The organism is Salinithrix halophila (assembly GCF_042650125.1).
Lineage (GTDB): Bacteria > Bacillota > Bacilli > Thermoactinomycetales > DSM-45169 > Salinithrix > Salinithrix halophila.
The window spans coordinates 462078-519305 of record NZ_JBHSAP010000018.1 but is presented as its reverse complement, the minus strand read 5'-3'; the positions used below and the strand labels follow the sequence as shown (position 1 = coordinate 519305).

Sequence of the window (57228 nt, the reverse complement as noted above, 5' to 3'; positions counted from 1 at the left end):
GTTACATCATTGAAATCTATTATGTTCCCAACAGCCCTTTCCGGGTGGCGGTGACCGAAAAAGGCACAAACAACAAATGGGTAGCATTAGGTAACGTGCCGATGGATTCCAGTTTCAAGGTGGATCTGGAAGGCCAGCAGGGAACCACCTTCAATAAGCCTGGGGTTAGCAAGTTTGAAAAGGAAGAAGATGTAGTCAACCAATGGATGGGACAATATCCTTGGGTTCTGGTGGATGGTTCGGGGGTCATTCGCGGAAAGGAATTTGAATTGGATTCCAACGCCCGTGTGGATTTGCGGAAAGGGGAGGAGTCTTTTGCCTTCAAAAGGCCTACTGGCTACAAAGAAGATCCTCTCAAGATGGAATTGGAAAACGCGGATGGCAGCCGGTATCAGTTTAACTGGACGAAAGACGGAAAGATGGAACTGGTCCGACTGGACTATAACACGGAACAGCTAGGAGTTGACTGGGTGGATGGAAAGTGGGTGCCAGACCAGGAAACGAAGGTTTCCATCGTAGGCACTTCCCAAGAATTTTCGGTCGGGATTGCCCAAGACGCTCTTCGGAATCAAGTTTTGACCCAACCGGATAAGCCTGTGTCCATTCGGAACGTTTCGATCCTCAGCCAGTCCGGTTTGAAGCTGATTAGTGAGTAGGTTTCATGCAATTTTTCCCATTCTTATCCATAATGAAACACCCTGTCCGAGCATGATGGACAGGGTGTTTCGTGTAGTTAAGATCCTTTTTGCTGATATAAGGCCCGAATTTACCAGGGTTTAAAAGGGAAACCCCTTGGAATCTTCTTGGGTGTTCATGTTATGATAGACCGGTTCCCGATTGATGAGGAAGTCCGATGTATGCCTCGAAAGCCTGCTGTAATTTACGGGTGATCGTACCGGGAACACCTTTGGCTACAGGTTTCCCGTCGATAGCGACAACTGGGGAGACTTCCGTGGTGGTACCCGTGACAAAGACCTCATCCGCATGGAAAAGGTCATCGACATCCGCCGCCTCTTCTCTGACCGGAATTCCCAGTTCGTTTGCCAGTTCCAGGACAACCTGACGCGTAATTCCGTGAAGGATCAAGTTGTCAGCAGGATGGGTAAAAAGGGTGCCGTCTTTGACGAGAAAGACGTTGGTGGCGCTGCCCTCAGTCACCATTCCGTCGCGATGCTGAATCACTTCCTGACAGCCAGCCTCGACCGCTTTCTGTTTGGCGAGTACAGCACCGAGAAGATTCAGGCTCTTTATGTCACAACGCAGCCAACGGATGTCCTCAGTCAAAATTGTCTTGATCCCTTTCTGCAATGCTTCCAGAGGACGAGGGGCAGACACGGTGTAACCAATCGTTACCGGATGGGAATTTGCAGGGAATGGATGGGAACGGGGAGCCGAACCACGGCTGACCTGCAGATAGACCGTGCCGTCGGTGAGGTTGTTTTTCTTTACCAGCTCCAAGATCCGCTCGCCTAGACGCTCGGGTGTATAGGGAAGGTCGATACCGATCTCTTTTGCGCTGCGCGCAAACCGTTTCAAATGGGGTTCAAGGCAAAAGAGGTTGCCGCCATAGACACGAATCACTTCATAAATCCCGTCACCGAACTGGTATCCCCTGTCTTCGATGTCAACTTGGATGTTTTCTCGGTCTACGAAACGGTCGTTGTATAGGATAGTCATGCTGCCTGCGCCTCCCTCAAAAATTTTGGATTTACTCCAGTTTGCATGATTGTCTGCGGGTTATCAACCGTTTCCAGTGAAAATGGGAAACGCAAACCCCAAAATTAATGGTTTTGCGGAGAGAACCTCCAGCGGTGGTCCCAGTTCTTTCTCCGGCTTCAACATTCAACGAAATTCGGATTTTATTCCATATATAGTAGTGATATAATAGTAGTAAACCTACATATAGCGATTTAAGCATCGGTCGAACCAGACACCATGATCGATCGCAATCAGAGGAAAGAGGGGAATCGGGTTGAAGATCCAACGTTATTTTACCCGCAACAAGCAAGATCCTTTTCAAAGTGTTGAGTTCGTGAAGCGAGACTGCCGTATCACCAACCCCGACGGTTCCGTCGTTTTTGAGATGAAAGGAGCAGAAGTGCCGAAAGCATGGTCCCAGGTAGCTGCTGATATCATGGTCTCGAAGTACTTCCGCAAAGCGGGAGTGCCACAATTCGACGAACAAGGCAATCCTATCAAGGATGAAGAGGGTAATCCCGTCACCGGCCCCGAACAGAGTGCCAAACAGGTGATCCACCGTCTGGCGGGTTGCTGGCGTGACTGGGGGGAGAAGAACGGATACTTCGATTCGGCGGAAGACGCTCAGGCCTTCTACGATGAACTGGTCTACATGCTGCTTCACCAGATGGCCGCTCCCAACTCGCCCCAATGGTTCAATACGGGACTCGCTTATGCCTATGATATAACCGGGAAAGCACAGGGACATTACTATGTGGACCCTGACACGGAGGAATTAAAACAAGGTAAAGACGCATACAGTCGTCCTCAGCCCCATGCGTGTTTTATCCAATCGGTTGAAGATGACTTGGTGAATGAAGACGGCATCATGGATTTGTGGGTGCGTGAAGCGCGACTCTTCAAATACGGTAGCGGTACCGGTACTAACTTTTCCAACATCCGTGGGAAAGGAGAATCCCTTTCAGGAGGAGGAACCTCTTCGGGACTTCTCTCCTTCCTCAAAATTGGCGATCGTGCCGCTGGTGCCATCAAATCCGGTGGCACGACGCGGCGTGCAGCCAAAATGGTCACCCTTGACTTGGATCATCCGGACGTGGAAGAGTTTATCAACTGGAAGTCCAACGAGGAAAAAAAGGTGCGTGCCCTGATCCAGGCTGGCTATGATCCGTCTTTTAACGGAGAAGCCTACGAGACGGTCTCCGGTCAGAACTCCAACAATTCCGTCCGTGCCCCCCATGCCTTTTTCCATGCTTTAGACGAGGATGGAGCTTGGGAGTTGAAACGCCGCACCGACGGCGGAATGGCTAAAAAAGTACCGGCTAGAGAGTTGTGGCGCCAAATCGGACAAGCTGCCTGGGAGTGTGCCGACCCGGGTCTGCAATACGACGGAACGATTAATGAATGGCACACCTCTCCTGCTGGTATGGACGGGCAACTGGGCGCGCGCCACAACCGGATCAACGCTTCGAATCCCTGTTCGGAGTACATGTTTCTGGATAATACGGCCTGTAATCTGGCTTCGCTCAATCTGGTCAAGTTTTTTGACGCCGATGCACGGGCCTTCGATATTCCTGCCTTAAAACATGCCGCTCGCCTGTGGACGATCGTGCTGGAGATTTCTGTGCTAATGGCCCAGTATCCCTCTCGAGCCATTGCCCAACTCTCCTATGAGTACCGTACCTTGGGGCTCGGCTATGCCAACATCGGTACCGTGTTGATGGTTTCCGGTATTCCTTACGATTCCGAGGAGGGACTGGCTGTCACGGGAGCCGTCACTGCGATCATGACCGGCGTTTCGTACGCGACATCCGCCGAGATGGCTAAAGAACTCGGACCCTTCAAGGCTTTTCCCGGCAACCGGGAGCACATGCTCCGGGTGATCCGAAATCACCGCCGGGCCGCGTACAATGTACCGGCTGATGAATATGAAGAGCTGACAGTGAAACCGATGGGTATCCACCCGACTCACTGTCCGCCTGAACTCTTGGAAGCCGCTCGGGCTAGTTGGGATGAAGCCCTGGAATGGGGTGAAAAATACGGTTACCGCAATGCCCAGACGACTCTTCTGGCTCCTACGGGGACCATTGGTCTTCTGATGGACTGCGATACGACTGGAGTGGAGCCGGACTTCGCCCTCGTCAAGTTCAAGAAATTGGCCGGTGGTGGGTACTTTAAAATTGCCAACCAGTCGATCCGTCCGGCATTGAAAAACCTGGGTTATACCCCCGAAGAAATCGGTGAGATTTTGACTTACGTCACGGGTACTCTCACGTTGGAGGGAGCTCCCGAAATCAATCGGGAAATCTTGAAGGAGAAAGGGTTTACCGATGAAGACTTGGAGAAAGTGGAGGGCGTGCTTCCTTCTGTCTTCGAGCTTGCCTTTGCTTTCAATAGTTGGACGCTGGGCGAAGAGACAATGCAACGGTTGGGCTTTACCCCGGAAGAATATCAGGCACCGGACTTCAACCTGCTTCAAGCTCTCGGCTTCACCCGCTCCCAGATCCTGGCCGCCAACGATGTCATCTGCGGTCGTATGACCACAGAAGGGGCTCCCCACCTGAAAGAGGAGCACTACCCTGTCTTTGATACGGCTAATCCCTGTGGCCGGATTGGGAAACGGTTTATCCATTACATGGGGCATCTCAGAATGATGGCCGCCGCTCAACCCTTCCTCAGCGGTGCGATCTCCAAGACGATTAACATGCCCAACGAAGCGACCTTGGAGGATATCCAGCACGCTTATTATGAGGGGTGGAAATTGGGTCTCAAGGCGGTAGCTCTGTATAGGGACGGTTCCAAGAGCTCCCAGCCTCTAAATGCCCGTGGGGATGACAAGGATGAGGAAGAAGAGACATCCTCTGGGGTTGAAGCGCCGGCGGAGGTAGCTGAAAACTTGGCCGCCGCAACGGCTTCGGCTTCGGCAATCGCTACGCAGATGAAAGAGGTCTATGCAAAAGGCCATGTGCCCAGCGTCCGGCGCCGTCTGCCGAGAAAGCGTGAAGGCATTACGCAGGAAGCCCGCGTTGCTGGCCAAAAGATTTTTGTGCGAACCGGAGAATACGAGGACGGCTCTCTGGGAGAAATCTTTATCGATATGCACAAGGCAGGTTCCACGATGCGTGGGATGCTGGATGCCTTTGCTGTGGCTGTCTCTCTCGGTCTTCAACATGGAGTTCCGCTAGAGAAGTACATCAACTCGATGACCTTTACTCGGTTTGAGCCTGCTGGCACGGTCAGCCATCCTAATATTAAGATGGCGACCAGCGTCATTGACTACGTTTTTCGACTTCTCGGTATGGAATATCTGGGCCGGACTGACTTCGTCCAGGTTCCACCGAAGCAGGAGGACCTCCGTATCTACTCCAATCGCTGGAGGCGGGAAGATGCCGTCGAAGAAGAAAAGGCGGCACAAAAGAAAACACCGTCCCATATCCATTCGGAAATGGAGCAGGGTTTGGCAGAAGTGACCGGAGCGACGGAGGTACCCCATGACAATCTGGATGCGATCCGGGCTTCTTCCGGAGCCCCGCTGTGCATCGAGTGCGGAGGCATGACCAAACGGAATGGTTCCTGTTATGTCTGCCTGGATTGTGGTGCCACCACAGGATGCTCCTAAGAGGAGCCCTTTCCTTCACGAAGATTCCCGACCGGACTATCCGGTATGGGAATCTTTTTGTATCGGGATTGTTTCCAGAAGGGCTTCGGTGATCACTTGGTGGCCCGCCAGGTTAGGATGAACGGGATAGCCGCCGGACCCGATCCGGATGTCTGACAAGCGCCCGGTTCGGTAGCCATGGATCAATTGCTTCTCTCTTCCAAGGAAGCGTTCATAGATGTTTACGACAGGAACCCCCCAAATCCGGGAAACCTCTTCGGTTTCTCGATTCAAAAGGGGAACCCAAGTGCTGGAGGATTTGGAATGGGGAAACGGGTTATAAAGATTCAGGGTATAGAGGGGGGACAGGCTAAGGGCTGTCAGTTGGGAATAAATGCGATGCAGGTTGATGGCGTATAAACGGATCGTATGGGGGTAGATTGCTGGGTTTCCAAGAAAAAAATACTTTATATAAGCGTATAAGAGATCGTTCCCTCCGATATCCAAGGTCATGAGGGAGCTTTGCCGGATGGCATGGCGGAGGGCAGGGGATATCGTGAGATACCCGGCTAACTGGGAGCTGGTAAGGCCTTTTTTCCCGGCGTTAATATAGGAAAAGGAGGGATACACTCCGGCCAGCCACCCAGCCAGTTGGGTGGCAAACCCCCGCTTATCGGGTGCCGAATAGCCTGCCGTAATGGAATCCCCTAGCGCCACATAGAGGTAGCGGGATTTTCCCATCGGTTTTCCTCTCGTTTCTTCAAAGGATTGGATGCTCCATCGTATGCTGAACTTGATAGAAAGGGCAGGGCCAACGGGAAGGATCAAAGCCATGGAACTGGGATTTTGGCTTCATCGCGCTCGCTCGTGTTATAATGACATGAATCTGAAGATTGACGTCAGAAAAGGAAGTGGAACCGACTTGAGCCTGTTTGCGATCAGCGATCTCCATCTTTCCTTCAATAAGCCGGTGGGGTTGTATCATATCGACTTTCAAGCAGACATCGACAAACCGATGGACGTTTTCGGGTGGGAACGCCATTATGACCAAGTGCGGGACGCATGGCTGGAGACGGTTGGAGCCGATGACACGGTACTGATTCCGGGGGATATTAGCTGGGCTTTGCGACTGGATCAAGCCCGCTATGACTTTGACTGGATCAATGCCCTCCCGGGAAGAAAGGTGCTGTCTCCGGGAAATCATTGCTATTACGCCCAAAGCAAGAAAAAAGTTCGGGAGACATTGCCCGAAGGGATGGAATGGATCGATGCCGACTACACAGTCGTTGAAGGGATTGTTATTGCCGGTACGCGAGGTTGGAACCTCCCAGGGGAACCGGGGTGGGAGGAGGAGACGGACCGGCGTATTTATGATCGCCAAGTGGGCCGGTTGAAGATGGCTCTCGCATCGGCGGCAAAAGAACATCCCGAAAAAGAACGGATCGTCATGTTGCATTTCCCTCCCGCTACCCCCAAGGTCCCCGATTCGGATTTTATGGAAGTAATGAGGGAATACGGGGTGAAGACCTGTCTTTATGGCCACCTCCACGGTCGATCCCGTCGGGATGTGATTGAGGGCGAGTACGGTGGTGTCATCCTCCAGCTTGTTTCTTGTGATTACCTGGACTTTAAACCGGTGAAAGTGAAGCTATAGTAAAAAGGACGAGCCCCTTCCCTGATTGGGAGGGGGCTCTTGATATCGATGTCGGGGGAATGGGATCTTTTTCATTTCTCCGCTTGTTTTGCCAATACCGCCTTGATTGCAGTGTAAGAAACGTCGGCAGGGAGTATTTCCTTGATCGGACGGAGTTTGGTGCCCCCTGCATCCTCAATAGCCTGAAGGATCAGGGATTCTTGCTCTTCGGGGATGAGCCGGTTCCAATCGACGGAATACCCCTCCTCATAGGCCCGGAACAGGTGGTTGTCCAGGGTAGCGGGGCTAAGATTTCGTTCACGTTCGATCTCTTCCAGTGAGCGGCCTTCCTGCCATAAGCGCCAAGTCGTGAGATGACTCGGCTCCTTTTTCTCCGCTTCTTCTTTAGCGGCGGTCGCTGCTGTTTCCTGGATGGTTGTGTCGGGAGTAATACCTTTCTCTTCTATGTAGTGTCGAATCGCTTCCAGAAATCGGTCGCCATACTTCGTTAATTTTTGCTCTCCTACGCCGCGGACGGCCAGCATTGCTTCCCTGTCCAAGGGACAAATCCGGGCTAGTTCGGTCAGTGTGCTATCCTGAAAGATCATATAAGGGGGTAATTGTTCGGCTTCGGAAAGTTCCTTGCGGAGTTGGCGCAGATTCTCGAACAAGCCTTCCCGGATCGGGGTGGCCTTGGCCTTTCGTTTCTTCACCCGGAGGAACACCTGTCTTTTCCCCTGTAAGACATCGACAGCGGTGGGGGTAAGGGTGAGAACGGGGTATTCATCGTCAGAAACGCGAAGATAGCCCTCTGCTGCCAGGACGTGGACCCGATGGGTGATCTCCTTTTCGGTGTACTCTTTTAAAAGTCCGTAGGTAGGAAGCGTATGAAATCCCATCTCCTTGACCCGTTTGCTGTTGGATCCTTTTAATACTTTGGCGGTCAGGGAGACACCGAAGCGTTCCCGCATTCGCTTCACACAGGAGAAAATCTTTTGTGCCTCGACGGTGATGTCGGTCCGCTCTTCTTCTGCGGTGCAGTTGCCGCACGTTCCACAGGGTTCACCGGGTTCGTCGCCGAAATAGCGGGCAAAGGTTTCTTGGAGGCAGGACTGGGTGTGGGCGTACCGGTACATGACCTGCAGCTTTTGCTGTTCTCGCGCTTTCCTATCAGCAGGGAGCTGAGATTGCTCGATTAAAAACTTCTGGGTGTGGATGTCTGAGGGACTAAACAGGAGGATGCATTCACTTTCCTCTCCGTCCCGTCCGGCACGTCCTGCTTCTTGGTAATAGGATTCCAGGGTACGTGGCATCTGGCAATGGATGACGAAACGAACATTGGACTTATCGATCCCCATTCCGAAGGCGTTGGTGGCTATTATCGCCTGTACGCGGTCGAAGGAGAAATCCTCCTGGGCGTGCCGGCGCTCTTCCTCAGGGATTCCCGCGTGGTATTTCCCCGCAGAAAAGCCCCGTCCGACGAGAAAATGATGCAATTGATCCACTTCTTTCCGAGTGGCGCAATAAAAAATGCCCGGACGGTCAGGGTGTTCCCGCAAATAATTGAGGGCGAAATCCCGGACGTTTTCTCCGTGAAGGACGGAGAAAGAAAGATTTTCCCGCTTCACGCCCGTAATGTAGATATGGTCCGGTGCGAAAGAGAGAAGACGGGCGATGTCTTCTCGTACTTCCTGAGTAGCCGTCGCAGTAAAGGCAGCGATTACCGGTTGTTGGGGCAGATTGCCGATCCACTGGGCCAGGGAACGGTAACTAGGCCGAAAATCATGCCCCCACTGGGAGATGCAGTGGGCTTCATCAATGGTGACAAGAGATAGGGGGACTTGTCGCAGCACCTGACGAAAACGTTCGGACTCTAAGCGTTCCGGCGCAATGTACAGCAATTGGTAGACCCCTCGGGATGCGTCTGCCAACCGGTTTTCCATCTCCTCATGGGAGAGGGTACTGTTGATGTAGGCAGCGGATATACCCAATTGGTTCAGGTTGTCCACCTGGTCTTTCATTAGGGAAATCAGAGGCGAAATAACAAGAGCGAGCCCGTCCATCATCAGGGAGGGGATTTGGTAGCAGACTGATTTTCCGCCCCCTGTCGGCATGATGGCCAGTGTGTTGTGTCCGGTGAGGATGCTGTTCACGATGGCTTCTTGGCCCGGACGGAACGAAGAGAAGCCATAAATCTTTCGCAACAAAGCCAGCGGTGTCAAAAGGAAGCCCCTTTCCTTCAGTTACTTCAAAATCGGCCGGATAAATCGGCTGCGTTTGGGGATCGGACGATGGTCGGATCTCTATGGCTATTGTACCGGATCATGCTGGTGACGTCTAAGAGGCATATCAGGATCAAACGGATCCCTGACTCAAAATAACCGCCTGGGTGAAAGTCTCCGGGGGTATGAAAAAACCCGACAACATGTCGGGTTTTTCTTGATCCCTTTATACGGGCTTTAGAGCCGTTTTTGCAATGTGGCGTGCTACATGGACACCAGCGGCGGAGGCCTGTGCCAGGCCCCGGGTGATCCCGGCTCCGTCGCCGATGGTAAAGAGGCCATCGATCTCTGTCTCGAACTGGGGAGTGAGACGGGGTCGGGCACTGTAGAATTTGGCTTCCACTCCGTAGAAGAGGGTGTGCTCAGAAGCTAGGCCGGGGCTTACCCGGTCCAGTGCTTCCATCATCTCGATCAGTGAATTCATCGTGTTGTACGGGAGGACAAGGCCCAAGTCACCGGGTACGGCTTCGTGCAGGGTAGGCTCAATGAATCCTTCTCGAATACGTTTTTCCGTGGAACGGCGTCCTTTCAAGATATCACCGTATTTTTGGACGATGATGGAACCATTCGATAGGTCATTGGCTCGTCGGCTGATTTCTTTGGCGTATTCGATCGGTTTATTGAAAGGTTCCGTGAAACTATGGGAGACCAATAAAGCAAAGTTGGTATTTTCACTCCCTAAATCTGGATCCTTATAGGAATGGCCGTTGACGTTCATTACACCGGAGTGATTCTCGACGACGACGTGTCCGCTGGGATTGGAGCAAAAGGTGCGTACTCGGGTGCCGACGGAGGAATTAAAGATGAATTTGGCTTCATAAAGGTGTTGGTTGATCTCCTCCATAATTACATCGCTGGTTTCGACACGGACACCGATGTCGACCTGATTGTTACTCATGGTCACCCCGTGATGTCGCAGCAGGTTTCCGAGCCATTCGGATCCGTCTCGTCCGGGAGCGATAATGACCTGGGCCGCTTTGATTTCCTCCCCATTGGCGAGCCGGACGCCTGTGGCACGACCGTCTTGGACAAGGAGCTCCTCCACTTTGGTTCGGAAACGGCACTCCAGCCGGTTCTCCATTGTTTGGAACAAGTTGGAGAGTATTTTCAGGTTTTCTTCCGTTCCGAGATGGCGGACCCGTGCTTTCAACAGTTTTAATCCTGCACCGGCGGCTTGCTTCTCGATGGAGCGCACTTCAGGGGTGGTCGGGTCGGTGATCGCCAGGGTCCCTCCGTGCTCGAGATTGATTTGGTCGACATATTCGATGAGTTCCATCACCTTGGAAGCGGGCAGGTAGTCCTGCATCCAGCCCCCAAACTCGGTGGTCAAATTGAATTTACCATCACTATAGGCTCCCGCCCCGCCCCAACCTGCCGTGATCGAACAGGCTGGCAAGCAACCTGCATAGTCCTTTTTCTTGGTAGGAGGTGGGCATTTAGTGATCCGCTCCTCAAGAATGGGGCAGCGGCGGCGGTGGATATCATGGCCTTTATCGATCAACAGTACTTTGGCATTTGGATGGAGGTGAGTCAGTTCATAGGCGGCGAAGATCCCACTAGGGCCAGCGCCGACGATAATCACATCATAAGCCATCTTGATTCTCCTCTCATTCGCCTTTTGGACGATTTTAACTGAGCGGCCTGAAAGATTATATCACACATAGCCGATAAATACGAACATTATTTTATCGATACATTTATATGTTCGGTTTATGAGAGGGGCCGCTTATGATGGGAAAAGAACATCAACCCTTATCGCTAAGGTACTCCGCTACCGCATGACTGAGGTGGCCTTCCCGGATGAAGGCAGCGGCTTTCTCGATTTCGACACTGGTTTCCCGGTCATCTGTGAGAGGCGGGATGGTGGATCGGAGTAGCCGATAGGCAGCTTCCGTGCCTTCACCCATGGGACCGGAACCGAATTCCAGCGCTTGGGCTGCACAGATCCATTCGATGGCCAGTACCCGGGTGACATTGTCGATTACGGTGTGCAACTTTCGGGCAGCGAAGGCGCCCATGCTTACATGGTCTTCCTGGTTTGCTGACGAGGGGATGGAATCCACCGAAGCGGGGTGGCTCAGAGTTTTGTTCTCCGAGACCAGGGAGGCAGCCGCGTACTGTAGAATCATATAACCGGAATGAAGCCCCCCCTGCTGGGTGAGGAACGGGGGAAGATCGGAGAGTTGGGGGTTGACCAGCCTTTCCGTGCGCCGTTCGGAGATATTGGCCAATTCGGATATAGCGATGGCTAGAAAATCAGCTGTAAGAGCAAGAGGTTGGCCGTGAAAGTTGCCACCGGAGATCACTTCCCCTTCTTCAGGGAAAAGGAGTGGGTTATCGGTGGCAGCGTTCAGTTCACGTTCTACGATTCCCTTCACATAGGTGTAAGTATCCAAACTGGCTCCGTGAACTTGCGGGGTGCATCGGAGGCTGTAGGCATCCTGAACCCGCCGCTCGCCTGGAGCGGTGACGCGACCGCTTCCGCTGAGAAGTTGACGCAGACGAGCAGCACATATCTCCTGCCCAGCCTGTCCCCTCACCTGATGGAGCAGAGGATGGAAAGCATGGGGAATGCCGTTTAGTGCCTCCACGGTCATTGCTGCGATGGTATTGGCTGCGTTTAAGAGATGATGGGTGGCAAGCAGGGCAAGGGAAGAGAGACTGGCCATCATCTGGGTACCGTTGATGAGAGCGAGCCCTTCTTTCGATTCCAGAATAAGGGGGGGAATCTCCAATTCATGGAGGAGATCTTTTGTCTTTCTCTCCTGTCCCTTGAACCGTACAGTTCCTTCCCCGATCAATGGGAGAGCGATATGAGCAAGGGGAGCGAGATCTCCGCTTGCACCGAGGGAACCCTGCCCAGGGACGACTGGGTGGATGCCTTTATTCAGAAAGGTGAGCAGCCGTTCGACAACCAGAGGACGGATGCCCGAGTTACCTTTAGCTAAGGCGTTCGCACGAAGCAACATCATCCCTCTGACTGCCTCCTCGGGAAGAGGAGTGCCAACGCCGCAAGCATGGCTCACGAGCAGGTTACGTTGGAGATCTCGAGCTTGGGATCTGTCGATGACAATATCACTAAACTTACCGAAGCCGGTGGTAATCCCATAAACCGTCCGACCACTCTGGAGAAGATCTTCCACCATCTTCCGGGAGCGTTCCATTTTCCGAATGGCGGTCGGCTCGAGGCGGACGGGTCTCCTGTGGTGAACCACACTTTCAAAGGTATCGAGGGTGAGGGTGTGTCCATCGAGTAACAGTGAATGAGATGTTTGCATTTGTATTCTTTCCTCCTTTATTTCGGGAAAGTGTCCATAGTAAAGGGGGATCAGGTCCATAGTCCTGATCCCCCTTTTTGGGATGGTATGCGCTTGGCTGCCGGCGTTCGGCGGCTTTTTTTTATCATGGCAGTGTACTCCTCTCCCACCGGAACTGTTCCGGTGGATGGCGGGTTTTTTTCTTTGGTTCCTTTTCTGCCCAATCATATAAAAAATACAAGAATAGAATACAAGTAAGGCAGTCAGGAAAGAGGCGAAACGATATGAGTTGTAGTGGCCGGAACCTCCTTGTCAATGGTGGTTTTGCGGGGTTGGCGCCATGGAAAGGGAAGAAGATACGCCTAGTACCCAACCCGGTCAAGCGTAAGGATACTTCCGTCCGGATCGGGAAAAGAGGGTTTTTGTACCAGAATGTATCGGGCTCTTTCGAACACCAATGCGCCTATTATTTATATTTCCGCATCTTCAATAAACATTCCTCCCCCCCTCAGCCGCAACTTTATGCCGTCGTATCATGGCTGGACGAGGGAAAACGCTTGCTTCGTTCCACACCTCTACTGGTGGAACCCGCTCATCCTGCGGAACCCCGATTCACTTCTTATTTTACCATTGTTCCTCCCCCGCCGGTGGGAACTCGAATCCTCTCCGTCGTTTTTTTAGTAAAAAAAGCGCCCCTACTGGTGGATTACATCTCCGTATTATCGAAGGATGTGCTACCCTCTACCTAATTTAGACGCCTTTTCCAGGCGTTATTTTTTTTGTGGAGAGCTTGCGTTGGATTGTGACCCAGCTTGGCTTATAATGAGAGAAGCAGGTGCTTCCTGCGGGTATCATTCGATGATTTTGACAGTACGGGAGGGCCCATCTTGAAAATAATCGCTGTTTCTGGAAGCATGAATGCCACTTCAACGACTCGGCAGGCGGTGAAGATCATTATGAAAGCGGCCGCAGAAGCAGGGGCCGATACGGAATTGATCGATCTTCGGGAATGGGACTTACCCATGTACGACTGTCGGCCCGATGAGAACACCTATCCTGAACGGGTCCATACATTCCGGAAAAAAATGCTGGATGCAGACGGGTTCATTCTCGGGTCTCCCCAGTATCACGGAAGCATCACCGGTTGCCTAAAAAACGCTCTCGATTTTATCGGAGCGAGGGAGCTGGAGGGGAAATTCGTTGCTCTTGTCGGCACTGCTGGTGGGATGATGGGAGCAACGGATACCTTGAATACCTTAAACATCATTTGCCGCACCCTACATGCTTGGCCGCTGCCGTCAATGCCCTCAGTACCCCGGTCCTATGATGCATTTCTTCCTGACGGCAATCTAAAGGATGAAAAATTGCAACAACGCATAGAAACCTTGGGTGAACAACTTGTACGGGCGATTCGCCAGAATAACGGGGAACTCTTGGCGGGGAAATAGAGCCGATCATAAAAGATTTGTCCTCACGCCCGCTAGATGAGTACGGATATGATATACTTTCCATGCAAGCATTTACCCTGGTAGCGATCCCGCACCATTCGGGACGGGGATGGAGATTGGATAGGGGGAAGGATCATGCCGACGCCGAGTATGGAAGACTATTTAGAGAACATTTATAAGCTCATTGACCAAAAAGGATATGCCAGGGTTTCCGACATCGCCGAAGCGTTGGACGTTCATCCTTCTTCCGTTACGAAGATGGTTCAAAAGCTGGATCAGTCAAAATATCTGATATACGAAAAATATCGTGGGCTCGTGCTGACCCCGAAAGGGAAGAAGATCGGAAAGCGGTTGGTGGATCGGCACACGCTCCTGGAGGAATTCCTGCGGATCATCGGAGTGGAAGAAGAGCTGATCTACAACGACGTGGAAGGAATCGAACACCATCTTTCCTGGGATTCCATCACCAGCATCGAATATTTGGTAGAATACTTCCAGAAGAATCCAGAACGTATCGAGGAACTTCGGTCGCTGAAGGAAGCTGATGAGGTGGAAGATGAAAACCCCTGAGTATCGCAGACCCTGCGGTGTTCCGGGGGTTTTTTTTGTTTGCACGACATATAGATAGAAACAGCAGTAACAGGCTGGGGGATCTATGGAGGTGAGAGAAATTCGAGCGGATGCGGTATTAGAAGGAGGAGGCATCAAAGCTTTTGGTTTGATTGGAGCATTGAGTGTGGCGGAGGAAAAGGGGTATGAGTGGAAACGGCTGGCAGGGACATCAGCGGGTTCGATTATCGCTTCTCTATTGGCTGCAGGATATCGGGCCCATGAACTATACGATTTGTTAGCCCATCATGATTTCACCCTATTTACGCCGATCTCTTGGTACCATCGAATTCCCGTGATGGGTCCTTATGCCGGGTCCAGTGCCAGGCTTTTGTTAAAAAAGGGGCTTTATTCTGGGAAGCCTTTGGAGCAATGGGTGGGAGAACTGCTGGCGAAAAAGGGTGTGTACAGTTTCACAGACTTGAAGGACAAGGAACTGTCCATCATCGCTTCAGACATCAGTCGGGGTCGCCTCTTGGTGTTACCGAAGGATCTGGAGGAATACGGTTTACCCGCAAACCGCCTGACAGTAGCAAGAGCAGTACGGATGAGCTGTTCAATCCCGCTGTTCTTTGATCCAGTTAAAGTTCCGCACCGCACCTCGAAGAAGCCGAGCTATGTTGTGGACGGCGGTGTACTAAGCAATTTTCCAGTCTGGCTGTTTGACCAAGAGAATCCCCGCTGGCCTACCTTTGGTTTTCGTTTTTTATCAGATGCCGCCGGAGATCCCCGGGAGATCGGGGGGCCGATCTCTTTGATTCGGGCTATGTTCATCACGATGTTGGACGCCCACGATAACCGTCACATCAAAGAACAGGATCGAGTACGGACGATCCAAGTCCCCAGTATGGAGGTGAAAATGACGGAATTTGACCTGAGTACGGCCAGGAGAGAATCCCTCTTTCAAGCGGGGGTGAAGGCAGCACGCGAGTTTTTTAACAACTGGAACTTCCGTCAGTATCTCACTTATCGGGGTTGCACCGATTTAAAGAGAGTCAGTTTCCGAAGGAATAACACCAAACCGAGTTGAGGAGGGGGAAGTGTTGGCTGAAGGGAATGACGGCTTTTTATGCCGGACGGTGTCCCTAAGAAAAGAAAAAAGGCTGCATGGTTCGGTTCGGGAGTGGTTGGCCGCGGCGAAGAGGGATAGGGGTATCTATAGCAAAAAGTATGGGGGAGTTCATTACCTGCTCATTTCATCGGGAATGAAGCCGAATCAAGGCTACCGATTGGTCTTGGAGAGGGTTGAAAGAGAGCCGCGGCCCAAGGTTCTTGTCAGAGAAGTCAGCCCTCCGGAGGGAGGGATGTATCCTCAGGTACTAACCTACCCGTATCTGGTTCTACAAGTAAAGGGGCAGCTCCCTCAGGTGTTGGATGCTTCCACAGGGGAGCTCTTTATCCAGGAGGAGGAAGGCCCATAAAAAAAACCCAGTTTTTTCACTGGGTTTTTGTGTTTTGGGGTGGATCGCTGCCGGGCGTTTTTTTATTTCCATCGATTACCCGAAAAGCCCGTTGTTTTTTATTGTATTTTTTCTTTTGTTTAGAGGGGGTGCCGCTGGCTTTGTTTTTCTTTTCCCCGAGCCGGGGATGACCGCTATTTCGAGGGTAACTAAGCCGAATGAGCCAACGTGGCGGATACTTGTAGAGATAAGTGACGGCACCGATGATGGCGAGAATTCCGATGACCATGAAGGGTCGGTTCACGAGCATCTGAACCAGGCCGATCGCAAGGAGCGTCAATAAAACCATTCGCCAGATTTTTTGTTTTGGACTCAACATGGCATTCTCCCTCGTTTCATCGTCGTCCCACCAACGGGTCAGCCGGAGTGGGCCAGGGAAGAACCATCTACAGGTTCCGTCGCTCTTTCGTCCAGTTCGTGCATGCGGTTAAAAGCGGTGATGGCCACTTCCACTTGCTCATCCAGGGGTTGGCGTGTGGTCAATTTTTGTAGCCAAAGCCCCGGATAACCCAGATAAGTGAGTACCGGGATGTCCCGGATAGCATTGGTCATACGCAAAAGTTCATAGGAGAGACCAATGACTACCGGGAGAAGAATCAAGCGGGTGGTGATGCGGTCCCATACATTGTCGTAACTAAAGAAAGAGTAAAGAATCACACCTGTAATGATGGTCAAAATAATGAAACTGCTACCGCATCGGTAATGAAGGGTCGATTGTTTTTGAACGTTTTCTACTGTTAATTCTACCCCGGATTCATACGCGTTAATCACTTTGTGTTCGGCTCCGTGGTATTGGAACAATCGTTTTACTACGGGGGTCTGGGCAATTGCCAAGAGATATCCGAGCAGAAGGAAGGTCTTGATCGCTCCTTCCAGCAAGTTTTGGATGATCAGGTTGCTGATAATCCCGTCGAACAGGAGACTAGCGAGGAAAGCGGGAAGGGCGGTGAAAACGGCTTTTCCGAAGATCAAGGATAGGACACCGACAGCGGTAACCCCGATGATCATCTGCAATTTTGTAAGGGATTCCGACGGCTCTTCCCCTGGTTCCAGGTCGTAGCGTTCGGTTGCAAACTGGAGGTGCGTGGCACCGGAAGCGCTAGCGGTTACCAGGGCGAAAATCCCCCGGAAGACGGGGAGTTTTTTCAGAAAATCCAGCCCTCCTGTTGTAGGAGTCCGTGTAACCTCAAAGGTTTCGATCTCGCCGTTTTTACGCCTGACAGCGGTCACCTGGGCCCGCTGCCCGCCAAACATCACTCCTTCGACGACTGCTTGGCCGCCGTAGGCAATCGGTTTCTCTGCCACTGACTCTTTCCACCACCTCAGTAAATGTCAAGGATGCTTGTTCATAGGATTTGTTAGGATGTGGTACGCTTATTGTATCATATCGATAAAGGATTCGATAACACAGATCGATTTGAAATCCACATTTTTACTATTTGTCGGACGGGAGTAACCAGCTTCTTGAGGCCCATATTAGGATGTGTCTGACACGGGAGTCGTATGCTCAAAAGGGGATTGGCGGTCTTCCGGCAACCGCTTTTTGGTGATACAATGACGAAGGGATGAACGGGGGTGAAGCCTTGCCGAAGGTTCTGGTATTACACGGCCCCAATTTAAACATGTTGGGGAAACGGGAGCCTGATGTATACGGGCACGAAACCTTGGATCAAGTGAATAACCGCCTGATAAAGATGGGGACGGAAATGGGTCTGACCGTAGAAACCTACCAGTCCAACCATGAGGGGCACCTCATTGATCGAATCCATAGTGCTGAAGGGACTGTCGACGCCATTCTTATTAACCCAGGGGCGCTGACTCATTATAGTTACGCTCTTCGTGATGCTTTAGCGTCGATTGCTGTCCCCGCGATTGAAGTACATATCTCGAATATTCATCAGCGGGAATCCTTTCGGGAACGTTCCGTTACTGCTCCTGTTACTCACGGCCAGATTGTCGGTTTCGGAACGTTTGGTTACGAACTTGCCCTGACAGCTGTAGTGAAGACGCTCCATGTTTTCGATTGAGGGGGAAAAGTATGGAAAAACGACTTTCCAGGTTGCGTAAAAGGATGACTGAGGAAAATCTGGAGGCTTTACTCATTTCCAACCCGATCAACCGTCGCTACCTCACAGGCTTTACCGGGTCGGCGGGATGGGTGTTGATCACGGGAGATCAACAATATCTCATCTCTGATTTTCGGTACGACCTCCAAGTGAAGGAACAGGCTCCGGGTTTCACCTTTGTCAGACATGCGGGGAATCCCTTTAAAGATGTGAAAGAATTGATGGGCAAAGCCGGTGTGAAAGAGGTCGCTTTTGAACAGGATGATCTCACTTTTCGCCAGTTTAAAAAACTGGAGGAAGCACTGGATGGGATCCGTCCGGTTGCAAAAAGCGGCATCGTCGAAAAACTGAGGGAAATCAAAGAGGAGGAGGAGCTCGTTCTCATGCGGGAAGCGGCGGCGATCGCCGACCGTGCCTTTGAGGCGGTCCTGAAAGAGATTCGTCCTGGACGGACTGAAAAGGAAATCGACCTCAAGCTGGAGTTCCTAATGAGGGAAATGGGAGCCACTTCCTCCTCATTCGCCACGATCGTAGCTTCCGGGCCCCGTTCTGCTTTGCCTCACGGGGTTGCCAGTGACCGGGTATTGGAAAAAGGAGATCTGGTAACGCTGGATTTTGGTGCTCTATACAAGGGATATTGTTCAGATATGACACGGACGGTTGCCTTGGGTAAACTCGAGCCGAAACAGAAGGAAATTTACGATATCGTTCTTACAGCTCAGAAAAAAGCCGTCGATGCTCTCCGCCCGGGGATCACCGGAAAAGAAGGGGACGCAGCGGCGCGGGATGTTATCGAGGAACAGGGGTATGGGGAGTACTTTGGTCATACCACTGGTCACGGTTTGGGGATGGAAGTTCATGAACTTCCGAGCCTATCTCATCGGAGCGACACGCCTCTTGAACCCGGAATGGTCGTAACGGTGGAACCGGGGATCTATCTACCGGAAACAGGCGGGGTACGGATCGAGGACGATGTGTTGGTGACGAAAGAAGGGCATGAAGTTTTTACCTCTAGTCCAAAAGAGTTGATCATCATTGATTGATAACACTGATCGGGGGGATACCCATGGTTTCTACCAATGAATTTCGGACAGGTCTAACCATTGAATTGGACGGGGATGTGTGGCAAGTTATCGAATTTCAACATGTGAAGCCGGGAAAAGGAGCGGCTTTTGTTCGATCCAAGCTTCGTAACCTGCGTAACGGGAACATTGCCGAACGCACCTTTCGCGCCGGTGAAAAGATGGGCCGAGCCCATGTGGAAACCCGCCAGACGCAATTTCTCTATGAAAGTGGCGGCGAGTATACTTTCATGGATAACGAGACCTATGACCAAATTAATATTCCTGGGGACAAGCTGGAGCGAGAACTAAAGTTCCTCAAAGAGAACATGAATGTCAACTTGGTCCTATATCAAGGGGAGACACTAGGTGTTGATCTTCCCAACACGGTGGAGCTGGAAGTGGTGGAGACCGATCCGGGGATCCGCGGCGATACAGCGACGGGCGGAACGAAACCGGCCAAACTGGAAACGGGCTTGGTGGTACAAGTTCCCCTCTTCATCAATCAGGGAGATCGCCTGATCATTGATACCCGTAAAGAAGAATACGTTTCCCGGGCATAACGGAGAAAAGACTGCCAGAACTCGCTGGCAGTCTTTTTTATGGCCAAATCCAACCGATCATTTTTAGGAGGAATGCTGTAATGCCTGCCGCCATTAACGGACCGACGGGAATTCCTCGTAAAAAGATGATGCCGAAAATAGAACCGATCACTAAGCCGATGATCATCTGGGGATCCACTTTGAGAAGATCCAATCCCTTGCCGTTCATATAGGTAGCCAACGCTCCACCGGTAAGGGCCAGAATCCCCGGAACAGAGGTGAAGACGGACCATACTTCTTTCAGTGAGATACGGCCCGAGGCAAAGGGAACAAGGACGGCGATGGTCAGGAATAAGAGCCCGACTTCCAATCCCCGGCGTTCTACCGCCGGAAAAAACCGCTCCAGGTGGGTCAGTTTTAAAATTAAGAGGAGACTGGCGGCGGTGGCGATGATCGGTGAACGGCCAACCAGCCCGATAACGATCAACAGCACGAGCAGGAGGTCAGGTCTCATGTCCATCCCCTTGTCCACATCAGTTTACTTTCACTGTATGACGGGACAGGAAAAAATAGTCGTCCAGTCCTGGTTTTAGAGGGTGAGGTACCCTTCCTTCCAGCGGGGGACGGCATTACAGCTGTCTACCTGTAAACAATCCATAACATCCTGCTTATGTCCACGTCCGATTAAACGTTGGCCGGATTGGCTTTGAGAAAGGGTTTCCCAGAGATGGCTTCGACAGGAGAGCCAGCTGTGTAAAAGAGCCCGCCCGAGGTCGTCCACCCCCAAGGAGGGGTCAAGGGCAGACAATCGATGCAGGATCAACCCGGCCGCGATCCCATCCTCTAAAGAGAAATGCCCGCGGGTCCCAGCACAAAGGAAAACCACATCCCGATGCAGTGATTGAACAACTCGAGCGCAAGCAGAGGCGTTCAAAAAACATCCGATTAAGATATCGGACGCTTTGGAAGCCTTCATAAGAGCACGGGTGCCGTTGGTGGTCGTCATGACAATTCCTTTGTTACGAATGGCAGGGGAGGCATAATCCGCGGGGGAATTACCTAGATCAAATCCTTCCAATGGCTTGCTGAATCGTTCTCCCCCAGTGAGAATGCCATCACCTGACTGTTCACGGGCTTCTGAGACGGTTTCCGCCGGACGCACCCAGGATGCTCCGTGAAGGAGCGCGGTGACGATGCAACTAGAGGCTCGAAAAGCGTCGATCACGACGACGGTTCTGTTGGTGAGGGTATCGCTGTGAAGTTCGTCCACACTGGGGAGTACAGAGGTGATCATTAGACAGGCCCTTCCTGCGTGGTGGATCCAAAAGTGAAAAACGTGTCGGAGCGTAGCCCACGGCGAAGAGATTCAACGGAAAGAACTTCTGTCACAGGGATATTTCCCAAGTTGGCTTCTGCTCCTAGCAATTGAAGAATGGTGACTTGTTGACCGCTCTGTGGGCATTCCCACCAAATTCGTTCCGGCTCCACTCGACTACAGATATCATGCACATAGTTGGTATCGATCTCCCCGGACGCATTGAAAATTCCGATGCTACGGCCTGATTCCCGTCCTTCAATGATGACAAAGGATGCGCCACATGCGCGATCCTGCCGGAATGTTTCCGCCAGCAAATCAATCGGAGTGACAGACCCTTTTTCTTTTTTTCCGATCTCTGTAATGACTTGGAAAGAAAAGGAGCGAGCCATCTCAATAGCATGGGAACGCTCGGTGGCGGATAATTCCAGTGAACCGTCGGAGATCTCTACCCAATCGAAACCAATTTCCGATAGGGTTTGAAAATAGCCGGTTATTTCCCTTTGGGCACAGGCCACTTCAAAAAAGGTACCCCCCGGATATAAATAAACACCGTATTGTTTAGCCAGACGCAGCTTTTCCCGCAGCACGGGCAGGGGAGTAATGCTGGCTGTCCCGAAACCGAGTTTGATGTAGTCGATGTAATCACCAGCGAGTTCTAAAAGGTCTCGGAAGGCAGACAGTCCGAGCCCCTTGTCAATGATCATTGTCAGACCGGCGGTCCGGGGTTTGGCTTTCCGTGAGAGCGAAGGGTCCATGAGGCGACTGCCCCATGTTGTTTCGGCAAAGGGGTCCATGTGGCTCTCCTCGCTTTCGGTCGGGTCATTCGCTCATAGGGTATGCCGCATGGGGTGTCTAGGTGCCCGAACTTCATACAATCAAAAAGACCCCGCCTCATGACGGGGTGGGATCCGGTCGACGGAGGCGGTTGCCTCGCATGTAATAACGGGTTTGTCCATCTTTCCCTCGAAGCCCTTCTGGCTGTTTCATAAACAAAAGAGTTAAAACAGCAACCCCGGCTGCCAGTAGGGCATTGCCGAGAAACAGCCACATTTTAACATTGGCCAAGGCCCCAAACAATGGCGGGCCCATAGCTACACCAAGGAAGCGGACGCTTCCATAAAAGGATGTGATAATTCCACGTTCTTTCGTACCCACGGCAGAAGTAATTAAGGTGTTGAGACAGGGGAGGACAAGGCCGCTACCTGCACCAATCCCAACTAAAACGGTAAGCAATATATAAGTATTTGAAACAAAGGGGACAATCCCCATTCCAAGGGCGACCGTGAACAGCCCGATCACGATCAATCGTTTCATCAGGCGGGTTTTTTGCCGAATATGACTTCCAGCGTAGTAAGAGATACTGCTCATCGCCAATAAAGGAATCGCTAAAACCAGTCCCTTTGGCACCCCATCTAGACCATAGCGTCTTTCCAGAAAATCAGACAGGTAAAAGAGAACCCCGAACAAGATGAAAAGGGTGACTGATCCGGCCAAAAAAGCGACCAGTAGCCAGGTTCCCTGGCGTTTCCAGGTACGGATAAGATGATCCCGGTATTGAGACAAGGGCAGAGGGTCTCGGTTCTTTTTTTCTTTGATGACAAACCAAATGGCCAAAGCGATGGGAACACAAAGGATAGGAAAGATAAAAAAGAGGGCGTACCAAGTGATCAGAGCAATTAGAGAGCCCAGGATTGGGCTGAGAACCTTCCCCATGCCATTGGCAGCTTCGATAATTCCAAGTGCCCTACTACGTTCTCCTTTCTGATATAGGTCACTTACCAGGGCCATAGCGATGGGAGCGGTGCCAGCAGCTCCGATGCCCTGGAGAATGCGCCCGGTTAACATCAAGCCGTAGAGTCCCCCGCCCCATACAGAGGCAAATCCGGTTAAAAGCCCTCCAGCCCCATACAAAAGCAGGGCCGGGGCAATGACGATTCTCCGGCCAAACCGATCGGACAGAATGCCTGCCAAAGGAATGATTATACCGGCGGGTACGGAAAAAAGGGTGATTAACAAGCTGACCTGGAATTGGGAAATATCCAGGGCGGAACGGATCGTGGGTAAAACTGGAATCAGCATGGAGTTGCCCAATACCATGATTAAAGGAACACAGCTTAGGATCAGGATGGTTCCTGTTCCAGTTTTATCGTCCTTCTGTTTAGAACCCAAATGGTTTCACCTCGACTCCTTCTTGTTCATCGGTTAGGTTACCCAAGATCCGTTTATATATGGCGAAGGCATCGAGGTATTTCATGGCGGATAACGGGTGAAACTAACGACAAACCCACGGGAAGGACGGGATCAATATGGATGTGCAAACCGACCGATTGCGCCGGGATCTGGCTTTTATTCAGGGATTGATGGAAGGAAACCAGCAATTGAGCAATAGTCCGGAAGGAATGGTGTTAAATCGTTTACTCACAGTGATGGACCAAGTTGCGGAGGAAAATGAACAACTACACGTACGCCTGACGGAGCTGGAAGATTATGTGGAAGCTGTAGACGAGGATTTAAATGAGGTGGAACTCCTTGTTTATGACGAGCCCGATTGGGGAGAAGAGGAAGAGGAGGACATTGGTTTTTGGGAGGTTGCCTGTCCGGAGTGTCAGCGGCCCGTCCTGGTGGATGAAGAAATTTTTGAAGAACGAAGTGAGGCCGACGTGATGTGCCCCCGGTGCGAAACCGTGCTTCGGGTGAGCGATGAAGGGGAGGTTCGAGAAAAGGGAACGGTTTCCGAAGGTGATTTCCGAAACGGAGAAGTGAGCCTCCCCCAATAAAAACGAAGCGGAAATCTTTCACCCGGATGAACTCTCCGTCATCCGGTTTTTTTAATAGAGCGAGCCGACCTCTGTATCAGGGGTTGGCTCTCTTTTTTGGAAAGGCGTCATATTGGGAGTCTAGAGGCCATAACTATTAGGTAAATCCAGTGTGGACAGGAGGTCGCTAGGATGAGTTCTCCCATATGGAAATTGCTCCCTCTGTCCATTCGCCGCATGGTAGAAACGTTGCCTGAACGGATCCGGAACGGACTCGAAGAAGTCCGGGTGCGGGAAGCGCGGCCCCTGGAGGTGATTACCCCATTCGGTTCTTGGTTCGTTACCTCCGATGGGCGGCCGACCGAACGGGCGAAGGAAGGGTATTGTCCCGACCGAGAGGTGTGCAAGAAGATGCTCAATCTCATCAGTAACCACTCTCTCTACGCGTTAGAAGAGGAGCTCCGCCGAGGATACGTCACGATTCAAGGGGGGCACCGAATTGGTCTAGCTGGTCGCGTGGTGGTGGAAGGGGGACAGGTTAAACATCTGAGGGAGGTATCCGGATTTAACCTACGTATCGCCCGACAAGTGAAAGGGGTGGCGAAGCCTGTTATTCCCTTACTCTTTGAGGAAGGAAACCTGGAAAACCTGTTGATTGTCTCCCCTCCCCAGTGCGGAAAAACCACGCTGCTTCGCGACCTGGCCCGTTGTTTGAGCGAGGGGACAGGTACCTTTCCCTCTCATAAGGTTGGGGTGGTGGATGAACGCTCGGAGATCGCCGGTTGTGTCGACGGAGTTCCCCAGCATGACATCGGCTCGCGCACCGATGTCCTGGATGGCTGTCCGAAAGCCGAGGGAATGATGATGCTGATTCGGTCGATGTCCCCGGATCTGCTCGTGGTGGACGAGATTGGGAGGCAGGAGGACAGTGAGGCGGTCTTTGAAGCGATTCATGCGGGGGTGCGTCTTTTCACCACCGCCCACGGGCGGTCGATGGAGGAGGTGTGCCGAAGGCCGGCACTGGCTCGTCTTGTTCAGGAAGGAGTCTTCGGACGGTACATTCTGCTCAGCCGAACCCGGGGGCCTGGGACGGTGGAAGGGGTTTATAATGCGGCGATGAACCGCTTGTCCCTTCGAGGGGCGGCAATGCAGTGCTAAAGTTGATCGGAGCCTCCCTCATCCTGCTGTCATCCAGTGCTGTCGGCTTCCGGGTCGCCCGAGCTTATGCGGAACGTCCTCGGCAAATTCGGCAACTGTTGGTTTCCCTGTCCCTCTTGGAGACGGAAATTTCTTACGGATCTCGCCGGTTGGATGCGGTATGCGAACACTTGTCCCGGCGGGAACGGGAGCCCGCACGGAGCCTGTTCGGACGTTGTGCGGAATACCTTCACACTTTGGACGGGGTTTCCACTTTCGAGTGTTGGAAGCAGTCAGTGGAAGAAACGTGGCCTTACACCTCGATGAAGGAGCCGGAGAAGGAGGTGTTAATCGACTTCGGAAAAACTCTGGGGGTCTCCGACCGAGCCGACCAGTTGCAGCACCTGCACCGGACCCAATCCAATCTTTCGGCGGAGGAAAGCCGAGCCCGGGAAGAACAGGCCCGTTATGAAAAAATGTGCCGGAGCTTAGGTGTCCTGGCAGGTGCGCTGATCGTCATTCTGATCTATTAGGTGGGGGGAGACACCGATGCCTTACAACGTCGACGCCATTTTCCAGATTGCAGGAATCGGGATTATCGTCGCGATGATGCACACGGTGCTAAAACAAATGGGGAAAGAAGAGTATGCCCACTGGGTGACCCTGATCGGGTTTGTGGTGGTGCTGTTCATGGTGGTTGTTCTGGTCCAGGATCTGTTCCAGACCATTAAAAACGTATTTCTATTCCAGAGTTAACGGCAGGGAGGCGGTCCACTTGGAAATTATCCAGGTGGTGGGGCTGGGACTCATCTCCACATTCCTCATCCTGGTCGTTAAAGAACAGAAACCCACTTTTGCTTTCTTGCTGGCCACCTTTACGGGTGTGATCATCTTCCTCAGCCTGATCGGTAAGATCTCCGATGTCCTTCATGTGCTGACACAACTGGCGGAGAAAGCGAAAGTGAACACGATGTTTCTGGAGACGATCTTAAAAATCATCGGAATTGCTTATATCGCGGAATTTGGCGCTCAGGTGACCCGGGATGCGGGACAAGGATCCATCGCTTCCAAAATCGAATTGGCGGGCAAGATCCTCATCATGGTGATGGCCATCCCGATCATCACGATGATTATCGAAACGGTCGTCCAAATTCTACCCTCGTAAGGATGGTTTCCATGGCCCACTGGTTACGTACAATCGGTCTCCTGGCCCTTTTTTTCGGCCTCCTGTCTCCGCCGATAGCATTCGCTGCATCGAATTCTACTAACGATGGGGACGGATCCTTGGAGGAGAAAGTGATCCGCAGCCAGCTTGATCGCCTTCAGACAGAAAAAGTGGAGGATTTCTGGAAGGAGCTTCAGGGAGAATACGGCCGGTATCTTCCCCGTGAAGCAGGCGGTGATCTCTTCGATATCATTCTTTCCCAGGCAAAAAAGGGATGGGAATGGGGAGATTTCTTTACCGCCTTCGTGAAATATTTCTTTCACGAAGTCCTGTACAATGGGAAGCTTCTCGGAACCATTATTGTGCTGACAGTGTTCAGCATGATCTTATCGACTCTACAGACAGCATTCGAACGGAATCAGGTAAGCAAAATAGCATATGCCATCGCTTTTATGGTCATTATCATCCTGGCGATGGACAGCTTCTCCGCTGCTGTGGAATCTGCCAAAACAGCGATCGGCAGCATGATCGATTTCATGATGGCCCTGATTCCCCTGGTTTTGACGCTCCTTGCCTCCATGGGAAACTTCGGTTCGGTGGGCATGTTTCACCCGCTGATTGTCCTGATGGTCCATCTGATCGGGAAAACGATTTATTCCTTAGTTTTCCCCCTTCTGTTCTTCTCGGCAGTACTTTCCATCGTCAGCTGTTTATCAGATAAGTACAAGGTCGACCATTTGGCCAACCTTTTGCGAAAAATTAGTGTAGGGCTGTTGGGCAGCCTCCTAACCGTCTTTCTCGGCATTATCTCTGTGCAGGGGGCGACGGCGGCGGTGACTGACGGAGTGGCGGTTCGGACGGCGAAGTATGTGACGGGGAATTTTGTTCCAGTGGTGGGACGAATGTTCTCCGATGCCGCCGATACGGTGGTCGGTGCCTCCTTGCTGGTGAAAAACGCGGTGGGAATGGCTGGGGTGTTGATCCTTCTTTTTATCAGCGCTTTCCCTGCGCTGAAGATTCTCTCCCTGGCTTTTATCTACAGTTTTTCGGCGGCAGTGATGCAACCTTTAGGCCACAGCCCGATTATCGAGTGCCTCGGTATCATCTCCAAAACCCTGATCTATGTATTCGCCGCCCTGGCCACGGTGGGGATGATGTTTTTCCTGGCGATTACGATCATCGTGGCGGCGGGTAACATCTCGGTCATGATACGGTAGGTGAAAGCCGTGATCGAATTGGTTGCGGGTTGGCTGAAGCCCATCATTATATTGGTGCTGATTGCCACCTTTATGGATCTTCTTCTTCCCAACCATGCGATGGAGCGCTACGTCAAGCTAGTCATGGGCCTGTTGATCATCCTCGCCATTCTTTCCCCCATCTTCCAGTTTTTGCGCCAGGACATGGATCTCTCCTCTTTGACTAGTGGTGAAAGTACCGCTGGCAAAGAGAAGACCGCTTCCTTGGAGACGATACGTCGGGAGGGAAAGGCGATGAAAAAAGAACAGGACCGGTTGGTGGGAGAAGAAGTGAACAAACAGGTAGCTCGTACGGTTCAACAGGACGTGGAAAAACGCTTCCCCGTGGAAGTGGTGCGTGCCCAAATCAAAATGAAGGCGGAAAAAGGGGGTGGGACGACCCTGAACAAGATTTCCCTGATGTTTCGTCCCCAGCACCTGAAACGAAACCAGGAGGATGTCCGGTCGGTAGATGAAGTGGAGCCGGTCACCGTTGAACTGGACCCCCATAAAGAAACAGCGTCCAAAGGGGAGAAGGAAACGACTCCTGAAGAGGAGGGCTTAAAAAGCCGGATACGTCAGTATCTATCGGATACCTGGAAGCTGTCACCGAAGCAGATTCAAGTCTTGACCGAGCAAGGGTCCTGAGGGGGGAGCGCATGTTAAAGCGGTTGTTTGACCGGGTGGAGTCCTTCCTGGGGGGAGGAGAAAAAGGTGCCGGCAGGGTCAGCACCTTCCGCTGGCTCCTGATCCTCGGTTGCCTTGGCGTTGCGATCATGATATTGTCCTCCTTTTTCTCTGTCCATGAGGAGGCGCTACCGTCGGAGATTCCAGGGCCGAAGAAAGAGGAAGGAACGGCTGTTTCCAGCTGGAACAAAAATTCCGGCCCCTCGACAATGAAGGACTATGAAGAGGCTTATGAATCCGAACTATCCGAGGTTTTGGCCAAAGTGGTCGGGGTGGAGGATGTATCGGTGATGGTCAACCTAGAATCCTCCGAAGAGGAAGTGGTTCACAAGGATATTCGGCGTCAGGAACAAGTGACGGATGAAGAGGATACGCGAGGGGGAACACGCAAAATTCGAGAGTCTAACCAAGATGAAAAGGTGGTGTTGCAACGCAAGGGAGATGGAGACCAACCCATTATCCTTAAAAAGATTAAACCCCGAACACGGGGGGTGCTGGTAGTGGCTAGGGGTGCTGAAAATCTCAGGGTGAAGGCAGCGATTATTGAGGCAGTTCAGCGTGTGCTGGATGTACCCGTTCATCGTATTTCGGTTTTGCCAAAAGGATGAGGAGGGTGTAGAAATGAATATGAACAAACAAACGGTTTGGTTGGTGACGATGCTGACCTTGATGGTAGTCCTGTCCGCCTATTACATTGTGACCGGCCCCGTGGAACCTGCAAGTCAGACGGCTCAAGAGGAGAAAGACGGCAAGATGGGGAATGTAGAAGTGAAGACAAAGGAGACAAAGGCTCCGGTATCTGGTAAGGAAAAGGAAGCTTCCGCTACCCAAAAAGAGAATGACTATTTTGTGGGCTACCAGTTGCAGCGAAACTCTCTACGCTCAAAAATGACAGAAGAATACATGAAAGTGTTGACGGATCCTGAAGCTTCCAAGGAAAAGTTAAAGGATGCCGAAGCAAAAATCAATGAGTTGATGAAAGTAGACAAAACCGAGTCTGTGATGGAAGACCTGATCCGGAACGAAGGCTTCCGCGATGCGGTGGTCATCGAAAATGAGGACCAATTTGTCGATGTGATCGTGCAAAGCGACAAACTGAGCAAAGCCCAGGTCGTTAAGCTGATCGGGATGGTCAAGCAACAGATGGACGTATCTCCGACCCGGGTTTCCGTGGCTCATAAGCCATGACGCCAAATCACCGTCCACTTCTGAGTCGCATCCTTCAAGTGGACACAGGATCTCTATCCTGTGGCATCCTTGGAGGTTTTTTCTTGTAAAAGGTTAGCAAAAACCATGTTGACGGGATGGGTACTAGAATATTCCTGAAATGTACAGACTGCTGTTGAATAAACTTAGTCGACCATTCCTGGCCTGGAAAATCCGATTGAACGGTTCAACCTAACGCTTTTTAAAGGTTTTTTCTTCATCGGCCCCCCCACCTTCATGATATATTGAGAGGAGGCGGGGCTGTGATTGATTCTCCAGGATAGACAGCGTAAAATGGTCATAGCTTTGAACCCGAGGATCGAAGGAGTGGGGGCTGCTGCTGGCGGTTGAGGGGAAGCAACGGTTTAAGATAGAATGAGACGGTGCGAGTTTTTTCGCTGGGGTGCCGGTTGTACCCCTATGGCGGACAAGACCCCGCCAACAACAGGATAACATGGGAGGAGTAGATCAAACGTGCCGATGAAAATGCACGAGATTCGTGAACTGATCCGACTGGTAGATGAATCAACAATCGAAGAGTTTGAATTGGAAAACGACGGAACCAAAGTACTCGTGAAGAAAGCGGTGTCCGGTTCCCAAGTCACCCTTTCCCCGGCAGCCATGGAATCTGCCCCGGAACCCGCTCCGCAGCAGCGTCCGGCTCCGGCCCCGGTGGAACAGGTGGCTGCTAAGCCTGAAGCACCGGCTGACAAAGAAGCGTCAGAAGAGGATGCCAACCTGCAGAAAATTGTGTCACCGATGGTGGGAACCTTTTACCGCGCCCCTTCCCCAGATTCCGGCCCGTATGTGAATCCGGGAGACACGATTGAAGAAAAAACTGTCGTCTGTATCGTAGAAGCGATGAAACTGATGAATGAAATTGAAGCTGAGGTGCGCGGTGAAATCGTCAAAATCCTTGTTGAAAACGGGCAGCTGGTGGAGTATGGTCAACCGCTGTTTCTGGTGAAAACCAACTAACAGCGGAAGGGGTGAACAACATCATGTTTAAGAAAGTACTCGTTGCCAACCGCGGGGAAATCGCGGTCCGAGTGATTCGGGCGTGCCGCGAGTTGGGAATTGAAACCGTCGCTGTCTACTCTGAAGCGGACCGGGAGGCACTCCATGTCAAGCTGGCTGATGAAGCCTTTTGTGTCGGACCTGCTTCTTCGAGGGAAAGTTACCTCAATATGACCAATCTGATGAGCGTTGCCACGCTGGTAGAAGCCGATGCTATCCATCCCGGCTACGGATTTCTCGCAGAGAATGCTGATTTCGCCGAACTTTGTGCTGCATGTAACATTACTTTCATCGGTCCGTCCCCGGAAGCGATTATCAAGATGGGGGACAAGACAACAGCACGGGATACGATGAAAGAGGCTGGTGTTCCGGTCGTTCCGGGCACCGAAGGTGTCATTGAAGATGTGGATGTGGCCCTTGATACTGCCGGAAAGATCGGCTATCCCGTCATCGTCAAGGCGACAGCGGGGGGCGGCGGAAAAGGTATGCGCGTTGTACATACCGAGGATGAGCTGAAACGGGCCATCCGTATGGCTCAGCAGGAAGCCGAAGCCAATTTCGGTAATCCTGGTGTCTACATGGAGAAATATCTAATCGAACCCCGCCATATTGAAATCCAGGTGCTGGCTGATCAAGCAGGAAATACGATTCACCTGGGGGAGCGGGATTGCTCGATCCAACGCCGCTATCAGAAATTGATCGAAGAAGCCCCTTCTCCTGCCCTCGATCCGGAGCTGAGGAACCGGATGGGCAAAGCCGCTGTTGCGGCGGCTGAAGCTGTCGGGTATACCGGGGCGGGAACTGTGGAATTCCTTCTAGATAAGAAAGGCAACTTCTACTTTATGGAGATGAACACCCGGATTCAGGTGGAGCACCCTGTTACAGAGTTAGTAACCGGGGTGGATCTGGTGAAGGAGCAGCTCCTGGTAGCCGCGGGGCATCCGCTTTCTGTATCCCAGGAGGATATCGAGATCGATGGCTGGTCCATCGAATGTCGGATCAATGCTGAGGATCCAAACCGCAAGTTTATGCCGACCCCGGGAACGATCCAGTTTTATTTGCCTCCGGGTGGGGTTGGGGTGCGGGTGGACAGCGCTGCCTACCCCGGTTATAAAATCCCTCCGTTTTATGATTCAATGATTGCCAAGCTGATCGTTTGGGGAAAAGACAGAGAGGAAGCGATCCGCCGTATGCAGCGGGCGCTGTCTGAATTTGCCGTCGAGGGGGTTAGCACGACAATCCCCTTCCACATGAAACTGCTGTCCAACCGGAAGTTCCGTGAAGGTGATTTTCATATTCAGTTTCTGGAAACCGCCAATTTGGAGGAGGAATAACGGATGGAAAACGAGATTCAGCATAGGGAAGCGCATGTGACTGAGCTTGGCAAAGTGGAGATTGCCCCAGAGGTGATTCAGATCATCGCCGGGTTGGCAGCGGTCCAAGTGGATGGCGTATCCGGTACCAGCGGTGGTGTGGTGGGGGATATCACGCAATTCCTCGGACGCAAAAACCTGAAACAGGGGGTCAAAGTGGAATTAAGCGAAGATGCCCATATCACCGTATCGGTCATTGTGCAATACGGTCACTACATTCCCCGAGTGGGTAAAGAAGTCCAGGAGCGGGTGAAGAGCACCGTTGAATCGATGACGGGGTTGGCTGTGTCTGCTGTTACAACCCGGATCGTCGGAGTGAAATTCGTCGGTGACAATGAACGCGAGTCGCAGGAGCAGGAGCCTTCTCAGCGGGTTAATTAAGAAGGATAGCCGGTCAACCGGGAGGAGGAACAGGAAATGAGTAGGGCATGGAACCGTCTCCTCTTGACGCTATACAGTTTGGCTTTTCTTTTGCTGTCGGGGGCGGGAATTTTGGCTGGCATGGGGATGTGGTTGGGAAGGAAGCGGGTTGTGGATGGATGGGTGGACCGGTTCTACTCGGATCCTGCTCTTTGTTGGATGGTTCTGGTTGTCAGTATCGTTGTCTTTTTGATCAGCTTGCGGGTGATCTGGCAAGCCCTGTGGAATCGACAAGAAGACCGGGGTGTTGACAGGTTGACAGAAATTGGCCATGTTCGAATCTCCCTTCAGACATTGGAGAACCTTTCAGTCAAAGCAGCCTGCCGGGTGAGAGGGATCCGTAATCTAACGGCCCGGGTAAGACATGACGGTAACAACGCCTCGGTTGGGATTGGTTTAAAATTAACGGTAGACGGAGAAACTCCTATCCAGACCCTGTCGGAGCAATTACAGCATACGGTTAAAAACTACGTGGAAGAAGTCGCCGGTGTCGATGTCAACCAGATCTCTGTCTACATAGCGGACACCGTGCAACCGGATCGGACCCGAGTGCGCGTTGACTAAGGTGGTGGGAGACATGGACCGGTTGTGGGAGACCCATCGCGGACGGATGTTCGGGATCGGTGCGGGCATCTTTCTGGGATTTATTTATCTGATCTTCGGTTTATGGAAAACGTTGGTTTTTGGTGTTTTTATCCTGGCAGGATATCTGATTGGACAATGGATCGACAGCCGGGATGATCTGCGGGAGCTCCTGGATTCGGTGATCCCGGAAAAATGGTTGAGGAAATAGTTCCCGGCCTTTGCGGCGCGGGAATTTTTTTCGAAAGGAGGAAACGGTTGATGGGCAGAAGACAAGCGAGAGAGCGAACGCTCCAGGCCCTGTATCAGTTGGAGATGAATCCAGGTGCCGGAGAGCAAGTGTTTACGGAACATAAAAGCCGCTTGGAAGAGGATGTGGAAAGAAAAGAGGATCTGGCTTTCTTCCATCGCTTAATGGAGGGTGTCAGGAAACATCGCAACCGGTTAGATCCTATTATCCAGCGGTTTCTTAAGAAGGACTGGACTCTTTCTCGACTTTCGCTGGTGGATCGAATGATCCTTCGCATGGCGGTTTATGAACTGCTCTTTGAAGAGGAAGTCCCCTTTGGAGCAACCCTGAACGAAGCGGTAGAGTTGGCTAAGACTTTTAGTACCGAGGAATCAGCCCGGTTTATCAACGGCGTGTTGGGAAATATCCTGAAAAACATGGAAGAAGTACAGGGGACTCTATCGCTGGAAGAAAAATAAAAGTCGAACGTTAGAAGAGAAAATATAGATTATCGTTCGCATCTGTCCTTTACACCAGGGTTGTCCCGCGGTAAACTGAGGGCGGAAATCATCAGAGACACGAAGGGAGTTTTTTTCAGTGGAACGGGGACAGATGCTCGATGGTAAAGCGATCGCGGCTCAAATCAAAAACGAGATGAAGCAACAGGCAGGGGATCTGGCCCAAGGGGGCGTCCGTCCAGGTCTGGCTGTCGTGCTGGTTGGCAATAACCCGGCTTCGGAAGCATATGTCCGGGGGAAAGTCCGGGATTGTGAGGAAGTAGGGATCTACTCCGAATTGATCCGGCTGCCAGAGGAGATATCTGAGGAGGAGTTGCTGGCAGAGGTGGAACGACTCAATGGGAATCCAGCGATTCATGGATTGCTGGTGCAGCTGCCTTTGCCTGACCATATTTCATCGGATCGAGTGATTGCGGCGATCCGTCCGGAGAAAGATGTGGACAGTTTCCATCCTCTCAATGTGGGCCGATTGGCGACAGGGCTGCCTTCTCTTCTTCCCTGCACTCCCCATGGGATTATCGAGATGTTAAAGCGAACGGGTATTTCACTGGCTGGGAAACATGCTGTTGTCGTCGGTCGGAGCAATATCGTGGGTAAACCGGTTTCACTCCTGCTTCAGAAAGAGAATGCCACCGTAACCATGTGCCACTCTCGGACCCGGGATTTGGCTAGCCATACCCGCCAGGCGGACATCCTGATTGCTGCGGTGGGACGCCTTCATCTCATCAAAGCGGAGCATGTAAAGCCGGGTGCAATTGTTATCGATGTGGGGATGAACCGGAATGAAGAAGGCAAATTAACGGGCGACGTCGATTTCGAAAGTGTTTGTCCTCTCACTTCCTACATCACGCCTGTCCCCGGCGGTGTTGGACCGATGACAAGGGCGATGCTTCTCGTCAATACTTGCAAGGCTGCTCAAGCTACCAGGGGCTGAATCTGATTCCGCGAAAGAAAAGAGGTGCTGGGATGCCGCTGACAAAGCCGGAAGAAGCCTTCACCATATCGGATCTCGTCCGTTACTTGACCCTCGTGATCGAACAGGATGATGTACTGGCCCAGATCCGAGTGAAAGGGGAGATCTCCAATTTTAAACGGCATTCCCGTGGCCATCTTTACTTTACATTGAAAGATGAAAACACTCGTATCCGGGCCGTGATGTTTGCCAGCTATAGCCGCCGTCTACGCTTTACCCCGAAGGACGGAGATGACGTGTTAATCCGAGGTAGAGTGGGTGTTTATGAACGGGACGGACAGGTCCAGCTCTATGTGACCTCCATGCAGCCGAAAGGGGTAGGAGATCTCCATGCGGCTTTCTTAGAACTGAAGGAGAAGCTGGAGGAGGAAGGGCTTTTTTCGCCGTTGTTTAAAAAACCTCTCCCCTTCTTGCCCCGGCGTGTCGGAGTGGTTACTTCCGCCCACGGGGCGGCGGTGCGGGATATCATTACGACGATCCGGCGGCGGTCTCCGATCGCGGATATCCTGCTTCATCCTGTCCCTGTACAGGGGGAGGAGGCACCTGAAGCCGTGGCTGAGGCAGTTGAACGAATGAACACCCTGGAGGTCGATGTCATCATCGTCGGTCGCGGTGGGGGTTCTCTGGAAGAACTTTGGGCATTTAACGAAGAGGTAGTGGCTCGGAGCATCCGCGCCTCCCGCATCCCGGTCATTTCAGCAGTGGGGCATGAAACGGATACCACCATTTCCGATTTTGTGGCCGATGTGCGAGCTGCTACTCCGACAGCGGCAGGCGAGTTGGTCATCCCTCGTTTCGATGATCTGGAACTGCGGTTCGCTTCCCTGAAAAGCCGTCTGTTGCGGGCCCAGCGCCAGCGAATGGCCGCGGCGGAAGAACGTTTCAGCCGTACGATGCGCCGTCCGGTCTTTCGACGCCCGGGACTACGGTTGGAACAGCAGCAGCAGCGGTTGGATCACCTAACCGCGGACCTGGTGAAGGGAGTCCGTCTTCAGGCAGGAAGCTGCCGAAATCGGTTGGAACAAGGGGAAGCTCGTCTCAGCGGGCAGCGTCCCTCGGCGCGGCTCCAAGCTTTCTCTGACCGGTTGACTCGCCTGACACACAAGTGCAAACTGGAGATGTCCCGTTACACCCGGGATAAAAGGGTGGACTGGCTCCGACGAGTGGAACGCTTGGATGCGCTCAGCCCCCTCCAAGTGATGAAGCGAGGATACTCTCTGGTTTACCGTCGCGGTGGAGAAGAACTGGTTAAATCCGTCCGTCAGGCGGAACCGGGGGATCTGATCCGGGTACGGTTTACCGATGGGAACTTGAAAGCCCAAGTCTGGGGATGGGAGGAGAACCCCGATGATGGAATCGGATAAATTGGAAGACCTGCCCTTCGAAGAGGCGATGGAGAAGCTGGAAGAGGTGGTGGACCAGCTGGAAAACGGGGACATCCCACTAGAAGAATCTATTCGTCTCTTTGAACGGGGAATGCGGTTGTCCCGGCTATGCGGCCAAAAACTGGAGCGATTGGAGAGCCAGGTAGAGAAGCTGGTTCAAGAAAACGGCGAATGGGTAAAAAAACCTTTTGCACCGGAGGAGGATGGGGAATAAGGTGGATGAGATCCAACAATATATGAGAGAGAAAGCGGAGCAGGTAGAGGAGAAGCTGGGCGAATACGTGAAAGAGGCACCGGGTGTGCCGAAATCATTGAAGGAAGCGATGACTTATTCCCTGATGGCAGGCGGGAAACGATTGCGCCCAACCCTGGTGCTGGCGACTGCGGAAGCCTTGGGTGGAGAGGAGGCCAAAGCCCTTCCCTTTGCCTGTGCAGTGGAAATGATCCATACATATTCGTTGATCCACGATGATCTGCCGTCGATGGACAACGACGATTACCGCCGCGGTCGGCTGACCAACCATAAAGTGTACGGGGAGGCAATGGCCATCCTGGCGGGGGATGCACTCCTGACCAAGGCTTTTGGTGTGATGGCTGAGGGTGCTTTAGATGCCGGTCTTCCTGGGGAAACCGCTCTGAACCTGATCCGGGAAGGAGCTGTTCGAGCGGGAGCGGAAGGGATGGTTGGCGGGCAGGTGAAGGATATCCAGGGGGAAAACGGGAAGCTGGAACTGGAGCACTTGCAGGATATCCATCGCTCCAAAACGGGAGATCTGATTACGTTTTCTGTCCGTATGGGTGCTTTGGTAGCAAATGCGACGGAGAATCAATTAATCACTCTCACAGGATATGCAGAACGACTAGGGCTTGCTTTCCAGATTCAAGACGATGTACTCGATGTAGTAGGGGATCGGGAAAAACTCGGTAAACCGGTGGGAAGCGATGAAGAGAAGAACAAAGCCACCTATCCGGCCCTTTTGGGATTGGCGGCCTCTCGGGATTGGGTGCGAAACCTGGTGGAGGAGGCAAAGGAACTGGTTCGGTCGGAACCGGGAATCCGGGGGGCACGGCTCCTCGCTATTGCTGATTATCTGGTAAGCAGAGAAAGCTAACGGGAAAGTCCCCGCAATTGTCCGGTAGAAGAACATTGTGATATAATGACCCCAATATTGAGTGGCGCAGTATTCTAGTCGGTCCTCCTCCTCCGAAGGCGGGGCTAAAAATCCGCTAAAGGGCACATCGATGAAGTTCCTGGTGTTTGCTTCCGACGCCCAGTTGGGGGTTGATGCTGGGGGTTAAGGAGGAAGGGCGATCCACAAGGGCATGTGGGCGAGGACCCATCCTCCGCGGAGGCCCAAGTGCGTAGCCGGGTATACCAAACCCTGGCGATGGCTTGGGGTATGAACCTGCATGGAAGGCCGTTGGAGGTTGGAATGCAGCGTAGCCTGCCTTGAGTGGTGTTGCGGGGAGACAGGTATCCTCTGGATGATCCTGTTGAAAGCGGCATTGCAAAAGAGGCTAGGGGGAGAAACCGGGGCTGCCGGGGAAAACCCCTAGACTGTTTGCCGTGAAGGCAAGGCGGGTAGGGGATTGAGGTGCGGACTAAGTGGCAATCCAGTCCGGTGGACGGTGACGCCGCCGAAAAGGGTTGTAAAGGGAAACCACCGCATTGGCAACAGTGCGGATACCCTTTTGGGAAATCCTACTGGACCTGAAGCCGTAAGATTTACCTTGCCCGTTGCCACTCATCTTCTCTTTGGCTGCACAGGGTTATTCTTTCAGATACACGTCCGATCGGCCGTTGGCGGGCCGGCCCCACCGTGCCGGTCCACCCGGAACGAATGCCGGCCCGCCACAAGCGGCCGGCATTCTGTGTCTAACGGGAATTTTTGGGGGAGTCATTGATGGATGATGCATGAGATTTTGCGACAATCCCTTCGCTGGGCCATTCTAGTCACCCTGATCACCGCTCTCCTCTCTATCTTGCTCCATGCAGCCTCTGCCACATTGTTACGGGGGCTTCCCTTGTGGGGAGGCATGGTGGTGGTCTTGATCATCATCCTGGTCGGCGTCGTTTTTGATATGATGGGGATTGCTGCAGCTGCCGCCCGGGAGTGCCCTTTCCATTCAATGGCTTCCCGAAAGATCCCCGGGGCGCGGCACTCAATCGTAATTATCCGGAAGGCGGATCAATTTTCCAGTTTCTGTAACGATGTGGTAGGGGATATCAGCGGCATTGTCAGCGGAGCGGCTGGTTTTGCAGTGGTGGTTGCTTTGGTTGTCTCTCTGGACTTTCATGAGGGACGATGGTTGTTAGAAACCTTGACGATCGGGCTGATCTCCGCCCTCACCGTGGGTAGCAAAGCTCTGGGCAAAACCTTTTCCATTCGATTTGCGAATGAAATCATTTTTCGATTAGGCAAGCTTTTATTTATCTTAGAGAATCGATTTCATATCCGTGTTTTCAATGTAAAGAATAAGAAAAAACGAAAGCGAAAGCGAGGCGTTCTTCGTGCACCTCGAACAGATTAACTCGCCTGAACAACTAAAGAAGGTTCCCGCCAGGGAACTTCCCCATCTGGCGGAGGAAATCCGGCAGTTTTTGCTGGAAAGCCTGTCGGTGACAGGAGGTCATCTCGGCTCTAACTTGGGTGTCGTGGAACTGACCCTTGCTTTACATTATCTCTTCGACAGCCCCAAGGATAAATTCCTGTGGGATGTCGGGCACCAGGCTTATGTCCACAAAATCCTAACCGGAAGGCAAAAAGACTTTCCCACCTTGCGTCAGTACAAAGGCCTATGTGGCTTTCCGAAGCGGGACGAGAGTGAACATGACTGCTGGGAAACGGGTCATAGCAGCACATCGTTGTCCGCTGCGATGGGTATGGCTGCTGCTCGGGATATTCAAGGGGAAAAATATCGTGTCGTGCCGATTATCGGAGACGGTGCTCTCACCGGCGGGATGGCGTTGGAAGCTCTCAACCACATCGGGAATGAACAACGCAACATCATGGTGATCCTAAACGATAATGAAATGTCCATCTCCCCTAACGTGGGTGCCCTGCATAATTATTTAGGAAAACTTCGCACCCATCGCCATTACAACAAAATGAAAGAAGAGGTAGAGGTGCTTCTCAAGCGAATTCCCTCTGTGGGAGGCGCTTTCGCCCATGCGGCGGAACGGATCAAGGACAGTCTCAAATATCTGGTGGTATCCGGGGTACTATTTGAACACCTAGGCTTTACCTACCTAGGCCCTGTTAACGGTCATCATCTGGACGAGCTGATAGAGTGCCTCCGTCAAGCGGATCGGACCAAAGGCCCCGTGCTGGTTCATGTGGTAACACAAAAAGGAAAAGGTTACCTACCGGCTGAAACCCATAAAGAGAAACTTCATGGTGTTTCCAAAGGGTACAAGCTGGAAGTCAGCAAAGGGGTGAAAAAAGCGGGTGACGGTCCTGTCAAATACCCCAAAGTATTTGGGAATACCCTGATCCGAATAGCACAGGAGGACTCCCGGTTGGTGGGAGTCACTCCGGCGATGTTGAGCGGTTCGGGGATGAATGAATTTGCCCACCGCTTCCCCGACCGGTGTTTTGATGTGGGTATCGCCGAGCAACATGCTGCTACCTTTGCTGCGGGGTTGGCCACGCAGGGTTTAAAACCGGTGCTGGCGATCTACTCCACCTTTTTACAACGGGCTTATGACCAGGTGATCCATGATATCGCCCGTCAGAAACTGGATGTTCTTCTCGCAGTAGACCGTGCCGGATTTGTTGGCGAGGACGGCGAAACGCACCATGGGGTTTACGATATCCCTTACTTGCGTTGTATCCCCAACATGGTGATCATGATGCCCAAGGACGAAAATGAATTTCAGCAAATGCTCTATACCGGTCACAAGTATGCGGGCCCGATTGCTGTCCGATTCCCGCGGGGGACCGGCATCGGCGTCGAAATGGATGCCGAACTGAAGGAAATGCCCATCGGTAAGGGAGAAGTACTCCGAGAGGGGCGGGATGTTGCTCTGTTCGCTTTCGGGCCGATGGTCTCCCCTGCCCTGGAGGCTGCTGATCGGCTCGCCCGGGAGGGAATCCGGGCTCGGGTGATCAATGCCCGTTTCGCCAAACCTCTGGATTATGAGCTGCTCGATCAATTGATTGAAGATCAGATGCCCGTTGTCACCATCGAGGAAGGAGCGGTGATTGGGGGATTAGGCAGTGGGGTTCTAGAATATTTCGCTGAACAAGAGGCGACAGGAATCCAAGTTAAAACCATGGGTGTGCCGGATTATTTTGTAGAACACGGCTCCCCTGATGAGCAGAAAAATGAAGTGGGCCTAACCGCTGAAAATATCGCCGGTGCCGCGCGTACCATGGTTCCACGGCAGCGCCGCCGGGCTTGAGGAAAGAACGTTGACTAAAGAGCGGTTGGATGTTCTCCTGGTGAATGGCGGTTTTTACGAAAGCCGTGAAAAGGCTCAACGGGCGATCATGGCGGGTTTGGTTCGGGTCAACGGAGATCGGGCGGATAAACCGGGAACCAAGATTCCGGAGGACGCCTGCCTGGAAGTAATCGGCCAAGAACATCCTTATGTCAGCCGGGGCGGGCTGAAACTGGAACGGGCCATTGAGGTGTTTTCCCTTGAATTAAAAGGAAAAACAGTGCTGGATATCGGGGCGTCCACTGGCGGATTTACGGATTGCGCTCTGATGAACGGAGCGGAAAAGGTTTACGCAGTGGATGTGGGATATGGCCAATTGGCCTGGAAGCTAAGGCAGGATGAGCGGGTGGTGGTGATGGAACGGACCAACTTCCGCTATATGAAATCGGAGGACCTCCCTGGTGAAAAACCGGATTTCGCCGTGATCGATGTCTCCTTTATCTCGCTGTCTCTCATCCTACCTCCCCTTAGGGAAATGCTGAGGGAAGAGGCGAAAGTCATCGCTTTAGTTAAGCCTCAGTTTGAAGCCGGCAAAGAGCAGGTTGGGAAAAAAGGAGTGGTACGTGACCCGGCTGTCCATCGGGAGGTACTCCTCCGTTTTGTCACCCAAGCTGAAGAGATGGGGTATCAGGTGTTCGGAATCGCCCCGTCACCCATCACCGGTGGGGGAGGAAACATTGAGTTCTTAAGCTACCTGGGGTGGCCCGGGGGTGCGGAAGCAAACGACTGGACGCCGGTAATTGCGGAAGTTGTTAAGGAAGCCCATGAAAACCAGGGTTAATCGCTTTTTTCCAAAGTAACAGGATTTTGTAATCGGGGATCCGAATTCAATAGGAAAAGGAGGGATCCCCGATGCTCCGTGACGGCGATGTGATCGTCCTTTTCCTCTTGCTTGTCCTGGTCGTATACTTGTTCATCCGTTGGTGGAAGCAGGCGGACCTCAATCCGGTCCTCACGGTTTCGTCTCAGCCGGTTCGGGGGGAGGTCCCTTCGATTTTGGAGGCCGACGGATACCAGGTGGTTGCAGCGAAACAACGGTTGCCCGTAGCGGTCCATGTGGGGGACCAAAGCTATGACAGCCGGTTGTACGTGGATTATGTGGCTACCCGGGGGGGGCAGACCTACTTGGTCATACAAGCCAAGGCGAAAAAGCCCCTCCGATTTTCCGGTGCCACCTTGCGGGATCAATTCCTAGCTCATGCGCTTGCTTTCCGGGCAGCTGGAATCTTGTATATGGACGCGGCCCATGGCACCTATAAGACGATTTCCTTCGATGTAACCGGGGTACGCTTCACCCCCGCCCGGAAGCGGTTGGCCTCCCACCTGTTTACACTGGTTCTCGGGGCGTTGATCGCGCTGTTGATCCGATAATACCGTTTGATTTCCGACGAGGTGGAGCCATTGAAGACAATCGGCATTCTGGTTAACAAGGGCAAGCCGAAAGCTCGCGTCGTTCTACGAGAGCTTGTATTGTTGCTGGAGGAACGGGGGGCCCAAGTCTGGGTGGATCCAGATATTGCGGTAGAGTTGGATCGACCGGACCTCGGCCTTCCCGTAAATGACTTCCCCGAAAAAGCGGATATCGTATTTGTGCTCGGTGGGGACGGAACCCTTTTGGGAGTGGCCCGGCAACTGGCTGGACACAGTGTCCCTATCCTCGGTTTTAATCTTGGTCACCTCGGGTTTCTGTCTGAAGCAGAACCAAACAGTTTGTCCTCGGCTGTCGACCGTGTGTTGGCGGGGGACTATTACATAGAGGAACGGCTCATGCTGGATGCTGAGGTGGACCGGGATGGGCAGGTACTGGAGAAAAGCATTGCACTGAACGATATCGGGATTGCCAAAGGTTCCTTTAGCCGTATGATTACAGGGATTGTCTATATGGACGGTGTCCATCTGGGAACGTATTCCGGCGATGGACTCATCGTATCAACACCGACAGGTTCCACCGCGTACTCTCTCTCCTGTGGGGGGCCGATTGTTTGGCCTGGAGTGCCTTGTTTGTTGCTCACCCCGATCTGCCCCCATACCCTCACTTCCCGTCCGATGGTACTGCCGACGGATGGGGTGCTGGAAATCAAGGTAAGTGCCACTCACCGAGATATCGGCCTTACCATCGACGGGCAATTGGGATTCCGGTTAAAGGTGGATGATGTGATCCGGGTACGTGTATCCCCTCATATCACTTCCTTAATCAAATGGAAAGAACGGTCTTTCTTCGAGGTTGTCCGGAAGAAACTTCAAGGTGAGCAAGAAGAAAACCCCGGGCTGGAGGGCAGGAAATGAAAGCACAACGACATATCAAAATCAGAGAGATCATCACCAACCGGGATATTGAGACTCAGGAGGACTTGGTGGCCGAGTTGAGAAAAGCCGGTTACAATGTTACCCAGGCAACCGTTTCCCGTGACATCAAGGAGCTTCATTTGGTGAAAGTACCGACCAATCATGGGCGATATACTTATTCCCTCCCGGCTGATAACCGTTTCAACCCTCATCAGAAATTGAAGCGGATGCTGTCGGAGGCCTTTGTCGGGATTGATCGTAGTGAGAATCTCCTCGTGATGAAGACAATGCCAGGAAACGCCAACGCCATTGGAGAGCTTCTTGATAACCTGGATTGGCCGGACCTGATGGGAACCATCGCTGGTGATAACACGATCCTCTTGATCTGCCGGGATAAAGAAAAGGCCCCCCAAGTGGAGGCCCGTTTGATCGACATGTTGTAGGAGTGGATGCCGATGCTGCGTGAATTGTCCATACGGGACTTTGCCATCATCGAACAGGTTCATTTAACTTTCGATACGGGTTTCCATGTTTTGACCGGGGAAACAGGAGCGGGGAAATCGATCCTTTTTGATGCGCTCAGTCTCGTTGTCGGCGGGAGGGGTTCCGCCGATTTCGTCCGTCATGGGTCTAAAAAGGCGGAAGTGGAAGCACTCTTTGAAGTGGAAGACGGTCATCCCGTCCACCGCACGCTGGACGAGTTGGGCCTTTGTCTGGAAGAGGAGTACCTTCTTGTACGGCGGGAGGTCTCACAAAATGGGAAGAGCACTTGCCGTCTAAACGGGCAATTGGTCACCTTGGCGATGCTAAAACAGGTGGGGCAACACCTCTTAGATATCCATGGTCAGCACGAACATCAATCTCTCCTCCGGGTAGAGGAGCATCTGGCCTGGCTAGATGCTTTCGGGGGCTCGGCTTTGACGACAGAGCGAAGAAAGTACGGAGACATCTTTCAGGAACACCAAACGGTTGTCAAGGAACTCGAACAAATCGATGCAGATGAAAAAGAGATTGCTCAACGGATGGACCTGCTGACCTTCCAGAGGGAAGAGATCGCCGCTGCCCGGCTCACGGCTGGTGAAGATGAGGAACTTGCCCGGGAACAGAGCCGCTTAGCCCATGCGGAACATTTGGCCCAGAATGCGTCCCGTGCTTTTGAATACTTGTACGGAGAGGAACAGGGAGCGGAACGTATCAACCGTGCAGCGAGGGATCTAGAAGACATCGTCGGTTATGACGAGTCTTTGGCTCCAGTGTTGGAGCTGGTTCAATCCGCTTACTACCAGGTGGAAGAGGCGTCTCGACAACTGGGTCGGTACAAGGACGAGTTGGAGTTTGATCCGGCTCGCTTGGCGGAGGTGCAGGAACGTCTGGCAGCCATTGATCAGTTGAAACGGAAGTATGGGGATGATGTGGAGACCATCATCCGGCATGGAGAGCAAGTTGCTGAGGAATTGAACCGTTTGGAACACCGGGATGAAAAGAAGGCCGAGTTGGAACAGGAAAAAGAGGCTCTTTTCGGCCAGATGGCCGAGCAGGGGGCTCTTCTCACCCGTTTACGCCGGGAAGCGGCACTTGCCCTGGAAAAACGGGTGGAACGGGAACTGACCGATCTCAATATGAAGGGCACCCACGTTCATGTAGCTTTCCACGGGGACGGGAAAGAACCGGTCTATACGGAGACAGGAGCCGACCGGGTAGAGTTTTTGATTGCCCCCAACCCAGGCGAACCCCCTCGTCCGATGGTAAAGATCGCATCGGGAGGGGAACTGTCCAGGATCATGCTGGCTTTGAAGACGATCTTTTCCGACCTGGACGGTGTCGGAACGCTAATCTTCGATGAAATCGATACCGGTGTAAGCGGACGAGCAGCTCAAGCGATCGCTGAAAAGATTACACGACTTGCCCGCAGTTGCCAAGTGCTTTGTGTCACCCACTTGCCTCAAGTCGCCTGTATGGCTGATGTTCATTTCCATATCATCAAAGAATCAAATGAGGAAAAAACCCGGACACGGGTGAAGATGCTGACCGATGAAGGTCGGGTATTGGAACTGGCTCGGATGCTTGGCGGGGTGGAAGTCACCCAAACGACTCGTACTCACGCCATGGAGATGTTACGGTTGGCGGAAAAGACAAAACAAGCCTTGTGATCATTCCCCCCAAATGCCATTGTGCACTGGGGGGGTTTTTTTCATTGGCTAACCTCCTGTGTCAGCCGGCCCTTTCGGTGATGAGGAAGCATTTGCGTGACATAAAAGAAAAGGAGCGCGGACACCTTAATCATTACGATGGAGACATCGCCGTGGAGGTGTAGGCAGGAAAAGCAGGAGTGTGAAAGCCGTGGGGCACAGACAGAGAATCAAATGGACGGGGTTATTTTTGGTGCTTTTGTTGGCATGGGGAAGCATGAGCATCCCATTTCGTCAGTACATGGCGTTTCCATCGGAAATGCGGCTCTTCTCGGGGAGTTGGAAAGAACTTCGCCTAACGATGCCCGTTTCGGCGACGGCGGTTGTGGCGAACCCCAGGGTGGCAGCAGTCAACCGGGCGAATGAGAGCCAGGTACGTCTGCATCTCAGTAAGCCCTTTACCTTGGTTTCAAAGCACATCGGTCAAACGCAGTTGACCTTGCGTCTGTTCGGGATGTTACCGGTAAAACGGATGACAGTAAGTGTGCTTCCTGATATCCGGGTGGTTCCGGGGGGGCAATCCATCGGGGTAAAGATGCAATCCGCCGGAGCCATGGTCGTGGGCCACCATCTGATTCGGGGAAAGGAAAAATCCCCCGGTGAATTGGCGGACATCCGGGTCGGGGACTATATTTTGGCCATGGACGGGGAGCCCATTCACGAAATTGGACAGTTGGCTAAAAGCGTCGATAAGGCAGGCAGGGAAGGCCGTCGGATCCAAGTGTTATTGGCAAGAGGAGCGGCAAAGAAAAAGGTGTTTCTGAAGCCGATTTGGGATTCGGGTGAGAAATGTTACCGCATTGGTCTTTATATCCGGAATTCGGCAGCCGGTGTTGGTACGCTGACTTTTTACGATCCGAAAAAGAAAGTGTACGGTGCACTCGGTCATGTGATTACCGACATGGATACAGGTCAGCCAATCGCTGTCGGGGGCGGTAAGATCGTTCACTCTAACGTTACCTCCATCCAAAAGGGAGCGAATGGGGAACCGGGGGAAAAGCGGGCAATATTTTTCAGGGAAAACCAGATCCTTGGAACGATCCGTCATAATACCCCCTTTGGCATATTCGGCCAGATGGAACGAGAACCCGAGAGCAATCGAACGGTCCCAATCGCTCTGTCTGAAGAGGTGAAAGAAGGACCGGCCAAAATCCTGACGGTGGTGGAAGGACAGAAAGTGGAGAGCTACGACATCGAAATTGTCCATCTCATTCATCAGAAATTCCCAGCAACCAAAGGGATGATCATCAAAGTAACGGATCCCCGATTGCTCAATAAAACGGGCGGGATTGTACAGGGAATGAGCGGGAGTCCCATATTGCAGAATGGAAAATTGGTTGGGGCTGTCACCCACGTTTTTGTCAATGACCCGACGTCGGGTTATGGAACGTACATCGAGTGGATGCTACAGGATGCAGGGGTTCTCCCATCAGCGGCTTCTAAACAAAGCCGCTTTTTTTTATGCAAAGGGTCAAATAAACGGTAATTAACGGAAAAAACCCTGATTGAAAAAGAAGGAATGGGTAATACGGTTGTCGAACTTTTTGACATAACAGGATAGCGGAAAGTACGCGTAAAAAAGAGGGAGGGGCCGTTTTTGGAGAAGATGCGTGTCGTATTGGCTGACGACAACCGAGAATTTGCCGAACTATTGAAAGATCATCTGAATTCACAACAGGATATTGAGGTCATCGGCGTGGCGTACAACGGGAACGAAGTGATGGACCTGCTTGACCGGGAGATGCCAGATGTACTCGTTCTGGATATCATTATGCCGCACCTGGATGGTCTTGGTGTATTGGAAAAATTGAATGATCGATCGGAAGCAATGCCGAAAATCATCATGTTGACGGCTTTTGGTCAGGAGAATATCACCCAACGGGCCGTCGAACTCGGAGCGGCTTATTATATCTTGAAGCCCTTTGATATGGAGGTGCTGACTCACCGTATCCGCCAGATGCAAGGTCGACCAGTAACATCGACCCGCGGGACTGGGATAACTGCCAGCGCCCCGCGTACGGAAAACTTGGATGCCAATATCACCAATGTTATTCATGAAATCGGCGTACCGGCTCATATCAAGGGGTATCTCTATCTAAGGGAAGCGATCACGATGGTGTATAACGAGGTGGAGTTACTGGGGGCGATCACCAAAACCCTTTACCCCCGAATCGCCGAGAAATACAATACCACACCCAGCCGAGTGGAACGGGCGATCCGCCATGCCATCGAAGTCGCTTGGAGCCGGGGAAACATGGATTCCATCCGCAAACTGTTCGGTTATACGATCAACGTTAGCAAGGCTAAACCCACGAATTCGGAATTCATCGCCATGGTGGCTGACAAGCTCCGAATTGAACATAAAGTGGGATAATCGCTAGGATGATGAGGATTTTGGCGGTTTAAGCCGAGAGCATCTATACCGATAAACTTCGGAATAAGGCGTTTCATACCGGTAAATTTCCGGGGTGTATGCCGACTAATTCTCGCTATTTATTGCCGTGAGCTAATACGGTAAAAAGGCGGGATTTTTTATGACCGAATTTGAGTTTCAGATCGATAACTTCATGTTTCAGCTCAAAGGTAGAGTACTTGATATTGGAACGGCTACAGGCCGATACCCGATTTATTTCGCACAGAAAGGGTGTAATGTTACAGGGATTGATATATCGGATGATGCGTTGCATATTGCCCAAAGAAATTTAATGCAAAATGGCTTAGAAGATAAAGTCCATCTCTTAAAAATGAATGCTTTATCACTTAACTTTCCGGAACATTCTTTTGACATCATCACTTGTATGATGGGTACCTTTAGCCATTTTTCCAATGAAGAAAAGAATAATTTATTGTTTCAAATTTGGCAGGTACTACGCCCCAATGGAATTGTCATTATATCTAGTTGGGACTCTGATTACCCGTTCACCAATTTTTTATCCTTTTACAACGAAACCGAACGTAAATTACTTAAACAAAACAGTTTACCTAGTCAACACTTATTAAAAATGATGGGTAAGTGGTTTTCGAATATCCAACAGCGAGCCGTTTGTTCTTTTTCCGATGAGCAATTGGAGCAATTATTAATGGATGATAAACTGGAGTTGTTAAGGGAGTTACATCAATTTATGCAAGTCCGATTCCCGGAAATACAAGGGCAACTTCATATTACATTTGGTAAAAAGATATAGTATAAATTGCTTTTAGGAGGTGAGCTCTATGGCTTTACGGGGTGTTCTGCCTCCTCCTTCTTTCCTGCTATCCGTTTAGAGGCGGGATTAGAGGTGGGTAACTAACTCGATCCCGCCCCATATTAAAATTTGGGAGGGGATCGGATTGCGTTCGGGATTGCCTTTGGTTTGTATGGCTGCAATGATGTGGGGAACCGCCGGAATAACAGGGAAATGGCTGAGTGTCCACCATCAGTTGGACCCGCTCTCAATTGGAGCATGGCGCCTTCTCCTTGGAGTTCCATTGATGATTATAGCAGCCTGGATCGAAAGAAAACGTAATGGAAAAGTTAAACCTCTACACCCATCACATCAAAAACTCCTTCTTCTTTTCGGCATAGGAATTGCAGGCTACCAAATCTGTTATTTTTCAGCAGTGGATCGTACGATGGTATCCACAGCAACTTTAATCACCATTTGTTTGGCTCCTGTGTTAGTAGCTTTGTGTTCCCGCTGGTTCCTTCGTGAACCCTGGGGTAGAAAAACGGGTATGGCATTAGTTCTGGGAATTACGGGTACAGCCCTGTTAATTGGGGTTGACAGCCTAAGGGGTTTATCTAATACGCATTTCTTATTCGGAAATGCATTAGCTTTTGTAGCCGCCTTCTGTTATGGTGGATACACATTAGTCGGAAAAAAACTCCTTTCTGGAGTAGAACCGTTTCGCATTATAGCTTGGGCTTTTACCTTAGGCGCTCTATTCATGCTCCCCTTTATCACATTACCAGGCTTTAGCCTAGAAGTTTGGAGTGCGTTACTGTTTCTGGGTTGGATACCAACTGCGCTTGCCTATGTCGTTTATATTTTGGGATTGGAACGGACAATGGCCACACATGCATCTGTAGCGGCACTTTTGGAGCCGTTAACCGCAACTGTTTTAGCAGTAACCTTGTTTGGTGAGCAATTACATTCTTTTGGATGGGTTGGTGTTACGGTACTACTTGCTTCGATGCTTCTCTTATCTACCTCAACCAACAAAAAAGTCGAAGCAACAAATTTGGAACAATAGTTTCAGAATGTATCAAATCTATATGAATAACATATAAAAGAGTCGGTATTTATATAAATACCGACTCTTTTATGTACCTATCCGGTATTTTTAAACAAATAAAGACGAAACAAGCCCGGTAGAAGGTAAAACAGATTTGCCCTGTTCTTTTTCACCCTATAGCACTGATTGAACATAAAGTGGGATAATCATTCACGAATCTACCTATCCCGTATTTATTGCCGTTGATCCGGCGATAAGGCGGGTTTTTTTGTTTGGGTAAAAAGGCAACCAATCTTCCGCCGCATGTCCTGCCAAAAAGAGATCCATACTAAAGGCAAATCCTCAGATTGAAAGGGAGAGAACTGATGCTTTCCGGCAGTTTTTTCGGCAGGGAAAAAACCTGCCGGGGCAAGGCAGTGATTGATCGACGAACCAAACGGCTTCTCAGTCGAATCCTTCCTGGTGAGATCGCCGTGATCAACCATCGGGATCTGGATGAAGTAGCGGCGGAAGGGTTGGTTCGTAAACGGGTAAAAGCAGTGATTAACGCCTCTCCTACCCTTAGCGGTGAGTACCCAGCAGCAGGGGCTACCCGTCTGGTGGAAGCGGGCATCCCCATTTTGGACCGGGTGGGAGAAAAAGTGTTGAAGGAGTTGCGGGAAGGGGAACCCATCGAGTTAAAAGGTGAATCTCTGTTGAGGATGAAAGATGGCTGTTGGGAAGAGATGGCCAAGGGGGAATTGCTGGATGCCATTCGGTTGGAAGAGCAGCTTTCCCGGGCTAGGGATCGTCTGGAAGAGAGGTTAAAGCCCTTTATCCGAAATACCCTCCGTTATGCGGGACAAGAAGAGTCCTTTGTTACAACCCGACTGGATGTGCCTACTTTGCGCGTTCCCCTTCGCGGAAAGGATGTGGTTGTGGTAGTGAGGGGGGCCGGTTATCGGGAAGATCTGACAGCGATCCGTTCGTATATCCGAGAGGTTGATCCCGTCCTCATTGGTGTGGATGGAGGAGCAGATGCTTTGTTAGAAAGGGGATGGACACCGGATTTGATCGTGGGAGATATGGATTCCGTTTCCGATCAAGCCCTCCTCTCCGGAGCGGAGATTATCGTTCACGCCTATCCAGACGGTCATTCACCAGGCCAGAAAAGGGTGGAATCTCTAGGGTTAGCTCCTCACGTCCTGCCAGCAGCCGGGACCAGCGAAGACCTCGCCATGCTAATGGCTTTTGAGGAAGGAGCGGAGCTGATCGTGGCCGTAGGAAGTCACTCCCATATGATCGATTTTCTCGAGAAGGGGAGGAAGGGGATGGCCAGCACGATCCTGGTCCGCATGAAAGTGGGTACCCGGTTGGTGGATGCGAAAGGGGTCAGCCGCTTATACCAGAAAGACGTGCGGGCGAGAGAAATTGCCTGGTTAGGTGCAGCCGCTCTTTTTCCATTGGTCTCCTTTGCTTTGGTCAATCCCAAATTCCTTCATCTGTTCCGCCTTTTTTGGCTTTATTTACGAATCCTGTTTCCCTAGGTGTGATGACTTTGTTTTCGAAACGCTATCATCTCTTTACCCTCACCGCAGTTTTTCTCGCGCTGGGAACCGGGATACTCCTGGGAGGAACCCATGGTGGGGAATGGCTGAAAAAGCAACAACAGGTCCTGATACAGCGCTTGGAGGTTCGTTATATGGAAGCGCTCAAAGAAAATCGACTGTTGTTGGGTCGTGTTAAGGAACGGGAACGAGAAATGAAATCCCGCAACCAAGAGCATCGAAGAATGTTCCAAACGGCTCTCCACGACGAACTGAAGGGGCAAGTGGTTTTACTGGTCGGTGGTAATGGAGAAGAACGGGAGCGGCTTAGCCGGGCGATTCGGTGGGCGGGCGGGATTCCGGATTATGGGCAAAAAGGATCGAATCCGGTTTTATATGATCGGTATGATGCAGTGGTTTGTCTGCAGCCCCGGATCCGCCGGTATCAAAGTGTTTTGCACCGGGACATTCGCCTTGCATACTCCGGTCCTCTCATCCTACAGAGCCGTTTCCATAGCCGGACAGCTTTTCAGGAAGAGGAACCCTTTATCTATACCTTCCACGGATCGGTTCGGCGAGAGGATTCCCTGGAGGCCTACCAAGCGGTCAAGTTAATCCGACATGCTCTGAACCGCAGAAATGAGGGATGGATGGATGGAAAAAGAGCCGATCATCTCGGCGATCATTCCGGCTTATAACGAAGAAGAGCGCATCGAAACCACCCTTCGCGCCGTTCGACGTATCCCGTTAGTGGATGAGATCATCGTCGTTGACGATGGAAGCCGTGATGCGACTGAACAGTTGGCACGTCGGCACGCCGACTATGTCATACGCTTGCCGAAAAACAGAGGGAAGGGGCAAGCACTCGCGGAAGGAATCCGCTATGCAGCCGGTGATGTATATCTGTTCCTTGATGCGGATTTAGAGAGGCATGCAAAGCTGTGCGGCTCGCTTCTATCTCCCGTTCTCGCCGGAGAGGCGGATATGACGATTGCTCGTTTTCCCCCTGCTCGAAAAAAAGGAGGGTTTGGCCTCGTAAAAGGGTTGGCCCGGTCGGGGGTACGCCGATTGACGGGAACCACCCTCCAGGCAACGTTGTCTGGGCAACGGGCCGTGAAGAGGGAAGTGATGCAATCCATCTCCATTCTCCCCTCCGGGTTCGGGATTGAATTGGGTTTAACGGTTTCTGCTCTCCGGTTCGGATATTGCGTGAAAGAGGTTCCTCTTCCAATGAGCCACCGGGAAACAGGGCGGGATTGGAATGGTTTTTTACATCGAGGGAGGCAGTTCCTCCAAATTCTCCGCACCCTGATTAAGTTGTGGAGGCAACCGGTATGACCGGAATCTGGAGCTTGCTCCTGCTTTTTCTGTCCTATATAGCGGGCCGGGCGGCTATTCCGGCGGGTCGGGAGTTTCTCTTCACTCACGGTGTTCATGCCCCCAACTATCGAGGGGAACGGATTCCAACCAGTTTCGGTGGCTATCTGGTGCTTTTGTTGACGGGTCTTTCCCTCCTTAATTTTGCTGTTATCCGTTTTCTGCCTCTCTTTTCCCAGTCTTTGTTATTGGCATCCCTGTTTGCTTCGGTCGGGGTAGCTTTTTTGGGATGGTTGGATGATACCCTCGGTTCCCACCAGGATCGGGGGTTTCGTGGCCATTTCAGGTCTATGCTGAGGGAAGGGCGTTTGACCACGGGGGTTCTCAAGGCGGCGGGCGGCGGAATCACTGCCGCTGTTGCCGCTGTTGTTACGGCGGGAAGCGGGATGGAATGGGTGATCCACACGTTGTTCATCGCCTTGATGACCAATTGGCTTAACCTTTTAGATTTACGTCCGGGTCGTTGCTTAAAATTTTATTTAGCAGGAGGGATTCTCCTCTATATCGTTGGTTTTTTTGCTCCCAACACTCCTGTGTTCGTTCCGTTGTTGGGACTGGCTGCCGCTATCTTCCGGCTGGATTTGGCTGGACGTCTGATGCTGGGAGACAGCGGGGCCAACCTCCTGGGGCTCCAATTGGGGATGTGGGCCGCGGTGGTGCTCCCTTTCTGGTTGACGGGTGTGCTGACGATTCTGCTTGGGATCGGTCATTATTTATCGGAGACGGTTTCCCTCACTCGCATCATCGAGTCCAACCGCTGGCTTTCTTATCTCGACGGGTTAGGCCGAAGGGGAGTTAAATAAAAAAATCCCGAAACGATTACGTTCGGGCGAGACTGCTGCATTCATCCGTGCGATAAAGGTGGCGGAGCGCCTGTTGACACCGCCTACCCGGCGGGATATCCAGAGGAAACAGAGCGGACAACCCCACATCTGCGGGAGGAACTGGCGCGAAGTGGAAATCTGGGTATACGCTCCACGCCAGGTTTGTCCATACCAGCTCCCGAATGATCACGTTCGGGGATTCCTTTAACGAATGACTTGTAATTCTTTTGGATAGCGGGTTAAGGTACGGCTTCCCTCTCGCGTAATCAAGACGTCGTCTTCGATACGGACTCCCCCAAAGTCCGGTATGTAAGCACCGGGTTCGATGGTGAAAACCATCCCTTCTTTCAGGGTTTGGTTGTTGTTGCCGTGTATGGAGGGAAATTCATGGGGGTCGATGCCCAGGCCGTGGCCGACGCGGTGGGTGAAGTAATCCCCATACCCTTCGTCTGTAATCACTTGTCGAGCGGCGACATCGAGGTCACCGATACGGGTGCCGGGCCGGGAAAGGGAAAGGGCGGCTTCCTGACCCTTCAGGACGGTCTCGTACAGGCGGGTTTGTTCTTCTGAGACCGAACGGAAAGCGAAGGTGCGGGTGATATCAGAACAGTATCCTTCATGAATCACTCCGAGGTCGAAGAGGACCAGATCCCCCGGTGCCAGTTCGCGCAAACCTGGTGTCCCGTGGGGAAACCCTGTATTTTCCCCGAAAAGAACCGTAGTGTTAAAAGCCATTCCCTCTGCCCCGCGTTTTTTCATCTCGAAGTCGATAAGAGCGGCTGTTTCCCGTTCGATGCATCCTTCGGTAAGGGAATTCAGTCCGATTTCCACAGCTAAGTCCGCCAGGCGGGCTGCCTCCTCCATCTTTCTAATTTCCCGTTCGTCTTTGATTGCACGGAAGTTGTGTAAAGGTTCCTCCAAGGAAAAAAATTTTGCTTGTGGTAACAATTGAGTCAAAGCTTCAGCCCGGGCGATGGAAAGGCTTTCTTTTTCGACGGCGATCCGGGTTGCCTGCCGATCTCCCCGTGCTTCGATGGCTTTGCCGATTCGCTCCCAAGGATTCTCCACATCGGAGTAGGCTATTATTTCCTGGTCCCAGCCCGATTGTCGTGCCCGATCCTCCTCTAATGCCGGACAAATAAGAAAAGGCTCCGCCCCGGGGAAGAGGAATAGCCCAAGTAAGCGTTCATAGGGCTCACAGTGGAAGGAAGTGAGGTAAAAAATTTGGGAGGGGGAGGTGATCAAGGCTCCATCCATCCTTTCCTCTTTCAACCAGTCGGAAACATGGGTCAAACGGGTGTACGTCAATGTCATGTCGCCACATCCTTATCCTGGGGAGTGTACTTCCACTTTATCACTTGCCTGGGAAGAGGAGAAGCATTTCCGGCGGGTAAAGAGGAAAGGATGAGAAAAAGGAGGTGAGTACGATGGATATATTGAGGGCACGTCAGATTCTAGAATCTCCCGAAAAAGTGGAAGTTCACTATCGAGAAGTACCTATTTGGATCCAGAATGTCAATGATGAAACGGAGACAGCACGGATCTATACCGACGACGAACCGGATCGGGAACTGGTCGTTTCGGTTCAAGAATTACACGAACGTTGAAAAAATCCTTTTTTAAAAAATATAGAAAGAACTTTTTTGGCCGCATCGAGAGGATGCGGCCAAACTTAATAAGGTTTCCAGGCTACTTTGCGGGCTTCTTGGAATCGGCGGCTGACTTCCGGCCAGTTGACGACGTTCCACCAGGCTTGGATATATTTTTTTCTTTTATTTGGATATTTCAGATAATAAGCGTGCTCCCAGACATCCAGCGGGAGAAGAGGAATCACGTCCCACTGGGAGAGATTTTGATGCTTTTCCGCCTGCAAAATTTCCAGGTGATGGGCACGAGGTGCCCACACCAGGATCGCCCAGCCTCCGCCTTCCACTTTCTCTGCGGCGGCGGAGAAATGTTTTTTAAAGGCGTCAAACCCGCCGAAATCCCGTTGGATTTGGCTGGCCAACTTTCCTGTCGGTTTACCGCCGCCTTGAGGACTCATGGTTTCCCAAAAGAGGGTGTGGAGATAGTGGCCGGCACCGTTAAAGGCGGCTTCCCGTTCCCAGTGCTTAATGAGGTCAAAGTCCCCGGTTCGTCTAGCCCGGGCCATCATACGTTCCGCCTTGTTCAGGCCTTCTACATAACTTTTGTGATGCTCATCGTGATGGAGACGCATCGTCTTCGCATCGATGTGGGGTTCTAGTGCATCGTAGGGATAGGGGAGCGGGGGAAGGGTGTGTTTTCCGATGGGGACAGGACGGAGGGGAGGATAGACGTTCCCTTCCTGGGACTGCCCTCCTTCTCCAGCGGTTTCTCCAGTATCGGGTTCTTCTCCGTTGAGAGCGGCCGATGTGACGAGGGAGGTTTCTTCTAGCCACTCTTCCAGTTGATAACGGATTTTTTGTGCTTGTTGGATTAAGTGGGATAGAAAATGAGGCTGCATAACAGAAGCTTCCTTTTCTAGACGCCGCAAGTGGCGAGAGAGACTTCGCCCTTGTTTTAGGACGGTTTCAGAGGCCGATTTCTTGTCTGTGAGGATGTCATCAATCCGTTTGCGTCCATGCTGCGCAAAGTGTCGGATGTCCCATCGGACCTGCTCGCCGTTAGGGTCAAAATAGGAAATCATGGTGGGGCCCTCCATGGAATGTTTTTTCCTCTTAGTATACGATTCCATAGGCAGGTCCTGTGCCTCTGAAAAACCCGACCATCCTTCGGTCGGGTCTGTTATGGGGAATCCCCGTCTGTATTCTGATGAGAGGGTTGAGCCTTAGACATCCTTTTTTTCCGCCGGGGGCGGAGCATCGGCTGTACCTGATCTTTTTTCAGATCCCTGTAGAAAAGGAACCCTCCGATAAAGAAAAGCCCGCCCAGGAAAAGAATCAGACCGCCTAGAAAGGGAAGCCAAGCAAAGCCGTCCCCCGCGAAGGCTTGGAAGATTACATTTTTCATCAGATTCCATCCGTAAACCCCCGCCGCACCTGGGATACAAATGAGGACTATGGCCATCATACGCTGATAGATCATAAAATTCGCCCGCCTTTCCAATTTCCATGGTACCTTATTTTTCTGTGGGTTGCCATGGGTTGCTTGGCCCCGAAGCCGGACCGTTGTGTTAGAATGATACCGGAGAATGGAAACGGGGGGCGGCTATCATGCGGTTCTTGATCGTCGGCGGCGGTAAGGGAGGAACGGCCCTTTTGGGTACGCTTCTGGAGCTGGATCGTGTCCGGGTGACCGGCGTGGTGGACATCGATAACCATGCCCCTGCGCTGGTAGAGGCCCGCCGTCGTGGGATCCCCACGGGCGACGACCCGGCTCCCTTTATGGAGGAAGACCTCGATGTCATTTTAGAGGTTACCGGGGAAAACGCCGTTTACAACCGCCTTTGCCGCATGACCGAAAAATCGGGAACCCTGGTAGTTTCAGGGGAAGTGGCCAACCTGATGATGCATTTGATCGAGGAGAAAGAACAATGGTTTGAAGCATGGCGGTTACGGCAACTGGAACTAGATGCAATTGTCAATTCCACTCATGATGGGATGATTGCCGTCAACGCATCGGGAGAAATCACCCTGTACAACCGGGCTGCAGAGCGGTTGACCGGGGTCAAGCACAAGCGAGTGCTGGGGCATAAGATCACCCAGACCATCCCCAATACCGGCTTAGACCGGGTACTGGATACGGGTAAAGCGGAATTGAACCGACCACTCACTCTGCCCAACGGAAAGAAGATTATCACCAACCGGGAACCCGTGACAGACCGAAAGGGTAGAGTGATTGGCGCTGTCGCTGTTTTTCGGGATATCACCGAAGTTCTTTCCCTTACCCAGCAAGTGACCGACCTGAAGGGTATGAAAAGCCAACTTCAGGCGATCATCGATTCCTCCGACGATGCGATCTCTGTCGTCGATGCCGAAGGCCGGGGGGTGCTGATTAACCCGGCTTATACCCGTTTAACAGGACTCTCCCCTGAAGAGGTGATCGGCAAGCCTGCGGATACCGACATCTCCGAGGGAGAAAGCATGCATATGCAGGTGCTGAAGACGAGGGAGCCGGTACGCGGTGTTCCAATGAAGTTGGGGCCTCACCGTCGGGATGTGGTGGTCAACGTGGCCCCGATTATCGTGGAAGGGGAACTGAAAGGCAGTGTGGGCATCGTCCACGACATGTCAGAGATCAAAGGGCTCACTCAGGAACTGGATCGAGCTCGCCGGATTATCCGTACCTTGGAAGCGAAATACACCTTTGAGGATATCATCGGGGACAGCGGGGAGATGCGGGATGCGCTGGAGAACGCCCAAAAGGCAGCCCGTACCCGGGCCACGGTCCTCTTGCGTGGAGAGTCAGGGACGGGCAAGGAGCTTTTTGCCCATGCCATCCACAACGATTCGGGCCGCAAATATCACCAGTTTGTTCGTGTCAATTGTGCTTCCATCCCGGAATCCCTGCTAGAGAGCGAACTCTTTGGCTATGAGGAAGGGGCCTTCACCGGCGCACGACGTGGAGGGAAAAAAGGATTTTTTGAGGAGGCGGACGGGGGAACCATTTTCCTGGACGAAATCGGAGAGCTTTCTCCTTCCACCCAGGCTAAACTCCTTCGCGTGCTTCAGGAAAAAGAAGTGGTCCGGGTTGGCGGTACCAAATCTATCCCTGTCGATGTCCGGGTAATCGCT

The 57228-nt window shown here is 52.1% G+C and carries 61 protein-coding genes (2 of these 61 running past the window's edge); 47 read left to right on the top strand and 14 right to left on the bottom strand.

Annotation, left to right across the window (positions count from 1 at the left end; genetic code table 11):
• A protein-coding gene (locus ACFOUO_RS15640; RefSeq protein ID WP_380706074.1) for a hypothetical protein crosses the window boundary here: on the top strand, positions 1-656 show its 3' portion. 1114 nt of this gene lie to the left of the window's left edge; only the last 656 of its 1770 coding nucleotides appear in the window; the start codon falls outside the window, past its left edge; it ends in the stop codon at positions 654-656.
• Positions 657-816: 160 nt separating this feature from the next.
• On the opposite strand, the gene dat is transcribed toward ACFOUO_RS15640, so the two are convergent.
• Positions 817-1677 (bottom strand): D-amino-acid transaminase, encoded by an 861-nt coding sequence (dat, locus tag ACFOUO_RS15635; RefSeq protein ID WP_380706073.1) that lies wholly within the window; start codon positions 1675-1677, stop codon positions 817-819.
• A gap of 295 nt (positions 1678-1972) precedes the next feature.
• Between dat and ACFOUO_RS15630 the strand changes: the two genes are divergently transcribed.
• Positions 1973-5314 carry a vitamin B12-dependent ribonucleotide reductase gene (locus tag ACFOUO_RS15630; RefSeq protein WP_380706072.1) on the top strand — a complete coding sequence of 1114 codons (3342 nt, stop codon included), beginning with the start codon at positions 1973-1975 and terminating at the stop codon, positions 5312-5314.
• Positions 5315-5350: 36 nt separating this feature from the next.
• Here ACFOUO_RS15630 and ACFOUO_RS15625 read toward each other — a convergent pair whose 3' ends face one another.
• Positions 5351-6034, bottom strand: a complete 684-nt coding sequence (locus tag ACFOUO_RS15625) for an SGNH/GDSL hydrolase family protein (protein WP_380706071.1) — start codon at positions 6032-6034, stop codon at positions 5351-5353.
• A 91-nt stretch (positions 6035-6125) separates the two neighbouring features.
• Here ACFOUO_RS15625 and ACFOUO_RS15620 point away from each other — a divergent pair, with 91 nt between their 5' ends.
• Complete coding sequence (locus ACFOUO_RS15620; protein WP_380706070.1) at positions 6126-6947, top strand: metallophosphoesterase; 822 nt, start codon at positions 6126-6128, stop codon at positions 6945-6947.
• Positions 6948-7018: 71 nt separating this feature from the next.
• Here ACFOUO_RS15620 and recQ read toward each other — a convergent pair whose 3' ends face one another.
• The 3 genes from recQ to hutH all read right to left on the bottom strand — a co-directional run bounded on the left by recQ (position 7019) and on the right by hutH (position 12486).
• The gene (gene recQ / locus ACFOUO_RS15615) at positions 7019-9148 is read right to left on the bottom strand and encodes a DNA helicase RecQ (protein ID WP_380706069.1); all 2130 of its coding nucleotides are present in this window, start codon (positions 9146-9148) and stop codon (positions 7019-7021) included.
• 226 nt (positions 9149-9374) lie between these two features.
• On the bottom strand, positions 9375-10802 hold the full coding sequence (locus ACFOUO_RS15610; RefSeq protein ID WP_380706068.1) for an NAD(P)/FAD-dependent oxidoreductase: 1428 nt from the start codon (positions 10800-10802) through the stop codon (positions 9375-9377).
• A 151-nt stretch (positions 10803-10953) separates the two neighbouring features.
• A complete protein-coding gene (gene hutH / locus ACFOUO_RS15605; protein ID WP_380706067.1) occupies positions 10954-12486 on the bottom strand; it encodes a histidine ammonia-lyase in 1533 nt (510 codons plus the stop codon).
• Positions 12487-12749: 263 nt separating this feature from the next.
• Here hutH and ACFOUO_RS15600 point away from each other — a divergent pair, with 263 nt between their 5' ends.
• The 5 genes from ACFOUO_RS15600 (at position 12750) to ACFOUO_RS15580 (ending at position 15943) form a co-directional block, all read left to right on the top strand.
• Entirely contained in the window at positions 12750-13214 is a 465-nt protein-coding gene (locus ACFOUO_RS15600; protein WP_380706066.1) for a hypothetical protein, read from the top strand.
• Positions 13215-13352: 138 nt separating this feature from the next.
• Complete coding sequence (locus tag ACFOUO_RS15595) at positions 13353-13913, top strand: NADPH-dependent FMN reductase (protein WP_380706065.1); 561 nt, start codon at positions 13353-13355, stop codon at positions 13911-13913.
• Positions 13914-14048: 135 nt separating this feature from the next.
• Positions 14049-14483: a transcriptional regulator MntR gene (gene mntR, locus ACFOUO_RS15590; protein ID WP_380706064.1), complete on the top strand. Its 435-nt coding sequence runs from the start codon at positions 14049-14051 to the stop codon at positions 14481-14483.
• A gap of 91 nt (positions 14484-14574) precedes the next feature.
• A complete protein-coding gene (locus ACFOUO_RS15585) occupies positions 14575-15552 on the top strand; it encodes a patatin-like phospholipase family protein (RefSeq protein WP_380706063.1) in 978 nt (325 codons plus the stop codon).
• Positions 15553-15565: 13 nt separating this feature from the next.
• Complete coding sequence (locus ACFOUO_RS15580) at positions 15566-15943, top strand: protease complex subunit PrcB family protein (protein WP_380706062.1); 378 nt, start codon at positions 15566-15568, stop codon at positions 15941-15943.
• A gap of 16 nt (positions 15944-15959) precedes the next feature.
• Here the strand turns inward: ACFOUO_RS15580 and ACFOUO_RS15575 are convergent, their stop codons facing one another.
• Complete coding sequence (locus ACFOUO_RS15575; protein WP_380706061.1) at positions 15960-16298, bottom strand: hypothetical protein; 339 nt, start codon at positions 16296-16298, stop codon at positions 15960-15962.
• A gap of 41 nt (positions 16299-16339) precedes the next feature.
• Positions 16340-17287 carry a DUF1385 domain-containing protein gene (locus ACFOUO_RS15570; RefSeq protein ID WP_380706060.1) on the bottom strand — a complete coding sequence of 316 codons (948 nt, stop codon included), beginning with the start codon at positions 17285-17287 and terminating at the stop codon, positions 16340-16342.
• Between the two features lie 278 nt (positions 17288-17565).
• On the opposite strand from ACFOUO_RS15570, the gene aroQ reads away from it, so the two are divergent.
• The 3 genes from aroQ to efp are packed head-to-tail and all read left to right on the top strand — an operon-like array spanning position 17566 to position 19672.
• Positions 17566-18009 (top strand): type II 3-dehydroquinate dehydratase, encoded by a 444-nt coding sequence (aroQ, locus tag ACFOUO_RS15565; protein WP_380706059.1) that lies wholly within the window; start codon positions 17566-17568, stop codon positions 18007-18009.
• Positions 18010-18020: 11 nt separating this feature from the next.
• The gene (locus tag ACFOUO_RS15560) at positions 18021-19091 is read left to right on the top strand and encodes a M24 family metallopeptidase (RefSeq protein ID WP_380706058.1); all 1071 of its coding nucleotides are present in this window, start codon (positions 18021-18023) and stop codon (positions 19089-19091) included.
• Positions 19092-19114: 23 nt separating this feature from the next.
• On the top strand, positions 19115-19672 hold the full coding sequence (gene efp, locus ACFOUO_RS15555) for an elongation factor P (RefSeq protein WP_380706057.1): 558 nt from the start codon (positions 19115-19117) through the stop codon (positions 19670-19672).
• A gap of 37 nt (positions 19673-19709) precedes the next feature.
• Here efp and ACFOUO_RS15550 read toward each other — a convergent pair whose 3' ends face one another.
• The 4 genes from ACFOUO_RS15550 to ACFOUO_RS15535 form a co-directional block, all read right to left on the bottom strand.
• On the bottom strand, positions 19710-20165 hold the full coding sequence (locus ACFOUO_RS15550; protein WP_380706271.1) for a DUF441 domain-containing protein: 456 nt from the start codon (positions 20163-20165) through the stop codon (positions 19710-19712).
• Between the two features lie 75 nt (positions 20166-20240).
• Positions 20241-20945: a 2-phosphosulfolactate phosphatase gene (locus tag ACFOUO_RS15545; protein WP_380706056.1), complete on the bottom strand. Its 705-nt coding sequence runs from the start codon at positions 20943-20945 to the stop codon at positions 20241-20243.
• Positions 20945-21763 carry a phosphosulfolactate synthase gene (locus tag ACFOUO_RS15540; protein ID WP_380706055.1) on the bottom strand — a complete coding sequence of 273 codons (819 nt, stop codon included), beginning with the start codon at positions 21761-21763 and terminating at the stop codon, positions 20945-20947. Before ACFOUO_RS15540 ends, ACFOUO_RS15545 begins: the two co-directional genes overlap by 1 nt.
• A 97-nt stretch (positions 21764-21860) precedes the next feature.
• Entirely contained in the window at positions 21861-23066 is a 1206-nt protein-coding gene (locus tag ACFOUO_RS15535) for an MFS transporter (RefSeq protein ID WP_380706270.1), read from the bottom strand.
• A 209-nt stretch (positions 23067-23275) separates the two neighbouring features.
• Between ACFOUO_RS15535 and ACFOUO_RS15530 the strand changes: the two genes are divergently transcribed.
• The 34 genes from ACFOUO_RS15530 to ACFOUO_RS15365 all read left to right on the top strand — a co-directional run bounded on the left by ACFOUO_RS15530 (position 23276) and on the right by ACFOUO_RS15365 (position 52492).
• Complete coding sequence (locus ACFOUO_RS15530) at positions 23276-23746, top strand: CD1247 N-terminal domain-containing protein (protein WP_380706054.1); 471 nt, start codon at positions 23276-23278, stop codon at positions 23744-23746.
• A 171-nt stretch (positions 23747-23917) separates the two neighbouring features.
• Entirely contained in the window at positions 23918-24883 is a 966-nt protein-coding gene (gene spoIIIAA / locus ACFOUO_RS15525; RefSeq protein WP_380706053.1) for a stage III sporulation protein AA, read from the top strand.
• The gene (gene spoIIIAB, locus ACFOUO_RS15520) at positions 24877-25395 is read left to right on the top strand and encodes a stage III sporulation protein SpoIIIAB (RefSeq protein WP_380706052.1); all 519 of its coding nucleotides are present in this window, start codon (positions 24877-24879) and stop codon (positions 25393-25395) included. The genes spoIIIAA and spoIIIAB overlap by 7 nt, the downstream gene beginning before the upstream one ends.
• 16 nt (positions 25396-25411) lie before the next feature.
• Positions 25412-25618, top strand: a complete 207-nt coding sequence (gene spoIIIAC / locus ACFOUO_RS15515; protein WP_380706051.1) for a stage III sporulation protein AC — start codon at positions 25412-25414, stop codon at positions 25616-25618.
• A 19-nt stretch (positions 25619-25637) separates the two neighbouring features.
• The gene (spoIIIAD, locus tag ACFOUO_RS15510) at positions 25638-26027 is read left to right on the top strand and encodes a stage III sporulation protein AD (RefSeq protein WP_380706050.1); all 390 of its coding nucleotides are present in this window, start codon (positions 25638-25640) and stop codon (positions 26025-26027) included.
• Between the two features lie 11 nt (positions 26028-26038).
• Positions 26039-27244, top strand: coding sequence for a stage III sporulation protein AE (gene spoIIIAE / locus ACFOUO_RS15505; protein ID WP_380706049.1), 1206 nt, complete (start codon positions 26039-26041; stop codon positions 27242-27244).
• Between the two features lie 9 nt (positions 27245-27253).
• A complete protein-coding gene (gene spoIIIAF / locus ACFOUO_RS15500) occupies positions 27254-27910 on the top strand; it encodes a stage III sporulation protein AF (RefSeq protein WP_380706048.1) in 657 nt (218 codons plus the stop codon).
• 11 nt (positions 27911-27921) lie between these two features.
• Complete coding sequence (spoIIIAG, locus tag ACFOUO_RS15495; protein ID WP_380706047.1) at positions 27922-28557, top strand: stage III sporulation protein AG; 636 nt, start codon at positions 27922-27924, stop codon at positions 28555-28557.
• A 13-nt stretch (positions 28558-28570) separates the two neighbouring features.
• Complete coding sequence (locus ACFOUO_RS15490; RefSeq protein WP_380706046.1) at positions 28571-29137, top strand: SpoIIIAH-like family protein; 567 nt, start codon at positions 28571-28573, stop codon at positions 29135-29137.
• A gap of 498 nt (positions 29138-29635) precedes the next feature.
• On the top strand, positions 29636-30133 hold the full coding sequence (accB, locus tag ACFOUO_RS15485) for an acetyl-CoA carboxylase biotin carboxyl carrier protein (protein ID WP_380706269.1): 498 nt from the start codon (positions 29636-29638) through the stop codon (positions 30131-30133).
• A 23-nt stretch (positions 30134-30156) separates the two neighbouring features.
• Positions 30157-31506 carry an acetyl-CoA carboxylase biotin carboxylase subunit gene (accC, locus tag ACFOUO_RS15480; RefSeq protein ID WP_380706045.1) on the top strand — a complete coding sequence of 450 codons (1350 nt, stop codon included), beginning with the start codon at positions 30157-30159 and terminating at the stop codon, positions 31504-31506.
• A gap of 3 nt (positions 31507-31509) precedes the next feature.
• Positions 31510-31926 carry an Asp23/Gls24 family envelope stress response protein gene (locus tag ACFOUO_RS15475; protein ID WP_380706044.1) on the top strand — a complete coding sequence of 139 codons (417 nt, stop codon included), beginning with the start codon at positions 31510-31512 and terminating at the stop codon, positions 31924-31926.
• A gap of 36 nt (positions 31927-31962) precedes the next feature.
• Positions 31963-32529: an alkaline shock response membrane anchor protein AmaP gene (gene amaP / locus ACFOUO_RS15470; protein WP_380706043.1), complete on the top strand. Its 567-nt coding sequence runs from the start codon at positions 31963-31965 to the stop codon at positions 32527-32529.
• Between the two features lie 13 nt (positions 32530-32542).
• Positions 32543-32758, top strand: coding sequence for a DUF2273 domain-containing protein (locus tag ACFOUO_RS15465; protein ID WP_380706042.1), 216 nt, complete (start codon positions 32543-32545; stop codon positions 32756-32758).
• A gap of 50 nt (positions 32759-32808) precedes the next feature.
• Positions 32809-33255 carry a transcription antitermination factor NusB gene (gene nusB, locus ACFOUO_RS15460; RefSeq protein ID WP_380706041.1) on the top strand — a complete coding sequence of 149 codons (447 nt, stop codon included), beginning with the start codon at positions 32809-32811 and terminating at the stop codon, positions 33253-33255.
• A gap of 133 nt (positions 33256-33388) precedes the next feature.
• The gene (gene folD, locus ACFOUO_RS15455) at positions 33389-34228 is read left to right on the top strand and encodes a bifunctional methylenetetrahydrofolate dehydrogenase/methenyltetrahydrofolate cyclohydrolase FolD (protein ID WP_380706268.1); all 840 of its coding nucleotides are present in this window, start codon (positions 33389-33391) and stop codon (positions 34226-34228) included.
• Positions 34229-34260: 32 nt separating this feature from the next.
• A complete protein-coding gene (xseA, locus tag ACFOUO_RS15450; RefSeq protein ID WP_380706040.1) occupies positions 34261-35631 on the top strand; it encodes an exodeoxyribonuclease VII large subunit in 1371 nt (456 codons plus the stop codon).
• Entirely contained in the window at positions 35615-35866 is a 252-nt protein-coding gene (gene xseB / locus ACFOUO_RS15445; protein WP_380706039.1) for an exodeoxyribonuclease VII small subunit, read from the top strand. Before xseA ends, xseB begins: the two co-directional genes overlap by 17 nt.
• A 1-nt stretch (position 35867) precedes the next feature.
• On the top strand, positions 35868-36764 hold the full coding sequence (locus tag ACFOUO_RS15440) for a polyprenyl synthetase family protein (RefSeq protein WP_380706038.1): 897 nt from the start codon (positions 35868-35870) through the stop codon (positions 36762-36764).
• A 796-nt stretch (positions 36765-37560) separates the two neighbouring features.
• Entirely contained in the window at positions 37561-38184 is a 624-nt protein-coding gene (locus tag ACFOUO_RS15435; RefSeq protein ID WP_380706037.1) for a hypothetical protein, read from the top strand.
• The gene (gene dxs, locus ACFOUO_RS15430) at positions 38165-40057 is read left to right on the top strand and encodes a 1-deoxy-D-xylulose-5-phosphate synthase (RefSeq protein ID WP_380706036.1); all 1893 of its coding nucleotides are present in this window, start codon (positions 38165-38167) and stop codon (positions 40055-40057) included. The genes ACFOUO_RS15435 and dxs overlap by 20 nt, the downstream gene beginning before the upstream one ends.
• A gap of 10 nt (positions 40058-40067) precedes the next feature.
• Complete coding sequence (locus tag ACFOUO_RS15425) at positions 40068-40877, top strand: TlyA family RNA methyltransferase (protein ID WP_380706035.1); 810 nt, start codon at positions 40068-40070, stop codon at positions 40875-40877.
• Positions 40878-40948: 71 nt separating this feature from the next.
• Entirely contained in the window at positions 40949-41467 is a 519-nt protein-coding gene (locus ACFOUO_RS15420) for a hypothetical protein (RefSeq protein ID WP_380706034.1), read from the top strand.
• Between the two features lie 30 nt (positions 41468-41497).
• Positions 41498-42382 carry an NAD(+)/NADH kinase gene (locus ACFOUO_RS15415; RefSeq protein WP_380706033.1) on the top strand — a complete coding sequence of 295 codons (885 nt, stop codon included), beginning with the start codon at positions 41498-41500 and terminating at the stop codon, positions 42380-42382.
• On the top strand, positions 42379-42825 hold the full coding sequence (gene ahrC, locus ACFOUO_RS15410) for a transcriptional regulator AhrC/ArgR (protein WP_380706032.1): 447 nt from the start codon (positions 42379-42381) through the stop codon (positions 42823-42825). Before ACFOUO_RS15415 ends, ahrC begins: the two co-directional genes overlap by 4 nt.
• A gap of 12 nt (positions 42826-42837) precedes the next feature.
• Positions 42838-44532, top strand: a complete 1695-nt coding sequence (gene recN, locus ACFOUO_RS15405; RefSeq protein WP_380706031.1) for a DNA repair protein RecN — start codon at positions 42838-42840, stop codon at positions 44530-44532.
• A gap of 190 nt (positions 44533-44722) precedes the next feature.
• The gene (gene spoIVB, locus ACFOUO_RS15400; protein WP_380706030.1) at positions 44723-46057 is read left to right on the top strand and encodes a SpoIVB peptidase; all 1335 of its coding nucleotides are present in this window, start codon (positions 44723-44725) and stop codon (positions 46055-46057) included.
• 120 nt (positions 46058-46177) lie between these two features.
• A complete protein-coding gene (spo0A, locus tag ACFOUO_RS15395) occupies positions 46178-46945 on the top strand; it encodes a sporulation transcription factor Spo0A (protein ID WP_380706267.1) in 768 nt (255 codons plus the stop codon).
• A gap of 160 nt (positions 46946-47105) precedes the next feature.
• Positions 47106-47756, top strand: coding sequence for a class I SAM-dependent methyltransferase (locus tag ACFOUO_RS15390; protein ID WP_380706029.1), 651 nt, complete (start codon positions 47106-47108; stop codon positions 47754-47756).
• 145 nt (positions 47757-47901) lie between these two features.
• On the top strand, positions 47902-48804 hold the full coding sequence (locus tag ACFOUO_RS15385; RefSeq protein WP_380706028.1) for a DMT family transporter: 903 nt from the start codon (positions 47902-47904) through the stop codon (positions 48802-48804).
• Between the two features lie 347 nt (positions 48805-49151).
• The gene (steA, locus tag ACFOUO_RS15380) at positions 49152-50312 is read left to right on the top strand and encodes a putative cytokinetic ring protein SteA (RefSeq protein ID WP_380706027.1); all 1161 of its coding nucleotides are present in this window, start codon (positions 49152-49154) and stop codon (positions 50310-50312) included.
• Between the two features lie 11 nt (positions 50313-50323).
• Positions 50324-51010 carry a copper transporter gene (locus ACFOUO_RS15375; protein WP_380706026.1) on the top strand — a complete coding sequence of 229 codons (687 nt, stop codon included), beginning with the start codon at positions 50324-50326 and terminating at the stop codon, positions 51008-51010.
• Positions 50967-51650, top strand: coding sequence for a glycosyltransferase family 2 protein (locus ACFOUO_RS15370; RefSeq protein ID WP_380706025.1), 684 nt, complete (start codon positions 50967-50969; stop codon positions 51648-51650). The genes ACFOUO_RS15375 and ACFOUO_RS15370 overlap by 44 nt, the downstream gene beginning before the upstream one ends.
• Positions 51647-52492 carry a hypothetical protein gene (locus ACFOUO_RS15365; RefSeq protein WP_380706024.1) on the top strand — a complete coding sequence of 282 codons (846 nt, stop codon included), beginning with the start codon at positions 51647-51649 and terminating at the stop codon, positions 52490-52492. Before ACFOUO_RS15370 ends, ACFOUO_RS15365 begins: the two co-directional genes overlap by 4 nt.
• A gap of 225 nt (positions 52493-52717) precedes the next feature.
• On the opposite strand, the gene ACFOUO_RS15360 is transcribed toward ACFOUO_RS15365, so the two are convergent.
• Positions 52718-53827, bottom strand: coding sequence for a M24 family metallopeptidase (locus ACFOUO_RS15360; RefSeq protein WP_380706023.1), 1110 nt, complete (start codon positions 53825-53827; stop codon positions 52718-52720).
• 113 nt (positions 53828-53940) lie between these two features.
• On the opposite strand from ACFOUO_RS15360, the gene ACFOUO_RS15355 reads away from it, so the two are divergent.
• A complete protein-coding gene (locus tag ACFOUO_RS15355) occupies positions 53941-54120 on the top strand; it encodes an H-type small acid-soluble spore protein (RefSeq protein WP_380706022.1) in 180 nt (59 codons plus the stop codon).
• 65 nt (positions 54121-54185) lie between these two features.
• Here ACFOUO_RS15355 and ACFOUO_RS15350 read toward each other — a convergent pair whose 3' ends face one another.
• Together ACFOUO_RS15350 and ACFOUO_RS15345 are read right to left on the bottom strand one after the other, a co-directional pair.
• The gene (locus ACFOUO_RS15350; protein WP_380706021.1) at positions 54186-55181 is read right to left on the bottom strand and encodes a superoxide dismutase; all 996 of its coding nucleotides are present in this window, start codon (positions 55179-55181) and stop codon (positions 54186-54188) included.
• 98 nt (positions 55182-55279) lie between these two features.
• Positions 55280-55579, bottom strand: coding sequence for a DUF2627 family protein (locus ACFOUO_RS15345; RefSeq protein ID WP_380706020.1), 300 nt, complete (start codon positions 55577-55579; stop codon positions 55280-55282).
• A 125-nt stretch (positions 55580-55704) separates the two neighbouring features.
• On the opposite strand from ACFOUO_RS15345, the gene ACFOUO_RS15340 reads away from it, so the two are divergent.
• Positions 55705-57228 carry the 5' portion of a sigma 54-interacting transcriptional regulator gene (locus tag ACFOUO_RS15340; protein ID WP_380706266.1) on the top strand. 564 nt of this gene lie beyond the right edge of the window, so only the first 1524 of its 2088 coding nucleotides appear in the window; the start codon lies at positions 55705-55707; its stop codon lies off the right edge, out of view.

Bases quoted from the DNA above. Each gene is read 5' to 3' on its own strand.
- spoIIIAG (WP_380706047.1), top strand. From the start codon at position 27,922: ATGTTAAAGCGGTTGTTTGACCGGGTGGAGTCCTTCCTGGGGGGAGGA.
- ACFOUO_RS15610 (WP_380706068.1), bottom strand. From the start codon at position 10,802: ATGGCTTATGATGTGATTATCGTCGGCGCTGGCCCTAGTGGGATCTTC.
- ahrC (WP_380706032.1), top strand. From the start codon at position 42,379: ATGAAAGCACAACGACATATCAAAATCAGAGAGATCATCACCAACCGG.
- spoIIIAE (WP_380706049.1), top strand. From the start codon at position 26,039: ATGGCCCACTGGTTACGTACAATCGGTCTCCTGGCCCTTTTTTTCGGC.
- accC (WP_380706045.1), top strand. From the start codon at position 30,157: ATGTTTAAGAAAGTACTCGTTGCCAACCGCGGGGAAATCGCGGTCCGA.
- ACFOUO_RS15435 (WP_380706037.1), top strand. From the start codon at position 37,561: ATGATGCATGAGATTTTGCGACAATCCCTTCGCTGGGCCATTCTAGTC.
- ACFOUO_RS15620 (WP_380706070.1), top strand. From the start codon at position 6,126: ATGGAACTGGGATTTTGGCTTCATCGCGCTCGCTCGTGTTATAATGAC.
- spo0A (WP_380706267.1), top strand. From the start codon at position 46,178: ATGCGTGTCGTATTGGCTGACGACAACCGAGAATTTGCCGAACTATTG.
- efp (WP_380706057.1), top strand. From the start codon at position 19,115: ATGGTTTCTACCAATGAATTTCGGACAGGTCTAACCATTGAATTGGAC.
- ACFOUO_RS15360 (WP_380706023.1), bottom strand. From the start codon at position 53,827: ATGACATTGACGTACACCCGTTTGACCCATGTTTCCGACTGGTTGAAA.
- spoIIIAA (WP_380706053.1), top strand. From the start codon at position 23,918: ATGAGTTCTCCCATATGGAAATTGCTCCCTCTGTCCATTCGCCGCATG.
- ACFOUO_RS15545 (WP_380706056.1), bottom strand. From the start codon at position 20,945: ATGATCACCTCTGTACTCCCCAGTGTGGACGAACTTCACAGCGATACC.
- ACFOUO_RS15530 (WP_380706054.1), top strand. From the start codon at position 23,276: ATGGATGTGCAAACCGACCGATTGCGCCGGGATCTGGCTTTTATTCAG.
- ACFOUO_RS15350 (WP_380706021.1), bottom strand. From the start codon at position 55,181: ATGATTTCCTATTTTGACCCTAACGGCGAGCAGGTCCGATGGGACATC.
- dat (WP_380706073.1), bottom strand. From the start codon at position 1,677: ATGACTATCCTATACAACGACCGTTTCGTAGACCGAGAAAACATCCAA.
- ACFOUO_RS15420 (WP_380706034.1), top strand. From the start codon at position 40,949: ATGCTCCGTGACGGCGATGTGATCGTCCTTTTCCTCTTGCTTGTCCTG.
- xseB (WP_380706039.1), top strand. From the start codon at position 35,615: ATGATGGAATCGGATAAATTGGAAGACCTGCCCTTCGAAGAGGCGATG.
- ACFOUO_RS15365 (WP_380706024.1), top strand. From the start codon at position 51,647: ATGACCGGAATCTGGAGCTTGCTCCTGCTTTTTCTGTCCTATATAGCG.
- ACFOUO_RS15490 (WP_380706046.1), top strand. From the start codon at position 28,571: ATGAATATGAACAAACAAACGGTTTGGTTGGTGACGATGCTGACCTTG.
- hutH (WP_380706067.1), bottom strand. From the start codon at position 12,486: ATGCAAACATCTCATTCACTGTTACTCGATGGACACACCCTCACCCTC.
- xseA (WP_380706040.1), top strand. From the start codon at position 34,261: ATGCCGCTGACAAAGCCGGAAGAAGCCTTCACCATATCGGATCTCGTC.
- steA (WP_380706027.1), top strand. From the start codon at position 49,152: ATGCTTTCCGGCAGTTTTTTCGGCAGGGAAAAAACCTGCCGGGGCAAG.
- accB (WP_380706269.1), top strand. From the start codon at position 29,636: ATGAAAATGCACGAGATTCGTGAACTGATCCGACTGGTAGATGAATCA.
- ACFOUO_RS15345 (WP_380706020.1), bottom strand. From the start codon at position 55,579: ATGATCTATCAGCGTATGATGGCCATAGTCCTCATTTGTATCCCAGGT.
- recN (WP_380706031.1), top strand. From the start codon at position 42,838: ATGCTGCGTGAATTGTCCATACGGGACTTTGCCATCATCGAACAGGTT.
- ACFOUO_RS15600 (WP_380706066.1), top strand. From the start codon at position 12,750: ATGAGTTGTAGTGGCCGGAACCTCCTTGTCAATGGTGGTTTTGCGGGG.
- mntR (WP_380706064.1), top strand. From the start codon at position 14,049: ATGCCGACGCCGAGTATGGAAGACTATTTAGAGAACATTTATAAGCTC.
- ACFOUO_RS15560 (WP_380706058.1), top strand. From the start codon at position 18,021: ATGGAAAAACGACTTTCCAGGTTGCGTAAAAGGATGACTGAGGAAAAT.
- spoIIIAC (WP_380706051.1), top strand. From the start codon at position 25,412: ATGCCTTACAACGTCGACGCCATTTTCCAGATTGCAGGAATCGGGATT.
- amaP (WP_380706043.1), top strand. From the start codon at position 31,963: ATGAGTAGGGCATGGAACCGTCTCCTCTTGACGCTATACAGTTTGGCT.
- ACFOUO_RS15465 (WP_380706042.1), top strand. From the start codon at position 32,543: ATGGACCGGTTGTGGGAGACCCATCGCGGACGGATGTTCGGGATCGGT.
- ACFOUO_RS15370 (WP_380706025.1), top strand. From the start codon at position 50,967: ATGGAAAAAGAGCCGATCATCTCGGCGATCATTCCGGCTTATAACGAA.
- nusB (WP_380706041.1), top strand. From the start codon at position 32,809: ATGGGCAGAAGACAAGCGAGAGAGCGAACGCTCCAGGCCCTGTATCAG.
- ACFOUO_RS15390 (WP_380706029.1), top strand. From the start codon at position 47,106: ATGACCGAATTTGAGTTTCAGATCGATAACTTCATGTTTCAGCTCAAA.
- ACFOUO_RS15475 (WP_380706044.1), top strand. From the start codon at position 31,510: ATGGAAAACGAGATTCAGCATAGGGAAGCGCATGTGACTGAGCTTGGC.
- ACFOUO_RS15355 (WP_380706022.1), top strand. From the start codon at position 53,941: ATGGATATATTGAGGGCACGTCAGATTCTAGAATCTCCCGAAAAAGTG.
- ACFOUO_RS15625 (WP_380706071.1), bottom strand. From the start codon at position 6,034: ATGGGAAAATCCCGCTACCTCTATGTGGCGCTAGGGGATTCCATTACG.
- ACFOUO_RS15550 (WP_380706271.1), bottom strand. From the start codon at position 20,165: ATGAGACCTGACCTCCTGCTCGTGCTGTTGATCGTTATCGGGCTGGTT.
- ACFOUO_RS15540 (WP_380706055.1), bottom strand. From the start codon at position 21,763: ATGGACCCCTTTGCCGAAACAACATGGGGCAGTCGCCTCATGGACCCT.
- ACFOUO_RS15535 (WP_380706270.1), bottom strand. From the start codon at position 23,066: ATGGTATTGGGCAACTCCATGCTGATTCCAGTTTTACCCACGATCCGT.
- folD (WP_380706268.1), top strand. From the start codon at position 33,389: ATGCTCGATGGTAAAGCGATCGCGGCTCAAATCAAAAACGAGATGAAG.